At 30.2% G+C, this 57,671-nt stretch carries 49 protein-coding genes and 3 tRNA genes (1 of these 52 running past the window's edge); 44 read left to right on the top strand and 8 right to left on the bottom strand.

From position 1 onward, the window contains the following. Positions 1-1,806 carry the 5' portion of a valine--tRNA ligase gene (locus IU405_RS13430; RefSeq protein ID WP_197439124.1) on the bottom strand. Its footprint begins 840 nt before the window's first position, so only the first 1,806 of its 2,646 coding nucleotides appear in the window; it begins with the start codon at positions 1,804-1,806; its stop codon lies off the left edge, out of view. A gap of 123 nt (positions 1,807-1,929) precedes the next feature. On the opposite strand from IU405_RS13430, the gene IU405_RS13425 reads away from it, so the two are divergent. Then, positions 1,930-2,331 carry a DUF1573 domain-containing protein gene (locus IU405_RS13425; RefSeq protein ID WP_197439123.1) on the top strand — a complete coding sequence of 134 codons (402 nt, stop codon included), beginning with the start codon at positions 1,930-1,932 and terminating at the stop codon, positions 2,329-2,331. Positions 2,332-2,335: 4 nt separating this feature from the next. Here IU405_RS13425 and IU405_RS13420 read toward each other — a convergent pair whose 3' ends face one another. Continuing rightward, positions 2,336-3,673 (bottom strand): aspartyl protease family protein, encoded by a 1,338-nt coding sequence (locus tag IU405_RS13420; RefSeq protein ID WP_197439122.1) that lies wholly within the window; start codon positions 3,671-3,673, stop codon positions 2,336-2,338. Between the two features lie 162 nt (positions 3,674-3,835). Here IU405_RS13420 and IU405_RS13415 point away from each other — a divergent pair, with 162 nt between their 5' ends. The 7 genes from IU405_RS13415 (at position 3,836) to lipA (ending at position 10,111) form a co-directional block, all read left to right on the top strand. After that, the gene (locus IU405_RS13415; RefSeq protein ID WP_197439121.1) at positions 3,836-5,026 is read left to right on the top strand and encodes a pyridoxal phosphate-dependent aminotransferase; all 1,191 of its coding nucleotides are present in this window, start codon (positions 3,836-3,838) and stop codon (positions 5,024-5,026) included. Then, on the top strand, positions 5,027-6,037 hold the full coding sequence (gene murB / locus IU405_RS13410) for a UDP-N-acetylmuramate dehydrogenase (protein ID WP_197439120.1): 1,011 nt from the start codon (positions 5,027-5,029) through the stop codon (positions 6,035-6,037). Between the two features lie 73 nt (positions 6,038-6,110). Further along, complete coding sequence (locus IU405_RS13405; protein WP_197439119.1) at positions 6,111-6,314, top strand: membrane or secreted protein; 204 nt, start codon at positions 6,111-6,113, stop codon at positions 6,312-6,314. Between the two features lie 11 nt (positions 6,315-6,325). Beyond that, complete coding sequence (locus IU405_RS13400) at positions 6,326-7,426, top strand: glycosyltransferase (protein WP_197439118.1); 1,101 nt, start codon at positions 6,326-6,328, stop codon at positions 7,424-7,426. Next, positions 7,417-7,980, top strand: a complete 564-nt coding sequence (locus IU405_RS13395) for an RNA polymerase sigma factor (protein ID WP_197439117.1) — start codon at positions 7,417-7,419, stop codon at positions 7,978-7,980. The genes IU405_RS13400 and IU405_RS13395 overlap by 10 nt, the downstream gene beginning before the upstream one ends. After that, positions 7,981-9,201 (top strand): Nramp family divalent metal transporter, encoded by a 1,221-nt coding sequence (locus tag IU405_RS13390; RefSeq protein WP_197439116.1) that lies wholly within the window; start codon positions 7,981-7,983, stop codon positions 9,199-9,201. Positions 9,202-9,241: 40 nt separating this feature from the next. Continuing rightward, complete coding sequence (lipA, locus tag IU405_RS13385; protein ID WP_197439115.1) at positions 9,242-10,111, top strand: lipoyl synthase; 870 nt, start codon at positions 9,242-9,244, stop codon at positions 10,109-10,111. Between the two features lie 169 nt (positions 10,112-10,280). On the opposite strand, the gene IU405_RS13380 is transcribed toward lipA, so the two are convergent. Beyond that, entirely contained in the window at positions 10,281-11,516 is a 1,236-nt protein-coding gene (locus tag IU405_RS13380) for an ABC transporter permease (protein WP_197439114.1), read from the bottom strand. 4 nt (positions 11,517-11,520) lie between these two features. Between IU405_RS13380 and IU405_RS13375 the strand changes: the two genes are divergently transcribed. Beyond that, on the top strand, positions 11,521-12,717 hold the full coding sequence (locus tag IU405_RS13375; RefSeq protein ID WP_197439344.1) for an exo-beta-N-acetylmuramidase NamZ domain-containing protein: 1,197 nt from the start codon (positions 11,521-11,523) through the stop codon (positions 12,715-12,717). A 21-nt stretch (positions 12,718-12,738) separates the two neighbouring features. Here the strand turns inward: IU405_RS13375 and IU405_RS13370 are convergent, their stop codons facing one another. Next, on the bottom strand, positions 12,739-13,251 hold the full coding sequence (locus IU405_RS13370) for a YkgJ family cysteine cluster protein (protein WP_197439113.1): 513 nt from the start codon (positions 13,249-13,251) through the stop codon (positions 12,739-12,741). 75 nt (positions 13,252-13,326) lie between these two features. Between IU405_RS13370 and argS the strand changes: the two genes are divergently transcribed. From argS to IU405_RS13330, 8 genes are all read left to right on the top strand, one after another. Beyond that, positions 13,327-15,105: an arginine--tRNA ligase gene (gene argS, locus IU405_RS13365; RefSeq protein WP_197439112.1), complete on the top strand. Its 1,779-nt coding sequence runs from the start codon at positions 13,327-13,329 to the stop codon at positions 15,103-15,105. 62 nt (positions 15,106-15,167) lie between these two features. Beyond that, positions 15,168-16,556: a dihydrolipoyl dehydrogenase gene (gene lpdA, locus IU405_RS13360; protein WP_197439111.1), complete on the top strand. Its 1,389-nt coding sequence runs from the start codon at positions 15,168-15,170 to the stop codon at positions 16,554-16,556. Positions 16,557-16,842: 286 nt separating this feature from the next. Next, complete coding sequence (locus IU405_RS13355; protein WP_197439110.1) at positions 16,843-17,805, top strand: HEAT repeat domain-containing protein; 963 nt, start codon at positions 16,843-16,845, stop codon at positions 17,803-17,805. Continuing rightward, positions 17,806-19,362, top strand: a complete 1,557-nt coding sequence (locus IU405_RS13350) for a glycosyltransferase family 2 protein (RefSeq protein WP_197439109.1) — start codon at positions 17,806-17,808, stop codon at positions 19,360-19,362. It abuts the gene before it with no gap. 16 nt (positions 19,363-19,378) lie between these two features. Beyond that, a complete protein-coding gene (locus tag IU405_RS13345) occupies positions 19,379-22,258 on the top strand; it encodes a tetratricopeptide repeat protein (RefSeq protein ID WP_197439108.1) in 2,880 nt (959 codons plus the stop codon). Positions 22,259-22,285: 27 nt separating this feature from the next. Continuing rightward, entirely contained in the window at positions 22,286-24,469 is a 2,184-nt protein-coding gene (locus IU405_RS13340) for a DUF4838 domain-containing protein (RefSeq protein ID WP_197439107.1), read from the top strand. A 115-nt stretch (positions 24,470-24,584) separates the two neighbouring features. Further along, positions 24,585-25,016 carry a DUF1573 domain-containing protein gene (locus IU405_RS13335; protein ID WP_197439106.1) on the top strand — a complete coding sequence of 144 codons (432 nt, stop codon included), beginning with the start codon at positions 24,585-24,587 and terminating at the stop codon, positions 25,014-25,016. A gap of 292 nt (positions 25,017-25,308) precedes the next feature. Further along, positions 25,309-25,911, top strand: a complete 603-nt coding sequence (locus tag IU405_RS13330; RefSeq protein ID WP_197439105.1) for a hypothetical protein — start codon at positions 25,309-25,311, stop codon at positions 25,909-25,911. On the opposite strand, the gene bshC is transcribed toward IU405_RS13330, so the two are convergent. Next, positions 25,908-27,500 (bottom strand): bacillithiol biosynthesis cysteine-adding enzyme BshC, encoded by a 1,593-nt coding sequence (bshC, locus tag IU405_RS13325; protein WP_197439343.1) that lies wholly within the window; start codon positions 27,498-27,500, stop codon positions 25,908-25,910. The two genes, IU405_RS13330 and bshC, sit on opposite strands and share 4 nt — an antisense overlap. A 201-nt stretch (positions 27,501-27,701) precedes the next feature. Here bshC and IU405_RS13320 point away from each other — a divergent pair, with 201 nt between their 5' ends. Beyond that, positions 27,702-30,179, top strand: coding sequence for a M14 family zinc carboxypeptidase (locus IU405_RS13320; RefSeq protein WP_197439104.1), 2,478 nt, complete (start codon positions 27,702-27,704; stop codon positions 30,177-30,179). A 61-nt stretch (positions 30,180-30,240) separates the two neighbouring features. Here IU405_RS13320 and trxB read toward each other — a convergent pair whose 3' ends face one another. Then, positions 30,241-31,188, bottom strand: coding sequence for a thioredoxin-disulfide reductase (gene trxB, locus IU405_RS13315; protein WP_197439103.1), 948 nt, complete (start codon positions 31,186-31,188; stop codon positions 30,241-30,243). Between the two features lie 182 nt (positions 31,189-31,370). Here trxB and IU405_RS13310 point away from each other — a divergent pair. The 25 genes from IU405_RS13310 (at position 31,371) to IU405_RS13190 (ending at position 54,438) form a co-directional block, all read left to right on the top strand. Then, a tRNA-Pro gene (locus tag IU405_RS13310) sits at positions 31,371-31,445 on the top strand. Between the two features lie 209 nt (positions 31,446-31,654). Beyond that, a complete protein-coding gene (locus IU405_RS13305; RefSeq protein WP_197439102.1) occupies positions 31,655-33,124 on the top strand; it encodes a proton-conducting transporter membrane subunit in 1,470 nt (489 codons plus the stop codon). A 2-nt stretch (positions 33,125-33,126) separates the two neighbouring features. Next, a complete protein-coding gene (locus IU405_RS13300; protein WP_197439101.1) occupies positions 33,127-35,490 on the top strand; it encodes a DUF2309 domain-containing protein in 2,364 nt (787 codons plus the stop codon). A gap of 163 nt (positions 35,491-35,653) precedes the next feature. Further along, entirely contained in the window at positions 35,654-36,277 is a 624-nt protein-coding gene (locus IU405_RS13295) for a flavin reductase family protein (protein WP_197439100.1), read from the top strand. Between the two features lie 2 nt (positions 36,278-36,279). Further along, positions 36,280-37,701, top strand: a complete 1,422-nt coding sequence (locus IU405_RS13290) for an SDR family oxidoreductase (protein WP_197439099.1) — start codon at positions 36,280-36,282, stop codon at positions 37,699-37,701. A 2-nt stretch (positions 37,702-37,703) separates the two neighbouring features. After that, positions 37,704-37,844 (top strand): DUF2256 domain-containing protein, encoded by a 141-nt coding sequence (locus IU405_RS13285; protein WP_197439098.1) that lies wholly within the window; start codon positions 37,704-37,706, stop codon positions 37,842-37,844. Beyond that, a complete protein-coding gene (locus IU405_RS13280; protein ID WP_197439097.1) occupies positions 37,814-39,121 on the top strand; it encodes a DASH family cryptochrome in 1,308 nt (435 codons plus the stop codon). Before IU405_RS13285 ends, IU405_RS13280 begins: the two co-directional genes overlap by 31 nt. Before the next feature lie 52 nt (positions 39,122-39,173). Then, entirely contained in the window at positions 39,174-40,706 is a 1,533-nt protein-coding gene (locus IU405_RS13275) for a cryptochrome/photolyase family protein (RefSeq protein WP_197439096.1), read from the top strand. After that, positions 40,696-42,183 carry a cryptochrome/deoxyribodipyrimidine photo-lyase family protein gene (locus IU405_RS13270; RefSeq protein WP_197439095.1) on the top strand — a complete coding sequence of 496 codons (1,488 nt, stop codon included), beginning with the start codon at positions 40,696-40,698 and terminating at the stop codon, positions 42,181-42,183. The genes IU405_RS13275 and IU405_RS13270 overlap by 11 nt, the downstream gene beginning before the upstream one ends. A gap of 90 nt (positions 42,184-42,273) precedes the next feature. After that, a complete protein-coding gene (locus IU405_RS13265) occupies positions 42,274-42,702 on the top strand; it encodes a hypothetical protein (RefSeq protein WP_197439094.1) in 429 nt (142 codons plus the stop codon). Between the two features lies 1 nt (position 42,703). Continuing rightward, complete coding sequence (locus IU405_RS13260; protein ID WP_197439093.1) at positions 42,704-42,979, top strand: TIGR03643 family protein; 276 nt, start codon at positions 42,704-42,706, stop codon at positions 42,977-42,979. 63 nt (positions 42,980-43,042) lie between these two features. Then, on the top strand, positions 43,043-43,741 hold the full coding sequence (gene folE / locus IU405_RS13255) for a GTP cyclohydrolase I FolE (protein WP_197439092.1): 699 nt from the start codon (positions 43,043-43,045) through the stop codon (positions 43,739-43,741). Positions 43,742-43,769: 28 nt separating this feature from the next. Beyond that, positions 43,770-43,997: a hypothetical protein gene (locus IU405_RS13250; RefSeq protein ID WP_197439091.1), complete on the top strand. Its 228-nt coding sequence runs from the start codon at positions 43,770-43,772 to the stop codon at positions 43,995-43,997. 73 nt (positions 43,998-44,070) lie between these two features. Continuing rightward, entirely contained in the window at positions 44,071-44,286 is a 216-nt protein-coding gene (locus IU405_RS13245; RefSeq protein ID WP_197439090.1) for a hypothetical protein, read from the top strand. Between the two features lie 4 nt (positions 44,287-44,290). Continuing rightward, a complete protein-coding gene (locus tag IU405_RS13240; protein ID WP_197439089.1) occupies positions 44,291-44,974 on the top strand; it encodes an SDR family NAD(P)-dependent oxidoreductase in 684 nt (227 codons plus the stop codon). Positions 44,975-44,977: 3 nt separating this feature from the next. Continuing rightward, a complete protein-coding gene (locus tag IU405_RS13235; protein WP_197439088.1) occupies positions 44,978-45,448 on the top strand; it encodes a glutathione peroxidase in 471 nt (156 codons plus the stop codon). Between the two features lie 4 nt (positions 45,449-45,452). After that, positions 45,453-45,632, top strand: coding sequence for a Lacal_2735 family protein (locus IU405_RS13230; RefSeq protein ID WP_197439087.1), 180 nt, complete (start codon positions 45,453-45,455; stop codon positions 45,630-45,632). Further along, positions 45,632-46,096, top strand: coding sequence for a TspO/MBR family protein (locus tag IU405_RS13225; RefSeq protein ID WP_197439086.1), 465 nt, complete (start codon positions 45,632-45,634; stop codon positions 46,094-46,096). Before IU405_RS13230 ends, IU405_RS13225 begins: the two co-directional genes overlap by 1 nt. A 1-nt stretch (position 46,097) precedes the next feature. Continuing rightward, the gene (locus tag IU405_RS13220; RefSeq protein WP_197439085.1) at positions 46,098-46,580 is read left to right on the top strand and encodes an SRPBCC family protein; all 483 of its coding nucleotides are present in this window, start codon (positions 46,098-46,100) and stop codon (positions 46,578-46,580) included. After that, complete coding sequence (locus tag IU405_RS13215; RefSeq protein ID WP_197439084.1) at positions 46,564-47,868, top strand: cryptochrome/photolyase family protein; 1,305 nt, start codon at positions 46,564-46,566, stop codon at positions 47,866-47,868. Before IU405_RS13220 ends, IU405_RS13215 begins: the two co-directional genes overlap by 17 nt. Positions 47,869-48,164: 296 nt before the next feature. Next, positions 48,165-48,238, top strand: a tRNA-Thr gene (locus IU405_RS13210). Positions 48,239-48,300: 62 nt separating this feature from the next. After that, positions 48,301-48,374: transfer RNA gene (locus tag IU405_RS13205), tRNA-Pro, on the top strand. A 204-nt stretch (positions 48,375-48,578) separates the two neighbouring features. Further along, positions 48,579-53,531, top strand: a complete 4,953-nt coding sequence (locus IU405_RS13200; RefSeq protein ID WP_197439083.1) for a PAS domain S-box protein — start codon at positions 48,579-48,581, stop codon at positions 53,529-53,531. Positions 53,532-53,606: 75 nt separating this feature from the next. Further along, positions 53,607-54,038, top strand: coding sequence for a response regulator (locus IU405_RS13195; protein WP_231749739.1), 432 nt, complete (start codon positions 53,607-53,609; stop codon positions 54,036-54,038). A gap of 4 nt (positions 54,039-54,042) precedes the next feature. After that, on the top strand, positions 54,043-54,438 hold the full coding sequence (locus tag IU405_RS13190; protein ID WP_197439082.1) for a response regulator: 396 nt from the start codon (positions 54,043-54,045) through the stop codon (positions 54,436-54,438). 7 nt (positions 54,439-54,445) lie between these two features. Here IU405_RS13190 and IU405_RS13185 read toward each other — a convergent pair whose 3' ends face one another. Further along, positions 54,446-54,835 (bottom strand): response regulator, encoded by a 390-nt coding sequence (locus IU405_RS13185; RefSeq protein ID WP_197439081.1) that lies wholly within the window; start codon positions 54,833-54,835, stop codon positions 54,446-54,448. Between the two features lie 22 nt (positions 54,836-54,857). After that, the gene (locus IU405_RS13180) at positions 54,858-55,607 is read right to left on the bottom strand and encodes a LytR/AlgR family response regulator transcription factor (protein WP_197439080.1); all 750 of its coding nucleotides are present in this window, start codon (positions 55,605-55,607) and stop codon (positions 54,858-54,860) included. Between the two features lie 79 nt (positions 55,608-55,686). Between IU405_RS13180 and IU405_RS13175 the strand changes: the two genes are divergently transcribed. Continuing rightward, on the top strand, positions 55,687-56,871 hold the full coding sequence (locus IU405_RS13175) for a sensor histidine kinase (RefSeq protein WP_197439079.1): 1,185 nt from the start codon (positions 55,687-55,689) through the stop codon (positions 56,869-56,871). Positions 56,872-57,671 lie beyond the last annotated feature (800 nt).

Genomic DNA, 57,671 nt, shown 5'->3' with positions numbered 1-57,671 from the left:
TTTTATCAATCTGAAAGCATTCCAAATTTTATTTGCAAACGCTTTTCCTTGTTGACACAATTCTTCATCAAACATCAAATCGTTTCCTGCAGCAGAACTTAATAACAAGCCAACTCTCACTCCATCAGCTCCATAATCATCAATTAATTTTAAAGCATCAGGAGAATTTCCCAAAGATTTTGACATTTTTCTTCGTTGTTTATCACGAACCAATCCTGTCAAATATACATTTTGAAATGGTTTTTCACCTCTATATTCATACCCTGCAATAATCATTCTTGCCACCCAAAAAAACAAAATATCTGGACCTGTCACCAAATCATTGGTTGGATAATAATAATTAATTTCCTCATTTTCAGGATTTCTGATGCCATCAAAAACCGAAATTGGCCACAACCAAGAGGAAAACCACGTGTCTAAAGCATCATTGTCTTGTTGTAAATCTTTGGTTGTTAGTTGTTGATTATTCGTTTTTAGTTTTGCTAATTCAAGCGCTTTTTCGATGTTTTCAGCTACTACAAAATCCTCTTTTCCTCCCGAAATTTCGGGACCAAAATAATATGCAGGAATTTGTTGTCCCCACCACAATTGTCGCGAAATATTCCAATCACGAATGTTTTCCATCCAATGACGATAGGTATTATCAAACTTTTTTGGAACCAAATTAATTTCGGAATTTTCACCTAAAACTGCATCAATAGCTGGTTTTACCAAATTTTCCATTTTCAAAAACCATTGATCAGACAATCTAGGTTCAATCACAGCTTTGGTTCTTTCTGAAGTTCCCACTTTGTTGATGTGTTGTTCTGTTTTCAACAAACAACCCAAATTTTCTAATTCTTTGGTGATTTCTTTACGAACCACAAAACGGTCTTTTCCTTGATAATGCAATCCAAATGAATTTAAAGTAGCATCGTCATTAAAAATATCAATCACTTCAAGATGGTGTTTTTCACCTAAAGTTTTGTCATTGACATCATGAGCTGGCGTTACTTTTAAACAACCAGTTCCGAATTCAACATCTACATATTCGTCTTCAATAATTGGAATAATTCGATTGCAGATTGGTACAATTGCTTTTTTTCCTTTTAAATGCGAAAAACGTTCATCTGTTGGATTGATGCAAATAGCTGTATCCCCAAAAATAGTTTCTGGTCTTGTAGTAGCGATTGTTAACGTTTCTTGCGAATCAAGGATTTTATAATTTATAAAGTATAAATTTCCTTGTTTTTCCTCATAAACAACTTCTTCATCAGACAAGGTAGTTTTTGCTTCTGGATCCCAATTTACCATTCTGAATCCTCTGTAAATCAATCCTTTATTATATAAATCAACAAAAACTTTAATAACAGATTCTGACATTGCTGAATCCATTGTAAACGCAGTTCTATCCCAATCACAAGAAGCTCCCAGTTTTTTTAGTTGCTCTAAAATAATGCCTCCATATTCATTTTTCCATTCCCAAGCATGAGCTAAAAATTCTTCGCGAGTCAAGTCGTTTTTATTGATTCCTTGCTCTTTTAATTTTGCAACCACTTTTGCTTCAGTAGCTATGGATGCATGATCAGTTCCTGGAACCCAACAAGCATTTTTTCCCAACAAACGTGCACGTCTTATCAAAACATCTTGAATAGTATTATTGAGCATGTGTCCCATGTGCAAAACTCCAGTAACATTTGGAGGAGGAATCACAATCGTATAAGGCTCTCTTTCATCAGGAGTTGAGTGAAAATATTGATGTTCTGTCCAATATTGATACCATTTGCTTTCTACTTGGCTTGCATCATATTTTGATGGAATTGTCATTTTTCGGAATAATTTTTGATATATAGTTCGCAAAAGTACAATTATCTGATTTGTATAAAAAATTACAATATGATTTTTTAAAACAAATATTATTCAATAATTTTACATCAAATTTTTAAAAACATGAAAACAATATTCTCATTTTTCACAATTCTATTTATTTCAATATCAATTCATTCTCAAGAATTCAAGTTTGAAACTGAAACTATTGATTATGGAAAAATTTCGCAAAACTCAAATGGTGAAAAAGTTTTTGTTTTTACCAATGTAGGTACGCAACCTTTAATCATCACAAATATTCAATCTTCTTGTGGTTGTACAGTTCCTAAAAAACCTGAAAAACCAATCATGCCAGGTGAAAAAGGAGAAATAAAAGTTTCTTACGATACCAAAAGAGTTGGCGGATTTTCTAAACAAATTACTATTTTTTCAAACGCAAAAGAGCCTAGAAAAATAATCAGAATTAAAGGAATTGTTGAGCAAGCTGCTTCGTTAGAAAAAGAGAAAAGTTTGATTTCTAACTAATTTTTCACACTTTTTGCTTCAAAAAGAATTCAAATTTTAGTTTTTGACCTTTTCTATCAACTGTAATTTTTATTTTTTTACCATCTTTTTCCTGAAACTTTTCAATAATTTTTCCAAGTGTAAATTCATGCGCTTGAATTCCGTTGATATTTAAAATTATGTCGTCTTTCAGCAAACCAACTTTTTCAGCAGGAGAGTTTTTAACAACACTTTTTATGACAAAAGATGGTTTGAATTTGTAAGAAAAACTGGTCACAAAACTTACTGAGTTACTTGATTCAATTTGTTGATTATAACCATCAGTAAATGTTTTTGTTTCCTCTTCTCTAACCAATTGTTTTCCATTATAAACCACCTCTAAACCACTCATGTTATAGTTGAATTTTTCAGAAAAATTACTATTCCTTTTCAACATTATTTTTTTGTTAGGATAATCAATCCAAACTGTAAATCTTTTCAAAATTCCTGCTCCAATACTGCCATTTCTTTCTTTAAAAATTTTTGCATTTATGGTTGTCAATGAATCTAAAAAAGAAACTGTTGGTTTTTCCAACTGAAAAATGCCTAGCCTAAAAGAAGGAATTCTACTCCTATTTCCATAAATAGTTCCACTTAAACCTTCACCCAAAATATCCACAAAAAAATTATTTGGAGTTTGTATTTCTTTTTTAGATTCTTCAAAAAGCCACAAAGCATCACTTCCACCAGAATCAATCAATAAATTTACATCCGTCAATGAATTACCAAGAGTATCTATTTGTACTTTAGCCTCTAAAAATGGCTTCCCTCTAATAATTTTTATTGGAAAAACAGCACACTTTCTACATTTTTTAAACTCCCCATTTTTTGATTCATAAAAATCAATTTTTTTAGCAATATAATTGATTTTAATAGTAAAATTCTTTAAAAGATTGTGCCCAATGATTCCATGAATTGTTGTACCCATTTTACTTGATAAATCAAAATAATCTTTTAAAATAACGTAAATAGTTTCATTCTCACTTTGAATATTTCCCAATGAAATTGAATTATTTTGAGACAACAAAGCTTCTACTGAATTTCCTTTTCCAAGCCCTTGAAGTTCAACTTTCTCTAAATTTTTCAAACCAATAGTATCATTTTCTGAGATATTAAAAACGATGGTTTTATTAGAACCAGTATCCAAAATAAATGACAATTCCTTTCCATTAATTTTTAATGGAATTACAATTAAATTATTGATCAATTTAAAATCAACACGAACATTTTTTTTACTTTGATTTATAAAACGAAAGCCATTTTGCGCTTTTAAATTGAAAGGTAAAAAGAAAAAAATAGTAAAAAAAAGAAAGTTTTTAAACATAAAATAAAATAGTTCTCAAAAATTTGGATTGAAAATACGAATTATGAATTTAATACACTATTTTTTTGCAAATAATTAACCTTTAAAGAAAATGCATTAAAAAGTTCGTTGTAAACATATATTTTGCAAATTTGCACATTCAAAAAAACCAAAAATTTCAATATGCCTTCTATCTCAAAAAAAGGACATCAAATGCCAGAATCTCCAATCAGAAAACTGGCTCCTTATGCTGAAAAAGCTATCAAACAAGGCAAAAAAATTTACCATTTGAATATTGGTCAACCAGATATTCAAACTCCAGAAATTGCATTAAAAGCGATTAGCAATCACTCTTTGAAAATTTTGGAATATTCAAGTTCTAATGGTTCTGAACAATATCGAAAAAAAATTGCTCATTATTATAGTAAACACAAAATTGATGTAAATCAGGATGAAATAATTGTTACAACTGGAGGTTCTGAAGCACTACTTTTTGCTTTTGGAAGCATTTTAGATACGGATGATGAAGTCATTATTCCTGAACCTTTTTATGCCAATTTCAATAGTTTTTCAACGGCTTCTGGTGCAAAAATTGTTCCTGTGATTTCTAAATTTGAAGATAATTTTTCCTTACCTCCTATTGAAGATTTTGAAAAATTAATTACCTCAAAAACAAAAGCAATTTTAATTTGCAATCCAGGAAATCCTACAGGATATTTGTATAGCAAAGAAGAGATTCAAAAATTGGCAGCAATTGTCATCAAACACGATTTATTCTTAATTGCTGATGAAGTTTATCGAGAATTTATTTATGATGGAAATGAACATTATTCTATTTTACAAGAACCTAATTTAGAAAATCATGCAATTGTAATAGATTCTGTATCAAAAAGATATAGTATGTGTGGTGCAAGAATTGGTTGTATTGTCTCAAAAAATAAAGACGTTATAAAAACGGCTTTAAAATTTGCACAAGCACGTTTGAGTCCGCCAACATTGGCGCAAATTGCTTGTGAAGCAGCTTTAGACACACCACAATCTTATTTTGAAGAAGTAAAAAATGAATATGTAAAAAGAAGAGACATCTTAATTAATGGATTGCAAAAAATTGAAGGAATTAGAGTTGCAAAACCAAAAGGTGCCTTTTATTGTATTGTAGAATTGCCGATAAAAAATGCGGATAAATTTGCGCAATGGTTGCTAGAATCTTTTGATGTAAATGGGGAAACTGTAATGGTTGCACCTGCTGCAGGATTTTATTCAACACCCAATATTGGCCTAAATCAAATAAGACTCGCTTACGTTTTGAATGAGGAAAGTTTGAAAAAAGCATTACTTATTTTAGAAAAAGCATTAAAAATTTACAAAGACTAATTGAATATTTTAGAAAACATATCGCTTAAAAATTACAATACTTTCGGGATTGATGTCAAAGCAAAACGCTTTGTTTCTATTCATTCTGTAGAAGAATTGCAATTGCTTTTATCCAAAGAAAAAGACATTTTTTTACTTTCTGGAGGTAGCAATATGTTGCTAACCAATGATATTGAAAAATTAGTCGTTCATATTGATATCAAAGGGATTACAGTAGAAAATGAAGATGATAATTGTATCGAAGTTACTGTAAATGCAGGTGAAAATTGGCACGAATTTGTACTTTGGACTGTCAATAAAAATTATGGTGGTTTAGAAAATTTATCATTAATTCCAGGAAAAGTAGGCACTTGTCCTATGCAAAATATTGGCGCTTATGGAGTTGAAGTAAAAGATACCATCACAAAAGTTTCAGTAGTTGAAATTGAAACTGGAAAAATAACATCATTTTCAAATGAAACCTGCAAATTTGATTATAGAAATTCCATTTTCAAAAATGAGGTAAAAAATCAATTCATCATTATTTCAGTTTCCTTTAAATTGACAAAAAAGCACCATATTTTTCATACTTCTTATGGCGCAATTGAAACTGAATTGAGATCGAAAAAAATTAGCAATCCAACTTTAAAAGACATTTCTGATGCTGTAATTGCCATCAGAAAATCAAAATTACCAGACCCAAAAGAACTGGGAAATAGTGGAAGTTTTTTTAAAAATCCATTGATTTCAATCGAACATTTTGAAAAATTACTTTCAAATTATCCAACAATTCCAAGTTATACAATTTCAGAAACCGAAGTTAAAATTCCTGCAGGTTGGCTTATTGAACAATCAGGTTTTAAAGGAAAACGATTTGGAAATTGTGGTGTTCACGAAAAACAAGCTTTAGTTTTAGTCAATTATGGAAATGCTACAGGTTTGGAAATCTTGGATTTAGCTAAAAATATTCAGGAAACTATTTTAGAAAAATTTGAAATTGAGTTGGAAATTGAGGTAAATATTATTGCTTAAACTTTCTGAAAAAGCCTTGCAATCCATTTCAAAAACTGTTATATAATTTGTACCTTTGCGCTTTATATTTTCTATGAAATTATTATTGATAACTTTCGGATTATTACTATTAGGTGTTGCAGGAATTGCCATTAAAATTTGGGCTAAAAAGGACGGTAAATTTGCAGGAACTTGTGCAAGTCAAAATCCAATGTTAAATAAAGAAGGTGTTGCTTGCGGATTTTGTGGGAAAACTCCTGATCAATTTGATACTTGCAACGAACCTCAACATAAATAATTTTCAATTTTATGATTATCCCTGTAGTTTTCTACATTTTTGTACTTTTTGCAGGAATTCAAATCGCTTATTATTTTATTTTTTCGTCTGTCTTTTTTGCTAAAAAAAGTTCTAAAAGTCATTCAAAAAACCCAATTTCTGTTATCATTTTCGCCAAAAATAGTGCAGAAAATTTAAGAAACTTTCTTCCAAATATTCTCACACAAAATTACCCAAATTACGAAGTGGTTTTGATTGATAATAATTCAACCGATAAAACAGAAAGAGTCATCAAATCATTTGCAAAAAATCACTCAAATATTCGCGTCGTAAATGTTGAGAATAATGAAGCTTTTTGGGGAAGTAAAAAATATGCTTTGACATTGGGAATTAAGGCAGCAAAATTCGATCATTTACTTTTTACAGAAGCAAATTGTAAACCCGTTTCTGAAAATTGGATTTCTGAAATGAGTAAAAATTTTTCTGAAGAAAAGTCTATTATTTTAGGATATTCAACTTTTGCGTATGAAAAATCGTTTGCCAGCTTTTTAATTCGATTTTACCAGTTCATCACTAGTTTACAATACTTAAATTTTGCGAAATTAGGAATTCCCATGATGGCTGATGGCAAAAATTTAGCGTATAAAAAAACGGAGTTTTACAACGCAAAAGGATATATCAATCACATGAAACATGAATTTGGCGAAGATGATTTATTCATTCAAGACGCTTCAAATCAATCAAATACAACATTTACAATTGATAAAAGCAGTTTTACTGAATGCGCAAATTCTAGTTCGTTTAAAAATTGGTTTTCCATCCTAAAAAAGAAAGTTTTATTGAAAAAAAGGTACCAATTCAAACATCGTTTTTTATTGGGATTATTTAGTGTTTCAAAATTATTTTTTTATGTTTTGGGAATTTTATTAGTTTTCTTTTATCCATACCAAATTATAATAACAATTATTGCTGCCTACTTTTTAGTGCAATTCATAGTTATTGGAATTGCTGCAAAAAAAATGGAAGAAAAAAATCTAATTTATTTTTTACCAATTTTAGATATTAGTTTTTTATTGATTCAAATTAGTATCTTTATTGCTAATTTGACATCAAAACCTACTCGTTGGAAATAGATTCTAAAAATCTTGAAAATCAAATTGCAAAGGCAAAAAGTGGTCATCAAGCTGCTTTTCGATTTTTGTTGGATACCTTTTGGATTGCTGTTTATAATTATCAATTGAAACGCACCAAAAACGAGAATGAAGCTGAGGATATTACTATCCAAACGTTTTCTAAAGCCTTTGAAAAAATTGACACTTTTGATGAAAATTACGTTTTTAAAACTTGGTTAATTACCATTTCTAAAAACGTTCATATTGATCTTTTACGAAAGAAAAACAGTTCAATTTCAGTTCAAATAACGGAAGAACAAGGTGCAAAAGTATATCAAATTGCTGATGAAAATCCAACTCCAGAAGATACTATCATTGGTGAACAAAACTTAGCAAAATTATTGAGAGATATCAAGCAATTAAAACCTAAATATCAGGAAGTCATTCAATTGCGCTATTTTCAAGAAATGAGTTATAAAGAAATTTCTGAGCAATTGCAAGAACCTGTTAATAATTTGAAAATCAAATTATTAAGAGCTAAAAAATTATTAGCTGAGATTATTAAAAAATCTTAAATGAAAAGAAAATTCCTGCAATCTTTTGGACCTGGTTTATTATTTGCTGGAGCTGCAGTTGGGGTTTCACATTTGGTTCAATCCACAAGAGCTGGAGCAGATTTCGGTTTTGGATTGATTTGGGCGCTTTTTTTAGTACATCTTTTTAAATATCCTTTTTTTCAATTTGGGCCAAGATATGCAGCTGCAACTGGCGAAACTTTGTTAGATGGTTATCGAAAATTAGGAAAACCTGTTTTGGCCATTTACTATATTTTGAATTTTGCAACTATGTTTACCATTCAAGCAGCTGTAACAATTGTCACTGCAGGATTGGCTTCACAATTATTCGGAATTACCAATAATTTAGTAATTTGGTCAACTATACTTCTAGTTATCAGTATTTTAATTCTTTTAATTGGAAAATATAAATTGCTTGATCATTTGATGAAATACATCATTATTGTATTGACAATCAGTACAATAATAGCAGTTTTGGTTGCTTTATCAAAATCAAATCAATCATTTAGTTTTTCGCAAATTATTCCTTCAGGAGCTGTAGAAATTACTTTTTTAATTGCTTTTTTAGGTTGGATGCCAGCACCATTAGATGTTTCTATTTGGCATTCCATTTGGTCAGTAGAAAAAAATAAATCAACACAATCAAGAACAACTTCGAAAGAAGCCATTTTCGATTTTAATGTTGGTTACATTGGTACTTTATTTTTGGGAGTTTGTTTTGTTGCTTTAGGTGCCTTAGTAATGTTTTCGTCAGGAGAAACTTTTTCAGATAAAGGCACTGTTTTTGCCTCACAATTGATCAATTTATACACAAAAAACTTAGGAGGTTTCTCTTATATTTTCATTGCAATTGCAGCTTTCACCACAATGTTTAGTACCACAATTACTACTTTAGATGCTTCTCCAAGAGCCATGACAATTTCTACAAATTTATTATTTGATAAAAAAACGATATTTACTTATTGGTTTTGGATTTTATTTCTACTCATTGGAACCTTTATAATTTTGCAATTTTTCATTGGAAATATGGGAATTTTAGTAAAAGTTGCTACAATTTTATCTTTCTTAACAGCCCCTTTTTATGCAATTATGAATACAATTCTCATTTTTGGGAAACATACTCCTAAAGAATTTCACCCCAATATTTTCACAAAAATGCTGAGTTTGATTGGAATTGTTTTTTTGATTGGTTTTAGCGTTTGGTTTTTAACAAGTATTTAATTCATTTCTTTGTAAATTTGCAACTTCAAAAAGAACAAAAATGACGACAGAAAATGTAGTGCTTCCCGAAAGACAAAAAAAACCCAATTGGTTACGAGTAAAACTTCCTGTAGGTAAAAAATATACTGAACTTAGAGGACTTGTTGATAAATATAAATTGAACACCATTTGTACGAGCGGAAGTTGTCCAAACATGGGAGAATGTTGGGGAGAAGGCACTGCAACTTTCATGATTTTAGGAAATATCTGTACGCGTTCTTGTGGATTTTGTGGCGTAAAAACGGGAAGACCTGAAACTGTTGAATGGGATGAACCTGAAAAAGTAGCACGCTCTATAAAAATTATGGGAATCAAACATGCTGTAATTACTTCAGTGGATAGAGATGATTTGAAAGACGGAGGCTCCATTATTTGGGCAGAAACTATTGAAGCTATAAGAAGAGCCAATCCAAACACAACTTTAGAAACTTTAATTCCTGATTTTCAAGGGAATACAAATCAAATTGACAGAATTATTGAAGTGCATCCTGAAGTGGTTTCTCATAATATGGAAACTGTGAGAAGATTGACTAGAGAAGTTCGAATTCAAGCAAAATACGATAGAAGTTTAGGAGTTTTAAAATATCTGAAAGAAAAAGGAATGCGAACTAAAACAGGTTTGATGCTTGGTTTGGGAGAAAAAGAAGAAGAAGTTATTGAAACTATGAATGATTTGAAAGCTGTTGGATTGGATGTTTTGACAATTGGACAATATTTGCAACCCACAAAAAATCATCTTCCTGTAAAGGAATTTATCACACCTGAACAATTTAAAAAATACGAAACCATTGGATTGGAAATGGGTTTTATGTATGTAGAAAGTGGTGCTTTGGTTCGTTCATCGTATAAAGCACACAAACACGCAAAATAATTGTTAAAATTGAAAAAATATATATTTCAAATAATTCTTTGGCACAAAGATTGATATTAAATTAGAAAGCTTGTAAAAAAGTTTTCATTGTGTAAATTATTTGAATTAGTTGAGTTAGAAAGACCGTTTTAATACGGTCTTTTTATTTTATAAACACTCCCAAAATCACTTATGAAAATTTTATCGCTTTTGATGGGTGAATTTTTGAAACAATAAATGAGGGAATAATCAGCATTAGAAAACAACAAATGAGTGTGCCAATATTGAGCAATACAAAAGCTGAAAAAGAGATGTAAACTGGCATAGTTGCCACATAATACGTTTCTGGATCTAAGGTGATTATCTTAAAAAAATATTGAATTCCAATGATTGACAATCCAATCAAATTTCCCCAAAAAAGTCCTTTTAAAATCAACGCTGAAGCATTGTATAAAAAGATTTTTTGAATACTATAATTGTTACTTCCTATCGCTTTTAAAATACCAATCATTTGCACTCGTTCCAAAATCAAAACTAGTAATGCTGTAATCATATTAATACCAGCAATCAAAATCATGATGGCTATGATAAACCAAACATTGTTATCAAAAAGTTCAATCCATTCAAAAATACTTGGATACATTTCAATAATTGTTTTGCTGTTTAACGTGGAATCAATTTCATTGTAAATTTGGTCGCCTTTCAATGCAATTTCATCAAAATTTTCTAAAATAATTTCAAATCCACCAATTTCATTTTCTGTCCAATTATTCAAATTCTGAACTTCTTTAACATCTCCAATCATCATATTTTTATCAAATTGTGCAAAACCTGTATTGTAAATTCCGACAACAATATATTTTCTATTGGATGGCAATTTACTGGTTTCTGATTTGATAAAGGTTGCTAAAATAGTATCATTCAAATTGATTTTCAATCTATTAATCAATGTTTCAGAAAGCAATATTTCTCTATTTCTTGATTTATTAAAATTCGGAATTCTTCCTTTCACTAAATATTCTTGAAAAAAAGTCCAATCATATTTTGCAGAAACACCTTTAAAAATAATTCCTTCAAAATCGGTTTCTGTTCTTAAAATCCCAGCTTTGTTTGCAAAAACTTGTACTTTTTTGATGCCCTCAATATTTTTAAAAGTTGGATAAAAATCTTGATTTTTTTGAATTGGAGTTATAGAAACATCTGAATTATTGGCATCAAAATTCACAATTTGAACATGACCTTTAAAACCCGCCATTTTATCACGAATTTTAGATTGCAAACCAGCAGCTGTTGCCACTGCAATCAACATAATTGTCATTCCTAAAGCAATTGCTGTAATTGCAATTTTTATAATTGGTGTTGAAATACTACTTTTATACTTTTTACCAACAACAATACGTTTTGCAATAAATAATTCTAAATTCAAAATGATGCTATTTTTAAAGCTTTTCAAAAGTACATATTTATTTTCAGTTCTTTTCCTGAATTTTGGAATGACTGTTTGTGGTCAATCAAAAAATAATTCAATTGAAGTTGGCGCTGAAAGATTTGATTTGTATGTACCTCTTTTAGAGGGAAAAAAAGTAGGAATTGTTGGCAATCATACTTCAATCATCGTTAAAGAAAACAATTCAACAAATTTTACACATTTGGCTGATACTTTAATTTCTTTAAAAATCGAAGTGAAAAAATTGTTTTCTCCTGAACATGGTTTTCGAGGAAGTGCAGATGCTGGTGAACTAATTGTGGATGGAAAAGACACAAAAACGGGTTTAGAAATTGTGTCATTATATGCAGAAAATAAAAAACCAACTGCAGCACAATTAGAAGGTATTGATGTTATCGTTTTCGATTTACAAGACGTTGGCGTTCGATTTTTTACATACATTTCTACATTACATTATGTGTTGGAAGCTTGTGGCGAACTCAATATTCCTGTAATTATTTTGGACAGACCCAATCCGAATGCTCATTATATTGATGGTCCTGTGTTGGAATTAGAACACACCAGTTTTGTTGGTTTGCACAGAGTTCCTGTGGTTTATGGAATGACAATTGGTGAATATGGACAAATGATTGTAGGTGAAAAATGGTTATTGAATGAAATTCAATGTGATGTAACCGTAATTCCGATTGCTAATTACAATCACAAAAAACGCTATTCATTACCTGTAAAACCTTCTCCAAATCTACCCAATGACAAAAGCATCAACCTCTACCCTAGTTTGTGTTTTTTTGAAGGAACTAGTGTTTCTGTTGGACGTGGAACTGAAATGCAATTTCAAGTGTATGGTTCTCCGTTTTTAAATGATAGAGAATTTCAGTTCATCCCAAAACCAAATAACGGATCTAAATATCCAAAACATGAAGGATTGATTTGTTATGGAAAAGATTTGAGAGAAATAGAAGATTTAGAGCAAATCAATTTAGAATGGCTGTTGGACACCTATCAACAAAATACGTATGAAAACCCTTATTTTACAATATTCTTCACAAAACTTGCAGGTACAAAAAAGCTACAAGAACAAATAGAACAAGGATTTACTGAAAGAGAAATCAGAAAAAGCTGGAAAGATGATTTGAGAGATTTTAAAGAAATCAGAAAAAAATACTTGATTTACAGATAATTCAAGATTCAAAATTTAAGGTTATTTCTTACTCAAATCAAAAGAAACTCTTTTTTTCAACGCTTCAACAATTTTAAAAGTTGCAGGACAAATTGACGTATTTGCAATCGTTAAATCAGTAATTTGAATAAATTTTCGACGATTTGTGTGAGGATATTCTGCACACGCTTTTGGACGAACATCGTAAATCGTACATTCATTATTCTCCAAATCTAAAAACGAACAAGGAGCTGATTTTAGCACCATAAAATCATCTTCATCTCTTTGTAAATAGTGATTCGTAAAATCTAATATTTTCATTTTTAGATATTTAGAAATTCGCTCAATATCTTTTTCAGTAAAAATAGGGCTAGTAGTTTTACAACAATTTCCACAAGTCAAACAATCCGTTTTTTCAAATTCTTTGTCATGCAATTCCTGCATGATATAATCCAAATTTTTAGGAGTTCGTTTTTTTAAAAGTGCAAAATATTGCTGATTTTCTTTTTTGGTTTGTGCAGCTAATTTTGGTAATTGTTGTAAATATTCTTCCATGGTCGAAAATTACACTATTTTACCCTAAAATTTATCTAAAAATTGTAATTTCGTGGCTTAATTTTTTTCAAAGAAATGACCATTCAACATATTATTGAATCTCACCTAAAAGAAGGCTTTTTAAAACTGTATCAAATAGAAATTCCAAGTGTAGAATTTCAAGCAACTCGCAAAGAATTTGAAGGAGATATTACTGTAGTTATTTTTCCATTATTGAGATATATCAAAGGAAATCCAGCTGAAATTGGAGAAAAATTAGGAAATTATTTGGTTGAAAATGTAGCTGAAATCAATCGCTTCAATGTGGTAAAAGGTTTTTTAAATCTTGTTATTGACGATCGTTATTTCTTACAACTTTTCAACTCGATGTTTGAAAATTCAACTTATGGATTTGAAAATCCGAAAGAAAATGAAAAGGCAATTATGGTTGAATATTCTTCACCAAACACTAACAAACCTTTACATTTAGGTCATGTTCGCAATAATTTATTGGGATATGCTGTAGCAGAAATCATCAAAGCTTCAGGAAAAAAAGTGTACAAAACCCAAATTATCAACGACAGAGGAATTCATATTTGTAAATCCATGTTGGCTTGGAAATTGTTTGGAAATGGAGAAACTCCAGAATCAAATGGACTGAAAGGCGATAAATTGGTTGGGAATTATTATGTGAAATTTGATCAAGAATATAAAAAAGAAATTTCGGAATTAATTTCTCAAGGAACATCAGAAGAAGAAGCAAAAAAAACGGCTCCTCTTATATTAGAAGCTCAAGAAATGCTTAGAAAATGGGAAAATAGTGATGAAGAAACTGTGGCACTTTGGAAAAAAATGAATGCGTGGGTTTATGATGGTTTTGCAGTAACTTATCAAAATTTAGGTGTTGATTTTGATGCATTGTATTATGAAAGTGACACTTATTTGTTAGGAAAAGACGTTGTTGCAGCAGGAATTGAAAAAGGTGTTTTTTACAAAAAAGAAGATGGTTCTGTTTGGTGTGATTTGACAGAGGAAGGTTTAGACGAAAAAATCGTATTGCGTTCGGATGGAACTGCTGTGTATATGACCCAAGATATTGGAACTGCTATTCAACGTGTCAAAGATTTGAAAGATGTTGGAGGAATGGTCTATACTGTTGGAAATGAGCAAGATTACCATTTTCAAGTGTTGTTTTTGATTTTGAAAAAATTAGGATTTGATTGGTCAAAAAACTTATTTCACTTGAGTTATGGAATGGTAGATTTACCTTCAGGAAAAATGAAATCAAGAGAAGGAACTGTAGTTGATGCAGATGATTTGATGCTTGAAATGACTGAAACTGCTAAAACTATTTCTGAAGAACTAGGAAAATTGGATGGTTATTCTGAATCGGAAAAAAATGAATTGTACAAAACCATTGGTTTGGGTGCTTTAAAATATTTTATCTTGAAAGTAGACCCTAAAAAACGAATTTTATTTGACCCAAAATCATCCGTAGATTTTCAAGGAAACACAGGGCCATTTATTCAATATACTTATGCTAGAATTCAATCCATCATCAGAAAAGCAAGTTTTGATTATAGCCTGAATTTAAGCGATATAGAACTTCATGAAAAGGAAAAAGAACTCATCAAACAAATGGCTTTATTCCCAGAAACTGTGCAACAAGCAGCCCATAATTATTCACCTGCAATTATTGCAAATTACACGTATGAATTGGTGAAAGAATTCAATTCTTTTTACCAAAATGTATCTATTTTAGGAGAAGAAAATCATCAGAAAAAAATATTGAGAGTTCAAATTTCAAAAAAAGTAGCAGATATTATCAAACAGTCTTTTTCACTTTTAGGAATTAACGTTCCTGAGAGAATGTAAAAAGATTTTATTGATTAAATTTGCAACCGTAAACAAACCCAACATTACAAAAATAAACTATTATGAATTACGACATTATTATTATCGGAAGTGGTCCTGGAGGATATGTAACAGCAATTAGAGCATCACAATTAGGTTTTAAAACTGCCATTGTTGAAAAAGAAAGTTTGGGAGGAATTTGTTTGAATTGGGGTTGTATACCTACAAAAGCATTGTTAAAATCTGCGCAAGTATATGACTATTTAAAACATGTTGATGAATATGGATTAAAAGCAGAAGCCATTGATAAAGATTTTGAAGCGGTTATCAAAAGAAGCAGAAATGTAGCTGATGGAATGAGCAAAGGAGTTCAATTTTTGATGAAAAAAAATAAAATTGACATCATTGACGGCTTTGGAAAAATAAAACCAGGAAAAAAAGTAGATGTAACTGCAGCCGATGGAACTGTAACAGAATATGCAGCAGAAAATATCATTATTGCTACTGGTGCACGTTCTCGTGAATTACCAAACATTCCACAAGATGGCATAAAAGTGATTGAGTATAGAAAAGCAATGTCATTACCAAAACAACCAAAATCAATGATAGTTGTTGGTTCAGGTGCTATTGGTGTTGAGTTTGCTCATTTTTACAATACCATGGGAACTGAAGTCACCATTGTTGAATTTATGCCAAATATCGTTCCTATTGAAGACGAAGATATTTCAAAACAAATGGAACGTTCAATGAAAAAAGCAGGAATAAAAATCATGACAAGTTCATCAGTAGAATCTATTGATACTTCTGGAGAAGGTGTAAAAGCCTATGTAAAAACGAAAAAAGGAGAAGAAGTTTTAGAGGCGGATATTTTATTATCAGCAGTTGGAATTAAAACAAATATCGAAAATATTGGTTTGGAAGATGTTGGAATCATCGTTGATAGAGATAAAATTTTGGTAAACGATTGGTATCAAACAAATATTCCTGGATATTATGCCATTGGCGATGTTGTTCCAGGTCCAGCATTAGCACATGTAGCATCTGCTGAAGGAATTACATGTGTTGAAAAAATGGCAGGATTGCACACTGAACCAATTGATTATGGAAACATTCCTGGTTGTACATATGCTACTCCAGAAATCGCTTCAGTTGGTTTGACAGAAGCAAAAGCAAAAGAAGCTGGATATGAATTGAAAATTGGGAAATTCCCTTTCTCAGCCTCAGGAAAAGCAAAAGCTGCAGGAACTCCAGATGGATTTGTAAAAGTAATTTTTGATGCAAAATATGGAGAATGGTTAGGCTGTCATATGATTGGCGCTGGTGTAACAGATATGATTGCTGAAGCTGTTTTAGGAAGAAAATTAGAAACTACAGGTCATGAAGTTTTAAAAGCTATTCATCCACACCCAACAATGAGTGAGGCTGTAATGGAAGCAGTAGCTGATGCCTATGGAGAAGTGATTCATTTGTGATTTTACGTAATTAATATAAAATCGTTGATTTTACTGAAAATTTTATTACATTTGTGGCGTTTTTATGCATAAATTTCCCTCATTTAAGCGATATTTAAATAGTTAATATAAAATATAATAAATGGGTTTTGTTGAGTGGCTACTATCTTTTGTTTATAAGATAAAAACGTTCCCTCTTATCATTCAAATCACCATCGTTTTAACGATGTTTTTCATCATTGCATCAATTGCTCTTGTAATAACAATTTATACAATTAGAAAAAAACACAACAAAATTCAACGATTTTTGAAAGAAAAATTACCCGAAATCAAAAAATTATTTGAGGAGGTGCTTTTTGAAAATGAAAAATATGACGAGGTTGAATTTTTTGAGCGTTTCAAAGAAATTGTTGGTGAGGTAAATAGAGAATCTTTAGATTATGCTGTTGATGTTTTGGTTGGATTTAAAAACGAAAATAGAAAATCTGACCACTATAATCATATCATAAAATCTTTAGGAATTATTGAGCATTTAGAGGCAAAATTTGACTCAAGGTCAAATAGTGAAAAAATGGATGCATTTCAAGAAGCTTTTGTATTAAATTTGAATAAATTTGATTCAAAAGTGTTGACGCATGCATATAGTAGAAATTCACAAATAAGAACAGAGGCTCGTAATTCATATTTAGCATTAAGTTCCAATGACCCTTACCGTTTTTTTGATGAATATGATACATCATTAACGAAATGGGATGAAATAGAATTGATGCAATATTTAAAATTACAAAGCCAAAGGGGAAATCTAGAGGGTTTAGGAAAATGGATTAACTACTCAAAAAATGACTCTTTGGTAATCTTTTTGATTAAAATGGTAGGATATTTTAAACAAAAAGGGATTGATGAAATTTTACTTGAAAAACTTGAAGATGATAACGCAAAAGTAAGAGCTGAAGCAATTTTAACGTTAGGAGAATTAGGGATTAAAGACACAGAACAAACACTAATTGATAGATATTATACAGAACCTGAAGTTTGTCAGGTTGCAATTGTAAAAACTATCAAAAAATTTAATACCGGAAAATCACTGAAATTTTTACAAGAAATTTTTAGTGAAACAAACAATATTGATACAAAAAAGATTATTGCAGAAGCAATTTTAAATTATAGTTATGAGGGGAAAATCGCTTTTCAGAATTTAAAAAATTCTTTAAAAGGTTTTGACCTTACTATTTTGAAACATATTGAAACCCCACTGATCAAGTACAAATAAATGGAGTTTTTTGTAAAAGTTTACGAATATTTTATTTTTTTCTATGCAACCTCACTAATTTTGAGTTACATGGTTCTAGCTATATTTTCTTTCATTGCTATAAATAACTATAAAAGCTACAACACGGATATTGATGATGAAGAATTACTGAGCTCTAATTTAGCCCCAGGTATTTCTGTAATTGCACCTGCATATAACGAAGAAAAAACAATTATCGTAAATGTAAAATCACTTTTAACATTGAACTACCCCATTTTTGAAGTAATTATTGTGAATGATGGAAGTAAAGATAAAACTCTTGAATTACTCATAAAAGAATTTGATCTGGTAGAAGCTCCATTCGCTTATGTAGAAAAAATTAAAACAAAACCTTACAAAAGAACTTTCAAATCTCAAAATCCGAAATACGAAATTTTAACTGTAATTGATAAAGAAAATGGGGGAACAAAAGCAGATGCTTTCAATGCTGGACTAAATGCTTCTGTATTTCCATATTATTTAAACACAGATGTAGATTGTATTTTGGCAAGAAATACATTGACTAAAATGATTAAGCCAATTTTAAACTCGAAAGTACGAGTTATTGCAGTTGGTGCAACATTGCGAATGTCAAATAACTGTGAGATTGAAGAAGGAATTATCACAAGAGTAAGACCTCCAAAAGCGTTGATTCCACGTTTTCAAGAATTAGAATATATTCGTTCTTATTTATTAGGAAAAATGGGTTGGGAATTAATAAACTGCGTACCAAATGTTTCAGGAGGCTTAGGAATGTTTGATAAAGAAATTGCCATCAAAGCTGGTGGTTATGGAGCAGATTCTCATGCTGAAGACATGGATATGCTGACGCGAATGGCTGCGCATATGATGAACAACAGGCTTGCTTATAAAATTGGATATATTCCTCTCTCCTGTTGTTGGACAGAAGGGCCTCCTAACATTAAAATTTTAAGTAGGCAAAGAACAAGATGGGCTTCAGGTTTGTTTCAAATGTTTACGGATCACCGTAAAATTCTATTTAATCCCAATTATAAAAGATTGGGATTAATTACGTTTCCATATATCTTCATTTTTGAGTTTTTAGCACCAATAATTGAAGCTTTTGGAATACTTTTTACAATATTTTTATTCTTGTACGGTTATATTAATTGGAGTTTTGCCCCACTTATTTTGTTATATTCATACACTTTTGCGATTATGATTTCTTCAGTTGTAATTATTTGGGATCAAATGACGTTTAAGTATTACAACACCACAAGAGAAGTATTATCATTGTTTTTAACCGCATTTATTGAGCCCATTTTATATCACCCAATGATTATGTTTTTCTCGTTAAAAGGATATTATAGTTTTATCACATCGCGAGAATTAGCTTGGGGAACAATGACAAGACAAGGATTTGAAAATGAGAAAAAAGAGGAGGGCTCTGAGAAAAGTGATTCAAATTCAAATGATTCAAGCTCTTCTGGAAATGAAAATAATCAGAAAAAATCGAATATTTTAGACAGATTGAAAGAAAAGAAATTATCTGGTGAAGTAGAACAAATAAAAACATAAACTACCCTAAAAGACCATGAAAATAAACAAGTTAATATGCATTTTTGTTGTGATGATTTTTTCGCAACTAAATATATATTCACAGATATATGATTCTTCGGATTTATATTTTGAAGAAGCAAAAAAAAATATTGAAGAAAATAATTTTGCCAAAGCCGCAAAAATGAGTTGGAGAGGTTTACAAATTTCTCCAAATGACTTAGATTTAAAAATTTTACTAGGACGATCTAACCTTCAACTTGGTAAGTATGATACTGCTAGATATGTTTTAAAGCAAGTGTATGATAGGAGAAGAAAAGATATTGATGTTTTACAATATCTTGTAAACCTTGAAGAAACTACTAAAAGATATTCTGATGCCATTTGTTTTGTAAATGAATTATTGGAAATCACGCCATATAGTAGAGGTTGGTGGTTAAAAAAAATCAATATTTATAAACAAATGGGTAATTTTCAAGAAGCAGAAAGAGCCTTGAAAAGATTGTATCAAATTTATCCAAATGATACCGAAATTGGTAAAGCATACAATGATGTAATGATTGGAGATGGAAATAAAGCCATTCAAAATAAAAAATACGACGAAGCAAATCAAATTTATAAAACCATTATCGACAATAATCCTACAAATAGAGAAGCTTATCAGGGAATCATCAATAATGAAATGATGAAAGGTAGTAAAGAAAATGCGCTTCAATTTACAGAAAGAGCATTGCAAGAACTTCCTGATGATTTAAGTTTGGTGGAGAAAAAAATTGGATTACTTGTAGAATTAGGAAGACATGGAGAAGCAATTACATACATTAAAAGTCTAGAAAAAAGAAGATCAATGTTCCCAACAATATTCTCGAAAACGCTTCCTTATGTAATGCAAGAGGCTGCTGTTTTTAGTCAATATTATGACAGTTATACCGTATATAAAAAATTAGCTGAAGAAGGTGGAGGTGGTGAAGCTATGGACATTGTTATTAATACTGCAATGGGGAAAGGTTATTACATTGATGCAGAATATTTCCTTAAAAAAGTATTAGCCAGAAATCCTGATAATAAAAAGTATCTCATCAAACAAATGCAGTTATATAAAGCTACATTAGATATTGAAAATTATAACAAAGCGGTTTTAAATCTTCACGAAAAGTTTCCTGATGACGTTGATATTACTTACGCTTACAACAAATTAATGTATGATACCGCAAAAGATTATATAGTAGGAAAACAATATGACAAAGCATTGCCTATTTTAAATGACTTGGTTTCTTCTCCTGATTTCACTAAAGAAGCTGAACAACAAATTTATAGTATTCTTCTTGAGCAAGAAAAATTTGATGAAGCAACTGACCAAATTGATAAATTGATTCAACTTGATCCAGAAAATCCAGATTATTTAGTAAGAAAATCAACATTATACCAAAAAATGCAAATGTTTGATGATGCACTTACCATCACCAGAGATTTAGAAGCTAAATATCCTTTAGAAAAAAAATACACAGATTTGTACGTTAGTCAAGTTGAAGAATATGCAACTTTCTTAATGCGTGAAGAAAAATTTCAGCAAGTTTTACCAATTGTAGAAGATGGGTTGACAAGACAAAACAACAATAAAACATTGTTAGATATTGCTATTAATGCATCCTCAGCAATTCCTGATTATCAAAAAGGAATCAATTACAGTTTAAGTGCATTGAGTTTTTATCCTGGAAATAAAAATTTCAAACTTAAACTTTCTAACATGTATACGCTTAACAAAGATTATGACAAATCTGTCGCAATCTTAGACTCTTTGAAGAAAGTATACATTTATGACCGAAAAATAAAAGATGCACTAGCAGAAGTTTTATTTTTTAAAGGAAAAAATTTCGAAGATGAAGGCTTAGCAGATGAAGCTATTAAAAGTTATGATTCTGCATATTTTCTGAATCCAAAAGATGATGGATCTATGCAACGTTTGATTAATTTATACATCACCAATAAACCAAATGAAGAGGCTCTTGAGTTTATAAACAAAAAATTGAAAAAAACGCCTAATGATAATTTTTTACGATACAAAAAGGGAGTTGTTTTTGAGTTGATGAAAGAATACGATTCTGCGTATTATTATCAAAAGTATAGAGAAATTGACAATCCTTATGAAAAACAAGAATGGAATATTGCTCTAGAAACTTTAAGAGCTGAGCAATTAAGAAACATTGTTGGTATCACTTATGCAAAAGCAACTTCAGATTCTTTGCCTTTCAGCACATCACTTGCAGGCTTATCATTCAATCGTAAATATGAAAAAAATACCTATGGTGGTGTATTAAATTATGCAGCAAGAAGACTTGGTGTTGGAGTTCAACCTGGGATAAATTTCTCAAGAATTTTAAATAAAACAATGTATGCTGATGTAGGAGTATTAGTAGGAACTAAATTCTTTCCAAAATTTATTCTTTACGGAAATGCATACAAAGAATTTAAAAAAGGATATGATGCTCAAGCTGGTTTACGATTTTCAAGACTGCAAGATGATACAAACTTTATTTCATTACTTCTTGGAGGAGGAAGAAGTTGGCAAGATATAGTTGTGTCATCTAAGTTAAATCTGATGACAGATAGTGAATTTTTCTACTTTAATTTAATGGGTCAAGCAAGAATAAATGTAAATACAAGGCAAGATAAAGTTACTGTAACAATTTCTGGTGGTAGTGCTCCTTTTGACAATCAATTACCTGAAGGACAAGCCGTATTTTTAAATTTCTCAAATGTTTCTGTTGGTGCTGGGTATCATTATAATATTTCTCCAAGAACTGTTTTAGCTGTTGATGGAACATGGACAAATTTCCAAAGTAATACATTTTCAGAGGGTACATTTGCATTCATAAATCAATACAATTTGGCTTTTACAATCATCACTAAATTTTAGAAAAAGTTTCAATCATCTTTTAGATATATGTTCCAGAAATATTTATACCTTTTTATATTTTTTTCTATCATTAATTCTTGTGCTCAGGATAAAAATGAATTCACTTTTTATTCAAGTGAAAAAAAAATAATTCCTAGAATTTCTATTCCTTTAAATGCTGATGCTCAAACTACACAAGCTGCTGGTGAATTCGTAAAAAACTTCAAACTTTTAACTCAAGAAACATTAATTGTAGAGAGAAGTAATGGATTGAATAAAAATTATTCTTATATACTTTTAAGTGTCAATCCAACTCAAAAAGACAGCTATTGTATTTATAATAAAGATAAAAATATTATAATTCAAGGCTCTTCCAATGAAAACTTAGCTTTTGCCATTCAAGAGTTTTTTAAAAAATTTACTTCTTTGAGTTTTACTGAAAAAATAAATCAAAGTTTACAAGATGAGATTCAAAATGAAGTAATGATTCCAAATGAGTTAAGCCTTTGTTCAACTCCTGATTTTGAATACAGAGAACCTTATTTTTCTCCTAATTTTGATGCTGATTTTAGAACTTGGAACAAAACAAATTACTTGGAATTAGAATGGGGACTTTGGGGACACAATTTACCAAAACTCATCAAAGGATCTCAACTTCCAGAAACCATTTTTGCAGAAGTTGATAAGGAAAGAAATGAAGAGCAATTTTGTTTTACAAGTGAGCACTTTTTTGAATTTGTAAACAAAAAAATAAGAGACATTCATGAAAATGACACTGCGTTGAAAAAATTCATGATTTTGCCTAACGATAACGAAATGGTGTGTACCTGTAGTACTTGTAAAGCTGTTGGCAATACTACCAAAGATGCCTCTCCTGCTGTTTTTACATTTATGAATAAACTAGCTAAAAATTATCCAAAATTGTTATTTTTTACAGCAGCATATAATAGCGTAAGAGAAGTTCCAAAGTTCAAAGCATCAGACAATTTAGGTGTTTTTTATAGTACCATCAATATTCAAAAAGGAATTCCTATTGAACGAAGTAAAAATTTTCAAAAATTTGAAAGTGATGTCAAAAAATGGAGAAACTATGTTAAAAATCTATTTATTTGGGATTATGTAGTAAATTTTGATAATTATTTTGATATCTATCCTTCTTTGATGCTTACTCAAGACAATCTAAAATTGTATAAAAAATTGGGTGTAAACGGGGTTTTCATGCATGGAAGTGAATACAATTACAGCACGTTTCAAGATTTGAAAGCTACTATTATTGCGAATTTACTTTGGGATACAAGTATCCATTTAGACACTGAAATCAAAAAGTACTTTACATCAAAATATCCACCAAAATTAGCTGAAATTTTAACAAATTACTACTTGTTTACAGAAAGTAGTTTTTACACTAGTAAAAAAGAATTGAGCATTTATAGTGGCATTAATAAATCAGTAAATAAATATTTAGACCCTAAAGTTTTTTATAGTTTCTATAAAGAATTTGATACTCATACTCAAAACAACAAGTATGATAAAGATTTTTTAAAGTTAGCAACAGCTTTTACGTTTCTAAAATTAGAAATCATGAGAGATGCTGGATTTAGCGAATATGGTTTTGCAACATTGGATGGGAATGATGAAATCATTGTAAAAAACGAAATTGGAACTTTACTAGATAAACTCCTAATTTACAGTAAATCAGCTGATATTAAAACCTATAATGAAGTAAAATATACATTAGAAGAATATATCAATAGTTGGAGACAAACTATTTTTAGATATCATAAAAGAAAACATTATTTCTATAAAAAATCATTCAAAGTACTGTCAAACATGGATGAAGATTACAGAAATTTTAAAGTCTTAAATGATGGAACTTTTGGTTTGAAAGATTACAATACGAATTGGCATTTGAGTTCTACAGATAATCTTATTTTAGAAATTGAAAAAAGTTCTATTTCTAAAGCTAAAAGAATTACATTTTCATTTTTACAGGACAAAAAACATAAAATTTATTACCCTAGTTTTATTGAATTAGTGGATATGAATAATAAATTATTGAAAAAAATAAGTGTTCCTGCAAATGAAGATGTGTTGAACACTAAAGAGATTTCTATTGATTTACCAACAGAATATGACAAACTTCCACTTCCAGAATATTTCAAAATAGTAATAAAAAGAGCCGAAATTTCTGGAAAAAATGCATTGGCTTGTGATGAAATAATTTTTAATTAAAAAATTGATTAAATTTACACTTATGAAAAAAGTATTTTTATTCATATCGCTAATCTCAATTCTAAGTTCTTGCGAATTTAGAAAACCTAGTTTGGAGAACGTAAAAAGGACTAAAATGGAAATAGAAGATCCTGAGCGTCATTACTATCCAATTCTTCGAGGTTCTGAATTAAATGTAGCTTATAAGTTTTATAACAGAGGTGTAGAACCTTTAATCATTTATGAAGTACAAGCTTCTTGTGGTTGTATTGAAGTTGATTTTCCTACAGGTTCCATTGGACAAGATGACTTTGGATTTATCACCTTAGATTATGATAGTGCTAAAAATATTGGCTATGTAGAGTTTTATATTACCATTATTGCAAATACTGAAAAAGATATTTTTACAACTATAAAGTTTGACTTAAATGTGGTTACTTCTCCTCATTATACCCAGGATTATGAAGAGATTTACATGGAAAGACGCAAAGAAAAATTGGCAGGAGAAGTGGATGGTGATTTGACTCAGCAAGGATATTATGTGGATTTTACAAAAACTGTAAGGTAAATAATGTCCAAATCAACTGAATTTTATCAAAAAAAGACAGCTCAATTCATAAAAAATTGGTCAAAAAAAAGACTCAATAAAGTTCGGTTTTGTTTGATTGAAAGTTTGTATTACTCATTTTTTTTCTCACTTATCTTTAGTTTTTTTCTTCAAAAATCAAAAAATATATTTTCAAATTCAACACTTTTCGTATTCACAACATCTTTTGTGTTGTATTTTTTAGTTTCCTATTTTTTACTTTTTTCCATTTATGAAAATAGATTTCAACGATTAAAAAAAGAAAACGAGCATTTTGATTTCTAGTAAAAAAATCTTCTTTAAAGAAATTGGAAAAGCCCTTTTAAAATTGATTTTAGCAGGAGTTGTCATTGGTGTTTTCAAAAAGTATGATTTAATTTTAGCAATCTTACTGTTTTTAAAAGTCGTTCAAAACTGCTACAAAGAAATCGTAAAACCAACAACTAATAAAAATTGGATTCTTCTGATTGGCATGCTTTTAACTGGTTTTGGAGGAATAGTTGGAGAAACTTGGGGCGTTCAAAATGGATATTGGGAATATCATGAAGTGAATCGTGAATTGCCTTTATGGTTGCCTTTTGCGTGGATGTTAGCTTTTCATTATTTATACAAATTAGAGCGAAATTTAATTCCATTATTATCAAATCAAACTCAGAAAAACAAAATCTTCTTTGCCATTATCTTGTCATTGATTCTCCCCGCTTTTGGAGAAATGATCACGATTTATTTAGGCGTTTGGACTTATTATTGGCCTTACCAAATCTTTGGTGTTCCTTTATATGCCTTTATTTGTTTGGTTTTTGTGCATATGTTGGTTTATACCATTTTGCATTTTATTTGTAAAAAATATCAGTGGAAAGACACCGTTTTTTATTAAAATTCTAAAATTGTAAACTGGTATTGCAAAGGGTTTAAATACTCTTTTAAAGTTTCCATAAAAGCTTCTCCGTATTCCAAATAATATTCAGAAAAATTTCGCTGACGTTCTTCCAAACTTTGATTTGGTAATACATCATTTTGAAGTTTAATAATTCTTTCAACCAAGTCTTGTTGACGTTTCTTTTCAGCTTTTAACAAGCGTTTTTCTAAATTTTCTAACCCTTTGAGTTGTTTACGTTCTTGAGCGTTTACAGCGTTTAAAAAAGAAACATCCGTATTTTTTGCCACACTCTTTAGATCCTCAAATTGTTTCTGTAAAAAAAGCATTTTCTCTTGAAACTGAATTTCAATTTCTGAATTTTCAAGAACTTTTTTAGAAATCAACTTATGTTGATTTAAAAAGATTTCTTCATTGGAAATGGAAAGTTTTTCCATTTTTTTTGATTGTTTTGAACTTACAATTTGAACAGAATTGCGAAGTAACAAAATAGGAAAAGGCACTTCAACTTTATTAAAAAATCCTTTTAATTGCAACCAATACGCAATTTCTCCTCCTCCACCAATATAACAAAGATTTGGCAAAATAACTTCTTGATACAAAGGCCGTAACAATACATTTGGTGAAAATTTCTCTGGATAATTCTCAACTTCTTTTAAAATTTCTTCCTTTGAAAATTGAAGATTTGTATTGTTTATTTTATATAAATCATTCTCAAAAACGATTCGTTCTCTACTATTTTCATCAAGGTAAAAAAGATTGATATTTCTAGGATTTACTTGAATTTTATAATCATTCTCCAAATCAGAAATAGTTTTAGAAACCTCAGTAAATGAAGTTTCATTGACCAAATCGTCTTTAATAAAAGGAATTAAAAGTTTTTTCAATTCTTTATCATCACCATCAACAATCACCAAACCATCTTTTCCAAACAATTCATTCGCAATAAAACGAGTGGCAGCAGCCAAATTATCATGCTGTAAATACGCTTCTGAAAAAAGATTTTTAAGAAAATTAGCATTTTTTGAATTTCCTAAATGTGCACTAAATACTTCAAAAACATCCTCTAAACCAGCTGTAGAAAATCGTCCAACTGCACCACCATCATTTCTATTCCAAGCAACTTTTTTTCCTTTGAAATTGAAATAATTTATTTCGTCAAAATCATGATCTTCTGTTGCCATCCAATAAATAGGAACAAAATTCTTATCAGGGAATTTTACAGATAATTCCTCACACAAATTGATGGTGGAAATGATTTTATATAAAAAATACAAAGGTCCAGTAAACAAATTTAATTGATGACCAGTGGAAATTGTAAAGGTGTTTTTCTGTTGTAAAAGAGCCAAATTAGCAGCGGTTTTTTCAGAAATAGTACTATTTTGGTATTGAACTTTTAAAGCATTGAAAAGTGTAATTCTAGTCTGCAAACTAAAGGATGATGATTTTTCTTCAATTTGATTATAAAATCCTTGAATGTCAGGAAAGTTGTTGTAAAATGGTTTCAAATTGTCACTTTTCTCCAAATAATCATGCATCATTTTTGAGAAAAAACCCGTTTTTTGAAAGGGAATGTGAGTTACTTTCATAGACAGTCCAAACATATTTGTAACATTTCAGTTCCTTTTACTAATTGCATATTTCTAAAATAATTTTCTGTAAAAATACGATTTATTTAAAGCATGAAAGAAAATCATTTTCAATCTAACATATTTTTAACGGAGCCTAACATATCACGTTTCCCAAATCCATTTATTTCCTTACATTTGGCAAATATCAATTTTATTTTCATGAAAATTTACAAACTTATAGCAATTGCAATCTTATCAATAAGCAATCTAAACGCTCAAAATATACAATCACCTTCTGAATTTTTAGGATATGAAATTGGAAGTCGCTTCACAAGACATCATAAAGTTGTGGAGTATTTTGAATATGTAAGCAACTCATTATCAAATGTAAAATTGGAAAAATATGGAGAAACCAATGAACACAGACCTTTATATATCAGTTATATTTCATCTGAAGAAAACATCAGAAATTTAGAAGATATTAGAAAATCAAATCTTTCTCAAACTGGGATTTTAAAAGGAAATACGGATAACAAAATTGCCATTGTTTGGATGAGTTATAACGTTCATGGAAACGAAGCTTCAAGCACAGAAGCTTCAATGTTAACACTTTATGAATTAGTGACTTCAAAAAAAGAGTGGTTAAAAAATACACTTGTCATTATTGATCCATGCATAAATCCTGATGGAAGAGATCGTTATGTAAATTGGTACAATCAAGTAAAAAGTTCGCCTTTTGATATTTCACAAGATTCAAAAGAACATAATGAACCTTGGCCTGGAGGAAGACCAAACCATTATTTATTTGATTTAAACAGAGATTGGGCTTGGGCTACACAAGTAGAAACGCAACAAAGACTGAAAGTGTACAACAAATGGATGCCTCATATTCACGTTGATTTTCATGAACAATACATCAACAATCCGTATTATTTTGCACCAGCTGCAGCACCTTTTCACGAAATCATCACAGAATGGCAACGCAATTTTCAAACAGAAATTGGGAAAAATCATGCAAAATATTTTGACAAAGAAGGATGGCTTTATTTCACAAAAGAAAGTTTTGATTTGCTGTATCCAAGTTATGGAGACACCTATCCAACCTATATGGGTGCCATTGGAATGACCTATGAACAAGCAGGACATGGACGTGCAGGTTTGGGAATTCAAACGGATAATGGCGAGATTTTAACTTTGAAAGACAGGGCTTTGCATCACATGACAACTGGTTTATCAACGGTTGAAATAGCTTCAAAAAATGTAGAAAAAATCAATTCAGAATTCAAAAAGTTTTTTGACAACAGCAATTTAGATTTTAAAAGTTATGTGTTAAAAAATGACAATATTGACAAAACAAATCGTTTGAAAAAATTGCTTGACAAACATGAAATCAGTTACGAAAACGCAACAAATGGAATTGCAAAAGGAATTCTATATTCAACTTCCGAAGAAGGAAAACTGAACACAACTACAAATGATTTGGTGATTCATACCAATCAACCAAAAGGTAAAATGGTAAAGGTTTTGTTTGAGCCAAAAGCATTTTTAGCAGATTCGTTAACCTATGATATCACAGCTTGGTCCATTCCGTATGCACATGGTTTTGAGGCAATTGCATCAAAAATAAGTGTAAATTCCACCAAATCAATTGCTACAGAAACCATCAAAAATTCGGTTGATAAAAATGCGTACGCTTACATTTCTAAATGGAATAGTTTAGAGGATGCTGTTTTTTTGGGAGACTTACTACAAGAAAACATCACTCCTCGTTTTTCTGAAAAACCATTTTCAATTGATGGAAAATCATACGAAAGAGGCACATTAATCATTCTTAGAAATGACAATAGAACTTTGGATTTTGATGAAAAACTCATAGAAATCGCTACTAAAAATCAACGGAAATTACACTCAGTTTCAACAGGATTTGTGACTTCTGGTGTTGATTTTGGTTCTGCAAGTGTAAAACCAATTCAGAAACAAAAAGTTGCATTACTGTCAGGAAATGGAACTTCATCATTGAGCTTTGGTGAAATTTGGCACTTTTTTGAAACAGAGTTACAATATCCAATTACAGTTTTAAACACGGATTATTTCAATAGTGTAAATTTATCAAACTTTGATGTACTCATCATTCCTGACGGATATTATGATGAGATACTATCTAAAAACACACTTGAAAAATTGGGTAATTGGGTTCAATCTGGAGGAACTTTGATTGCTATTGATAGTGCTTTACAGAGTTTTGTAGATAAAGAAGGATTTGCTTTAAAAAGCAAAGAAACTGAAAAAGAAACCAATAAAAACCTGACACCTTATGCTGATTTGGAACGCAAAAGCGTTAAAGATTTTATAACTGGAGCATTTTTTAAAAGTAAAGTTGACAACACACATCCCTTAGCTTTTGGATATAAAGACGCTTATTTTTCTTTAAAATTGGGAAATAAATCTTACATGTATTTAGAAAAAGGAAGTAATGTTGCTTATTTTGATGCAACTAGCAAAAATATTTCTGGATATGCTGGAAGTTTGGCTGTAAAAAATATTCCAGAATCATTGTTATTTGGAGAAGAGCGAAAAGGAAGTGGAAGTATTATTTATATGGTTGACAATCCTTTATTTCGTTCTTTTTGGGACAATGGCAAACTATTTTTAGCGAATGCTGTTTTCCTTTTAAATTCAGATATCATAAAAAAATAATAGCCTAAAAATAACTTTACAACCTGCAAGCTTTTCAAAACTTGTAGGTTGTAAGTTTTTCTTACTCTAAAGAACCTAAGTAACGTTCGGCATCCAAAGCAGCCATACAACCAGTTCCTGCAGCAGTAACTGCTTGCCTGTAATCTTTATCTTGAACATCTCCAGCAGCAAAAACTCCTGGTAAATTTGTTTTTGTAGTTTTTCCTTTGGTAATTAAATACCCTGTTTCATCCATATCTAAAACACCTTTAAACAAATCTGTATTTGGTGTATGTCCAATCGCAATAAAAACTCCAGTGACGGTAATTACATCAGTCTGTTTAGTTTTGTTGTTGATAATTCGAACTCCTTCTACAACATTTTTCCCTAAAACTTCTTCAATTTCTGTGTTATACAAAACTTCAATATTTTTAGTTTTACTAACTCTATGTTGCATTGCTTTTGAAGCTCTCATAAAATCTTTTCGTACCAACATGGTTACATTTCTACAGATATTAGAAAGATAAGTAGCCTCTTCAGCTGCAGTATCTCCAGCTCCAACAACAACCACATCTTGACCTTTATAAAAAAATCCATCACAAGTAGCACAAGCCGAAACTCCTCCTCCAATCAATCTTTGTTCACTTTCAATTCCTAAATATTTTGCTGTTGCCCCAGTTGAAATTATAATAGTTTGAGCTTCAATTTCTTTAGATTCATCAACAATAACTTTGTGAATTCCTCCAATTTCTTTGCTCAACTCAACTTTAGTAACTAAACCAAAACGAACATCAGTTCCAAATCTCTCTGCTTGTTTTTTTAAATCTTCCATCATCATGGTTCCATCTGTACCATTAGGATATCCTGGAAAATTATCAACCTCAGTTGTTGTAGTTAATTGACCTCCCATTTGCATTCCTGTATACATCACTGGTCTCATATCTGCTCTTGCTGCATAAATCGCTGCAGTGTAACCTGCAGGACCTGAGCCTATGATTAAACATTTAATTTTCTCAATTGTATCTGACATATTACTTCCTTTTTGGTTGGTAAAAATAAAGTTTTTCTGCGCTTTTCAATAGAAATATTGATAGTTTTTTGTAATAAAAACATAGCTAGTTACAATCATTTCAGTACGATTTATATAATTATCTAATTTGTTGCATTTATATAAAAAGAATGTATATTTGCAGTCCCAACAAAAACTCATTTCGGGGTGTAGCGTAGCCCGGTTATCGCGCCTGCTTTGGGAGCAGGAGGTCGCAGGTTCGAATCCTGCCACCCCGACAAATTAAAACCAAATTTAAACCTTGTAAATCATAGATTTACAAGGTTTTTTTTTATCTCTAAATCTAAATTGTAGAATTTCTTTCAAAATTTAATTCATAAAATATTTTTATATATTTCATAATAATTATAAATAAAAATATATAAACTATATTTTACACCTTTGCCTCGAATTATAAAAACCAATAAATATAATAAAAATTTTAAAAATGGATTTTGAAAAAAAAACAGATTCTAATCAACAGAAACCAGAGGTTGATACTAACAAATCAGCTATTTCTACGCTTGTAAACTTATTTTTATGGCTTCTTTTTATCGCTAATCTTTGCTACCTAATCTTACACTTTAACAACTTACCTAAATGGAATTTAGGAAGCATCCTAAGAATTAACGGATTTACTATTTTAATGTGGACAACTGTTACCTTTTTTAGTGCAATTGTAGCTACTTATGCGAAAAGCTATCTTAAAGGATTCAGATTTCATGCTAAATTCATGCTACTTTGTTTGGGTTTCAATTTATCAGTAATGATACTTGTTATGTCAAATCATATCTTTTTATTGCTATTCAGTTGGCTAGTAATGGGGATTTTCATGTCTCAACTAATTGGTATTGATAAAAATTGGGGAGAAGCTAAAGAAGCATCAAAATTCACTCAAAAATACTTTTTCACTAGTACCTTTTTCCTTGCAGTCAGCTTGTTAGTATTAGCATTCGCAAGCCAAGAATATACTGTTGATGGCTTATCATTAATAATTGATGAATTACCTAAATATATTTTGATGATTTCATCACTTTGTATTATTACTGCTGCTATTGTTCAATCTGCCATTTATCCATTTCATCGCTGGTTGTTATCTGCAATGACCTCACCTACACCTGCTTCAGCACTTATGCACGCCGGTTTTGTGAATGGAGCTGGAATTTTATTATCACTATTTTCAACCTTACTTTTCGCTTCAGATACGCTTACTTTATTATTTATCATTGGCGGTTTAACAGCAATTCTTGCCCAATTCACCAAATTACTTCAAGTAAATGTGAAGCAAAAATTGGCTTGTTCAACAATTGCTCAAATGGGTTTTATGATTATGCAATGTGGGCTTGGTTTTTTTAATGCAGCTGTTGCTCATTTAATTTTACATGGATTTTACAAAGCGTATTTATTTCTTTCATCTGGAGAAGAAATCAGGCAAACAGTCCCAAAACAAGAAGAATCTTTAAAAATTAAACCATTACAAGCCTTAATAGTGCTAATTTTTGGAGTGACAGGCGCTTATCTTTTTGCATTTTTGACCGGTAAAGGAACTGAAATCAACAGCAGTGTTTTCTTAACATTGGTAGTTGCCATCACTGTCGGACAAGCAAGTTACAATATCGTTAAAGAAAAAAGTTTAAATGCCTTGCAAAAAATACTTGTCCCATCAGTGATATTTTTACTGGGAATTGGTATTTATGCGTTGATGTATAATGGAGTATCTCATTTAATGTCTCAAATGCCATTGATTGATCAACCTACAAAATTATCTTGGGTTCAAATTATATTTGGTTTCATTTTCCTCATCGGATTTTTTGTAATGAAACTAGGTGTTTACAAAAACATTCCTTGGCTGTATGTAAAATTAATGAACATTTCACAGCCTTACAATAAAACAGTTTTAATGTATAAATCTAAATAATTATGTGTCAATATATCATAAACAGCATCAATGAAGCGTCAAAAGTAATAGGTAAAACTTGGCCTTTATACACTTTTGTAGCTTCAAATCCATTATCAGGATATGAAAACGCTCCTTTTGAAGAAGCTGTTAGTTTGGCAAAAAACAATTTCAATGCGAATGCTTTTCCATCAGTAAAATTGTTTCAACAAGCTTTTGAAAGAGGTGACATTGATAAAAATATCTTAGTTGATTTTCTAACTAAACAAGGATTTTTAGAAAAACCTGAATATTATTTTAATTTGATTGCATCAAAAACTGAAAAAGAAACTCTTAATAAAAATCATGCTGTGGATGTAATCATGGCAAAATGGTTAGCTTCTTTTATGGATGAAGGCCTTGCTGAATGGGATATGCCATTCAAAAGCGAAGGATTTTATGCAGCTTGGAGGCTTTTGGTGATTTATGATTCTGATACAGGAAAAACATCGCTCAAAGAAATTCCTAAAAAAAGTATTGACACTTTAAAATTAGTTTTAGAGGGATATTCAGAAAATGAATATCAATCAATTTTTACACATCATTTAGCTTCACTTCCTGGCTGGGTAGGGTATATAAACCATAGAACACATTCAAACACAGATTGGCAGCAAGAATTTCCTATTGATTTGGTTGATTATTTAGCAGTAAGACTTTGGACAACTCAAAAGTTAAATTTATCAATTTTACCAAAAAATACCGAAAACATTATAGATCCCTCAATTCCACAACTTCAATATATTTTATTAAAAGCTTGGGAAAAAAGTTGGCAAAATCAGTTGGTAAAAACCTTAAAAAAAGAATCAATTTCAACGTCAATTTCTACTGAAAAATCTGAAATCCCTGATGCTCAAATGGTGTTTTGTATTGATACACGATCTGAACTAATCAGAAGAAATATAGAATCAAAAGGAAATTACGAGACTTTTGGTTATGCAGGATTTTTTGGAATTGCTATGGACTATGAGAGTTTAAACGATGGAATTACACGCAAATCTTGTCCGCCAATCCTAAACTCAGCTTATAAGGTTTCCGAAATTCCACAAGAAAACAAAAAGAATCAATTTGAAGCTTTTAAAAATAAAAATGAAGTATCAAAATTTCGTAATTACTTTCTAAAAAGAATCAAAAATATGATTCCTTCTGCTTTTGGATTTGTGGAAGGTGCAGGTTTCTTTTACGGAATTTCATTAATCGCAAGAACATTAATCCCTAAAAAATTATATCAGTTAGAAGATAAAAAAGCATCTAAAACTGAAAATATATGTCATCCTGACATCCATAAAACGAATACTGAAAACCATGATTCTTATGGAATTCCTTTAGAGGAAAAAGTTGCAATTGTAAAATCAGCTTTTGATTTAATGGGCTGGAAACAATTTGCTCCTTTGGTTGTTTTTACAGGTCATGGAAGTCATTCTGCGAACAATCCATTTAGTTCAAGTTTAGATTGTGGTGCCTGCGCAGCGAGTCCAGGAAGACACAATGCTAGAATGCTTGCTAAATTGGCAAATTTATCAGAAGTTAAAAAAGAATTAGCAGAGAAACATCAAATTATGATTCCTGAAAACACAGTTTTCATTGGTGCGGAACACAATACTACTACTGATGAAATAGTACTTTTTGACGCCGAAATTCCTAATTCTCACAAAGAACTTGTGCAAAATTTAAAAACGAATTTAAAAAAGGCACAAAAAACCGCAACTCAAGAACGACTTGGAAACAAAAGAAACAGCATAAATTCAGCTGAAGAGAAAGCAAATAATTGGGGAGAAACCAGACCTGAATGGGGGCTTGCAAAAAACGCTGGATTTATTGTTGGTCCAAGAAGTTTAACAAAAAATTCAAACCTTGAAAGTCGTTGTTTTTTACATTCTTATGAGTGGGAATTAGACACTGAAGGAAAGGCTCTTGAAGGAATTATTCAAGGACCAATGACTGTTACGCAATGGATTAACAACCACTATTATTTTTCAACAGTTGATAATTCAATTTACGGTGGAGGCTCTAAAATAACGCACAATATTACAGGTCAATTTGGAGTTGTACAAGGAAATGGAGGCGATTTAAAAATGGGCTTACCACTACAATCCTTATTTGCTTCCGATGAAAACATGTATCATCAACCTTTGCGATTGACAGTTATGATTCAAGCTCCAATAAATAGAGTTTCAGATATTATTTCCAGAAATCCAGGTACAAAAACACTGTTGGATAATGAGTGGATTTATTTATTAGTGATGGATCCAACCAATAAAAATGAGATTTTTAAATATGAAAAATCAATTCAATGGAAAGCAACTTCAGAAATAAACAGCAACAAAAAAGAAAAAGAAGCTGTTTTGTAATAATTTATGAATGTTAAATGCACTTAATCTAATAAAAACTTCAGATTTCTCTGAAGTTTTTATTTTTTTACTTTGCGAAAACTTTAACGTAACTTTTGTTTAACAAAAATTATTATATTTTAAACAATTTGTACCTTTGTTAAAACTTAAAAAAGTTTGAAACATGAAGTTTTTCGCTTATAATGACATTCAAGATTTAGAAAAAATCTATAAAATAAACCTCATCAATAGTTGTTCTGGTTTTAAATCCGCAAATCTATTAGGAACTGTCTCCGAAAATGGAATTACAAACGTTGCGGTTTTTAGTTCTGTAACACATTTAGGATCAAATCCTCCATCTCTTGGTTTTATTTTAAGGCCTACAACTGTCCCAAGAAATACCTATAAAAATATTTTAGATACTGGAATTTTCACTATCAATCATATTTGGGAAGATATTATTGAAGATGCGCATCATACGTCTGCAAAATATACTGAGGAAATTTCTGAATTTGACATGACTAATTTAGAACCTGAATTCAAAGGAAATTTCAAAGCGCCTTTTGTGAAAAACGCGCCTGTTCAGATGAGTATGAAGTTTATGGAAGAAATTTATATTTCTTCAAATGATGTTATTTTGATTGTTGCTCAAATTCAAGAATTGTTTGTTCATGATGCATTATTACAAGAAGATGGACTTATCAATTTATCAAAAGGAAAAGTTGTTGCCATTAATGGTTTAGATACCTATACCCTTCCAAAATTTAAAACACAACTTTCATATCAAAGACCCAAAAACATCAATTAATTATGAATATTCTTGTTACTGGTGCAACTGGATATATAGGTAAACGTCTGATTCCTTTATTATTAAACGAAGGATATACCATAATTTGCCCAGTAAGAGATTTGGAAAGAGCCAAAAATTATTACAAAGGAAAAAATCAAATTGTCCTTGTTGAAGCTGACTTTTTAGATTCAAAAAGTATTGATAAAATTCCCACAAATATTGATTTTGCTTATTATTTAATTCATTCAATGACAAATTCTGCAAGAGAATTTCATATTTTAGAAGAAAAATGTGCTCTGAATTTTAAACGATTTGCCGAAAAATCAAGTATTCAACAAGTTATTTATTTAAGCGGAATTACCAATGACACCAAACTTTCCAAACATTTATTATCAAGAAAAAATGTTGAAAATACGTTATCATCATCAAAATATGCTTTGACAACTTTCAAAGCTGGAATCATTGTAGGTTCTGGAAGTTCGTCATTTGAAATCATCAGAGATTTAGTTGAAAAATTACCAGCCATGATTGCACCAAAATGGTTGAATACCAAAACTCAACCTTTGGCTATTAGAGATGTGTTGAGTTTTCTTCTCAATTCACTGAATAAAAAGGAAGTTTTCAATCAATCTTATGACATTTTTGGACCAGAAATCCTGACTTACAAAGAAATGCTATTGCAATTTGCTGAAGTTAGAAAACTCAAAAGATGGATAATTACAGTGCCAATTATGACACCAAAGTTATCATCCTATTGGTTGTATTTTGTGACATCAACTTCTTATAAATTGGCAACTTCTCTTGTGAATTCAATGGGTGTAGAAGTCATTGGCAATAAAAGTAATATCAATAAAATTCTGAATGTACATCCTATGAGCTATAAAGAAGCTGTGGAATTGGCTTTCAAAAAAATTGAACAAAATAGCATTCTTTCAAGTTGGAAAGATTCTTATATCAGTAGTGGAAAACTCAAAAATTATGTACATGAATTTATCAATGTTCCAGAATTTGGGTGTTTCAAAGACCACAAAAAAAGAAGCTTAAAAAACAGGGAAAAATCTTTGGACAAAATATGGGCAATTGGCGGAGAAACGGGTTGGTATTATGGTACTTTTTTATGGAAAATTCGAGGGTTTTTAGACCAGTTTTTTGGTGGAGCAGGTTTGAGAAGAGGCAGAAGACATCCAACAGAATTGAATGCAGGTGACGCATTGGATTTTTGGAGAGTAATTTATGCCGATAAAGAAAAAGGAAAATTATTACTATATGCAGAAATGATATTGCCTGGAGAAGCATGGTTAGAGTTCAAAATTGAGGGAAATTATATACATCAAACTGCCACTTTCAGACCCACAGGAATTGCTGGAAGATTGTATTGGTATGCTGTAATGCCTTTTCATTGGTTTGTTTTTAACGGAATGATTAACAACATTAATAAGTAAAAGTGAAAAAAGAACATCTTCCACAAAAAATTTGTTTGACTTGCAACAAACCTTACACTTGGCGAAAAAAATGGGAGAAAAACTGGGAAAATGTAAAATATTGCAGTGAAAAATGCAGAAGAAACAAGACAATACAAGCTTAATTTGGTTTCGTAATAATTTACGAATTTCTGATAATACTTCGCTTTTTAAAGCAATGTATCATCATGAAAAAGTAATTGCAGTTTATTTTTTTGATCCAAAGTATTTTAAAATTGATGCTTTCGGAATTCAAAAAACAGCAAAATTCAGAGCTAAATTTTTGATTGAAACAGTTGCTGATTTGAAAAGAAATTTGGCGGATGTAAACATCACACTTCTCACCTATTTTAAAAGTCCTGAAGAGGAAATCCCAAAAATATGTAAGGAATTTACGGTTTCATCCATTTATACTCAAAAAGAATGGACAGATGAAGAAGTAGAAACGAATTCTCTTCTAAAAAAAGCACTTCCAAATTTGAAATTTGTGGAAGATTTTGATCAATTTTTATATCATCCAAATTCAGTATCAAAAGATTTCTCAAACATTCCTGATGTTTTTACCACTTTTAGAAAAGGAGTTGAGAAAAAAGTACGGATTGATGCTGAAATTTCAGTTCCAAAAATGGCTGAAACAAATTTGATTGATACGAAAACAGCGATTCCAACATTGGAAGACTTGGGTTTTGAGGATTTTCAAACCAATAGAAATTCGGCTTTTCCTTTTAAAGGCGGAGAAACTGAAGCACTTAAAAGATTGGATTATTATCTTTTTGAAACCAAAAAAGTGTCCGTTTACAAAAACACTAGAAACGGATTAGTTGGAATCGATTATAGCACAAAATTTTCTCCTTGGTTGGCAAATGGCAGTGTATCAGCCAAAACAATTTACTGGAAAATCAAACAATTTGAAAAAGAATTTGGTTCTAACGAATCTACTTACTGGGTCATATTTGAATTGATTTGGAGAGATTATTTCAAATATATTTCATTAAAATATGGTTCTAAAATCTTCAAAATTGATGGAATTTTGGATATAAGTTATCATTGGAATACCAATTCAAAAGTTATTCAAAATTGGATTGATGGAAAAACTAAAGATGATTTTGTAAACGCAAATATGATTGAACTCAAGGAAACTGGCTGGATGAGCAACAGAGGAAGACAAAATGTAGCTTCCTATTTTGCCAAAGAATTATTGCAAGATTGGAGAATTGGGGCTGCTTATTTTGAATCGATGTTATTGGATTATGATGTACATAGCAATTATGGAAATTGGATGTACGTTTCTGGAGTTGGAAATGATCCTAGAGACCGAAAATTCAACACACAATTGCAAGCGCAGAATTATGATGGAAATTATAAATTTAGAAATCTTTGGTTAGAAAAAACCTTATTTTAATATTGCAAGGTCTCAAAGACCTTTCAGGCATAAAAAATATCAATAAAAAATAATGAATAAACTACGTTTACTTCTTGGAGATCAATTAAATAGCAATCATTCTTGGTTTTCTAAAGTAGATGAAAATGTGATATATTGTCTTTTTGAAATGCGTCAAGAAACAGATTATGTAACACATCATATTCAAAAAATAGCGGGCTTTTTTGCAGCAATGAGAAACTTTGGGGATGACTTACAAAAGGCAAATCACAATGTTATTTACTATAAAATTAACGACGTAAAAAACAAACAACATTTAACACAAAATCTTTTGCAACTTTTTACTGAAAACTCGATTCAAAAGTTTGAATATCAAGAACCTGATGAATATAGATTGGACAAGCAATTGTCAGATTTTTGTAAAGAAATAAGTATTGAATCCGAAGTTTTCTCAACAGAACATTTTTATACTGAAAGAAAGGATTTAGGAACTTTTTTCAAAGGAAAAAAACAATTCTTGATGGAGAATTTTTACCGCGAAATGCGAAAAAAACATCAAGTTTTGATGGTCAACAACCAACCTGAAGGTGGCATTTGGAATTATGACAAATCCAACAGAAAAAAATGGCACCAAGAAATATTGATTCCACCACAGAAAAACTTCGACAATGATGTTACAGAAATTGTGAAAGAACTTGAAATTGCTTCTGTAAAAAGTATTGGAAAAATCAATTCAACATACTTTGAATATCCTATAAACAGAAAACAATCTTTAGCGCAATTGGATTATTTCTGCTCTAATTTATTAGTGCATTTTGGTGATTATCAAGATGCTATGCATACAGATAATATTTTTCTATTTCATTCAAAATTGTCTTTTGCGATGAATACTAAAATGATTTCTCCAAAAGAAATTGTTGAAAAAGTCTTGGAAACGTATCGTGAAAAATGGGATGAAATTGATATTTCTCAAGTGGAAGGATTTATCAGACAAATTATTGGTTGGCGAGAATATATGCGAGGCATGTATTGGATGCTGATGCCACAATACAAAGAAGAAAATTTTTTAGAAAATCAGCATAAACTACCTGATTTTTTCTGGACAGGAAAAACTAAAATGAATTGTTTGAAAAATGCGATTCACAATTCTCTAGACAATGGTTATGCACATCACATTCAGCGATTGATGATTACTGGGAATTTTGCTTTGCTCACACAAATTCATCCTGATAAAATTGATGCTTGGTATTTGGGGATTTATGTGGACGCGATTGAGTGGGTGCAACTGCCCAACACAAGAGGCATGAGTCAGTTTGCAGATGGAGGAAAAATAGCGACAAAACCTTATGTTTCATCAGGAAGTTATATCCAAAAAATGAGTAATTATTGCGATTCATGTACCTATAATTACAAAGAAAAAACAACTAAAAATGCTTGTCCATTCAATAGTTTGTATTGGAACTTTTTAGATGAAAAAAGAGAAAAACTAAACTCGAATTTTAGAATGAAAATGATGTATAGCGTATTGGATAAAATGCCGAAATCAGAATTGCAAAAAATTCAAGAAAAAGCAACTCATATAATCAATCATTTGGATGAATATTAGAGAAGAAATATCGGTAATTTGGCTAAAACGCGATTTACGTTTTCAAGATAATGAGGCTATTTTCAATGCTTTATCATCTAACAAACGAGTATTATTTTTATATGTTTTTGAAAAATCGTTACAAGAAGATCCTCATTATCATGAACGTCATTGGAACTTTATCAAACAATCTTTGACAGATATGAACGACGATTTGAAAGCATTCAATACAAAAATTTTAACAGTAACCACAGAGGTTGTTACTGCGTTCAATCAGCTATTAAATTCTTACACGATTCACAGCGTTTTTTCTCATCAAGAAACAGGTTTACTAATTACATTCAACAGAGACAAAGAATTTAAAAGATATTGCAGAAACAACTCCATCAATTGGATTGAAAACAACAATAATGGTGTGTTAAGAGGTTTAGTCAATAGAGAAGATTGGTTCGAGAAATGGGAAGAATATATGAATTTACCGCAATTTGAAATTGAATTTCAGGCTGAAAAATTCATTAGCATTGATGAAATAAATATGCTAGAAAAATCATTTTTAACAACTGATTTATCAACTCCTGAAAATAAAATATTTCAAAAAGGAGGTACAAAAATGGCTTGGAAATATGCCAATTCTTTTTTTGAAGAACGACATAAAGAATACATGTTTCACATTTCGAAACCTGCATTATCTAGAAAAAGTAGCAGTAGATTGTCACCTTATATTGCTTGGGGAAATGTATCCATTAGGCAAGTTTTTCAAAAAGCTCAGAATAGTAAAAACGAGCAAAATAAACGTCATTTAGGTCCATTCATTTCCAGATTGCGTTGGCAAGCGCATTTTATTCAAAAGTTTGAAATGGAACATACTATGGAAAATGCGAGCATCAATAAAGGCTATCACAAACTAAAAAAAAGCATTTCTACAGAGTATAAAAAAGCGTGGATTGAAGGAAAAACAGGATTTCCATTGGTAGATGCAAGTATGCGTTGTTTGAATGAAACTGGTTATTTGAATTTTAGAATGCGTTCCTTATTAGTTTCTTTTTTAACGCATATTTTGTGGCAACCTTGGCAAGAAGCTACGCATCATTTATCGCAAATGTTTTTGGATTTTGAGCCCGGAATTCACTTTCCCCAATTGCAAATGCAAGCTGCAGAAACTGGCATCAACAATATCCGAATTTACAATCCAGTGAAAAATAGTTTGGAGCATGATGAAGATGCACAATTCATAAAAGAATGGGTTCCTGAATTGAAAAATCTGCCTTTACCATTCATTCACGAACCGTATTTGATGACTCCTTTAGACCAACAATTTAACAATTTTGAATTGGGAGTTGACTATCCTTTTCCAATTGTAAATGCAAGCTCAGCAAGGAAAAAAGCGAGTGAAATTCTTTGGAACTTGAGAAATGATGCCACAGTTGTTGTTGAAAACAGAAGGATTTTAAAAAGACATACTTTGTCTGATAGAACTCGAATGTTGAAAAGTGAATAACGATTCAAAATAATACAAAATATAATTTTTTGTTAATATCTGTTTAACTTTTTAATTATTACGTTAAACATAACTATCTTTGATGTAGTTATGATGTACGATACTACATATTCAAATAAAGAAGCCAAAGAAGTTTTTGATGACTTGTTAGGAAAGCCATATTCATTTTTACAATCTATAAGAATGGGTGGAACTGGTTCAAAAAGAATGATGATTGAACAAGTGAGTCAACATTTTTCTAACTTAATGAATGCAGTTTCTGATATCAATTATGGAAGTATTGAATTGCGCGAAAAGGGCATTTTGATTCACATCAATAAAGGTTTAAAAAATTTCAGTTGGGCAATTCCCTTTTATCAATTGCATATTTACAACACAGTAACATTTAGTATTCATGCACAAGGAAATTTCGTAAAATTTAAAAAGAATAATTTGTTGAAAGAAAATAAAAAGTTTCTCGACAAATTGATTGATTTAAAGATTGAAAATAACAAACTCTATGAATTTGAATCTTTTTAAGATGGAAAATTTAGACGAAATAGCAATCGATAGAATTATAGAAATGGCTTGGGAAGACAGAACTTCTTTTGAAGCGATTCAATTTCAATTTGGATTAAAAGAACAAGAAGTCATTGAATTGATGCGAAAAGAAATGAAACCAAAAAGTTTCAAAATGTGGAGAGAACGCGTTCAAGGACGAAAAACAAAACACGAAAAATTACGAACTTTTGAACAAGGTCGTTTTAAATGTACAAGACAAAAATCAATATCAAATAACTCTATATCAAAAAGATAAACCTCGTGCTTTGCTTTTAAGCTTGGAGTACTTAAAGACAGCACATTAAAAAGAAACAAAAAGATGATTACAGAAGTCGTATTAAAAGAAAAAGAAACAGAGCAAAAATTCAATGGTTTTTCATTTGAAGAAATTGGAGACGATCATTTGTACACAGGAATTGAAACTCCTATGAAACCAAATGCTTTTGCCATTTCTGATGAAGAAAAAAAGAAAAAAATTACTTCCTTATTTGCAGAAATTATGGACGTAATGGGCTTAGATTTAACTGACGATTCATTGAAAGGAACTCCAAACAGAGTTGCAAAAATGTATATTGACGAGATTTTCTCTGGATTAAATCCTGCAAACAAACCAAAAGTGGCATTGTTTGATAACAAATATAAATACAACCAAATGTTGGTTGAAAAAAATATTACATTTTATTCCAATTGTGAGCATCATTTTGTGCCAATTATCGGCAAAGCACATGTAGCTTACATTTCCTCTGGAAAAGTAATTGGATTGTCTAAATTGAACAGAATTGTTCAATATTTTGCAAAAAGACCACAAGTGCAAGAACGTTTGACAAACCAAATTGCTGAAGAATTAAAAGCTGTTTTACAAACTGAAGATGTTGCAGTCATTATAGATGCAAAACATTTGTGTGTTTCCTCAAGAGGAATCAAAGATGACACTTCAGCAACAGTAACCTCTTATTTTGGAGGAGCATTCAATACTCCAGAAAAAATTGCAGAATTACAAAACACATTAAATTATTAAATTCAACCTACGTTAAATTACTAAATTTATGGACATCATACACAGAGCTCTTGAGTTTGAGCAAAGACCGATGAAATTCGTAACTACAAGTGACAGAATTTTGGCGTCAAGAGAAGTAAAATCATTGATTTTAAGTTTGAATGAAATTTATAAACAGAATAAAGATCAGCAAATCATGGAAATCATGAAACGATTAACAGCTATCAAGCAAAAAATAGAAAAGCGATTGAAAGGCTTTAAAGTTCCTGCTGCATAATTTTAGGAATATTTGTCTTGCTAATCTAATTGAAATACTTATATTCGGAAGTTATAAAATTACCCGATTTAAAATGGAATTATTAGAAAGAGCGCAAGAATTTGAGAACAGAAATTTCGCGTTCAAAACAACTAGCGAAAGAATTTTGGCATCAAGAGAAGTGAAAGCCTTAATTCTTGAATTGAACGAATTTTACAAAACAAAAAAAGATCCTGAAATTATGGATCAAATGAAACGCTTGACACTCGTGAAACAAAAAATCGAAAAGCGTTTAAAAGGAAGACCTTAATACAATGAAAAAAATAGTCGTTATTGGCGGAAGTAGAGGAATTGGAAATGCTATTGTAAATTTATTAGTTTCTGAAAATCAGGTAATTAATATTAGCAGAAATGAACCAGCAGAAATTCATCAAAATTTTACACACTATTCTTGTGATATTTTGACAGATGAATTACCTGCAATTGAAGCAATTGATAGTTTGATTTATTGTCCTGGAAGCATCAATTTAAAACCAATTTCAAGATTAAAATTAGAGGAATTTAGAGAAGATTTTGAAATTAATGTGATTGGTGCAGTCAAAGCAATCCAACATTTTTTACCTGATTTGAAAAATGGTAAAAATCCTTCCATCGTACTTTTTAGCACTGTTGCTGCAAAATTGGGAATGCCTTTTCATGCCAGTGTTGCCGCTGCAAAATCTGCTGTTGAAGGCTTGACAAAATCTTTGGGCGCTGAATTAGCCCCAACAATTCGTGTCAATGCAATTGCTCCAACAGTGACAAATACTGACTTAGCTTCCAAATTATTGAGAAACGAAAAAATGATTGAAAATATCACAGAACGTCATCCATTGAAAAAATTTTTACATCCTGAAGAAGTTGCAGCAATGGCACATTTTTTAATATCAGACAATGCGTTATCAATTTCAGGACAAATTTTTGAATTGGATTGTGGCATTGTAAGCTTTAAAATTTAAAAAATGAATATTTACGACATCAAAATAAACAGTCTTCAAGGAAAACCAATTCATTTTTCTGATTTCAAAAACAAGTATTTACTATTTGTAAATGTAGCTTCTAAATGCGGTTTTACGCCTCAATATGAAGATTTAGAAAAATTATATCAATCCTACAAAGAAAAATTAGTAGTTATTGGAGTTCCCTGCAATCAATTTGGAAAACAAGAACCAGGAAATGCCTCTGAAATTCAAGAATTCTGTGAAATGAACTATGGAGTTTCATTTTTGATGACTGAAAAAATCGACGTTAAGGGAGACAATCAACACCCATTGTATGCTTGGTTGACCTCAAAAAGTTTGAATGGAAACAAAAGTTCCTCTGTAAAATGGAACTTTCAAAAATACTTGATCGATAAAAATGGCCATTTGATTGATTATTATTTTTCTATTACAAAACCAACTAGTTCAAAAATCATCAATCATCTAAAATAAAACCATGTTTGGAGTATTTAAAAAGAAATCAGAAGTAGAAAAATTACAAGACCAGTATAAAAAACTGATGGAGGAAGGCTATAAATTGCAATCTATCAACAGAAGTGAAAGTGATCAAAAGTATCTTGAAGCAGATACAATTCTTCAAAAAATAGCTATTTTTGAATCTAAAAATAAAAACTAATGAAACAAATTTCGTTTGTGTTCATTTTCTTAGCCATTAATTTTGGAGGATTGGCAATTGGAAGTTTTTTAATGAATGAAGGACCAACTTCCGATTGGTATTCTAGCCTAAACAAAGCTCCTTGGACTCCTCCAGGTTGGGTTTTTGGGGTCGCTTGGACAACAATAATGATTTGTTTTTCCATTTATTTAGCAAAGCTTTTCACATCAGAAATCAATAAAAAATTGATTTTCAGTATTTTTCTGATTGAATTTATATTGAATGTAAGTTGGAATTACTTGTTTTTCAATCAACATTTGGTATTTACAGCATTGATAGGTATTGTTTTACTTACGGCTGTAATTTTCTATTTTTACTTTAATTTGAGTAAAAATATTGGAAAATATAAATATTTATTGTTGCCATACATGGTCTGGTTATGTATAGCAACTTCACTAAACCTCTACGTTTTAGTGCATAATTAAGATGAAAATTTACACGTTACACAAAAAGCAACAATTGCCAATTGGTTTAAATGAAGCTTGGGAATTTTTATCAAATCCAAGAAATTTAAAAATCATAACTCCAGATTACATGAGTTTTGACATCATTTCTGGAGCAGAAAAACCAATGTTTGCAGGACAAATTATACAATATTTAGTAACCCCAATTTTGGGTATCAAAACAAAATGGGTTTCTGAAATCACACACTATGTAGAAAAAAAATATTTTGTTGATATTCAATTATATGGACCTTATGCTTTGTGGCATCACAAGCATTTTATTCATGAGATTGAAGGTGGAGTTGAATTGGAAGATATCATTGATTATAAAGTCCCTTTGGGAATATTAGGGCAATTGGTACATCCATTTTTAGTGAAGCCAAAATTGGAAGAAATATTCAATTACAGACAACAAAAACTACTGGAATTATTTGGAGAATATCAATCTAATGAAGGAAAAAATTAATTTATTTTGGTTTCGTAGAGTCTTGCGATTGGATGATAATGTTGGATTTTTTAACGCATTAAAATCTGGAAATCCAGTTTTACCCCTCTTTATTTTTGATTCGGAAATTTTAGATAAATTGCCCAAAAACGATGCTAGAGTTTCATTTATCCATGAAACTTTGCAGGAAATGCATACTGAACTTGAAAAAAGTTTTTCAAGCGGAATAGCCATTTTTCATGGAAATTCTTTACCTATTTTTGAAAAAATAACTGAAAAATATATCATTGAAACTGTTTTCACCAATCACGATTACGAGCCTTATGCATCAAAACGTGATCAAGAAATAGCTTATTTTCTTAAAGAAAAAAATATTGGATTTAGAACTTTTAAAGACCAAGTAATTTTTGAAAAAAATGAAATTGTCAAAAAAGATGGAACTCCTTACGTGGTTTATACACCTTATATGAAAGCTTGGAAAGTGAGGTTTAAAGAAACCGAACTTACTTTTTATCCATCAGAAAGTTTGCTTAATAATTTGGTAAAAAATATCGATTTTCCAAATTTGACACTTTCTGATATTGGTTTTACAATTTCAACTCAAAAAGTATTGCCTTTTACAATTTCTTCAAAATTGATTCAAGAATACGAAGAAACCCGAAATTTCCCTGAAAAAGATTCCACATCACGTTTGGGACCTCATTTGAGATTTGGGACGGTAAGTATCAGAAAAATGATTCAAAAAGCGATTGCTGAAGAAAATGAAATCTTTTGGCAAGAATTGATTTGGCGAGAATTTTTTATGCAAATTTTATGGCATTTTCCGCATACAGTTTCTCAAAGTTTCAAATCGAAATACGACAGAATTTTATGGAGAAATAATGAAGAAGAATTCAAATCTTGGTGCGAAGGAAAAACTGGTTATCCTTTAGTGGACGCAGGAATGCGTCAATTGAATGAAACTGGTTTTATGCACAACAGAGTCAGAATGTTGGTTGGTAGTTTTTTATGCAAACATTTGCTGATTGATTGGAGATGGGGAGAAGCCTATTTTGCTGAAAAATTACACGATTACGAAATGGCGAGCAATGTTGGGAATTGGCAATGGGTTGCAGGTTCAGGAGTAGATGCAGCGCCTTATTTCAGAATTTTTAATCCAACTTCTCAAATTGAAAAGTTTGATAAAAAATTAAACTACATTAAAAAATGGGTGCCAGATTTTCAAGAATTTACCTATCCAAAACCAATAGTTGAACATACATTTGCAAGAGAACGTTGTTTGAAAGTGTATAAAGAAGCTTTAGAATAAATTTCCAAAGAAATTAATAATTGATAACCTATTGGGTCTAATTATTTTATTGAATAATGAAATAGTTTTTTTTTCCACGAATTCACCAATTTTAAGGAATTCATCCCAATAATTGTTTTCATCTTAGATGAAAATTCAGATTTATAGGATTCATAGGTATAAAAAATCCGTGAATTTGTGGCAAATTAATTTTAAAATTTAATTGTAGCCAACAGGTTAATTGATAAAAAAAACTATTCCTGATTTTTTTTCTTGTACATCTTCTTTTTTTATGTTTAATTTGCGCCATCAAAAAAGCCGATGTAGCTCAGCTGGCTAGAGCAGCTGATTTGTAATCAGCAGGTCGTGGGTTCGAGTCCCTCTATCGGCTCAACATACAAGTCTCAAAATGAGTTTTTGAGACTTTTCTTTTTTACATATTTTAATAATTTTCGGGATGTAGCGCAGTCTGGTAGCGTACACGGCTGGGGGTCGTGTGGTCGCAGGTTCAAATCCTGTCATCCCGACAATTTTAATGTTTCATTTTCAAATAATTACAACTTTATTACAACTCACATTTTGGTTAAAATAAATACTTATTTTTTGATATTTTTAAAATAATATTATTGAATAATTTTAACTTATTTTCACTACTTTTACTCATGTCGATAAAACTAACAAACGTATAATCGAAAGATTTACATAAAAGTTTTTTAACTTTTGAATTTGAAATGGGTGAAATAGAGATTAATTGTACTGATTTTTTCAATTTAAATCCTCTTCCTTCTTGGATTTATGAAATTGCAACATTTCAAATTTTAGAAGTAAATGCGGCTGCAATAGAACTTTATGGATATTCCAGAAAAGAGTTTCTTTCTCTTACTTTAAGAGATTTAGGGCCAAAAGAAGATTTTTCAAAATTAGACGACTTTTTAAGAAATATTGATACAACTGAAGGAAAAATTCAATTCGGAATTTTATCTCATCAAAAAAAGAATGGCAACCTTATTCAAATGGATATTGTTGGTCATAAAGTAAACTTCAACAATAAAAAATGTATCCTAAATATTTCTCAAGATGTAACTGAAAAACAAGTTCAACTTGCAAAACTTATAAAAACTGAAGAACAACTAAAAGAAGCTGCAAATATTGCTAAATTAGGTTATTGGAGACTTGAACTTGCAACTAATACAATTACTTGGACAGAAGAAGTCAGTCAAATTTGGGGTGGAAAAAATAAAAAAAAACAGTCAAGCCTTCAAAGTGTTCTTGATACCATTTATCCAAATGACTTGGAAAATCTTTTGCAGCGATATAAAAAATCCATTAAAGATGATGGTTTTCATGATGCCATCCATAGAATTATTTTACCTGATTCATCTGTAAAATGGGTTCATGAAATTGCTAGTGTAAAAAGTGATGAAAACGGAGTTCCAATAAGTCTAGAAGGGACTGTTCAAGATATTACAGAACGGAAAGAAGAAGAAGAAAGGTTAAGATTACTTGAAAACGTCATTAAAAACACCAAAGATGCTATTGTTATAACTGAAGCTGAACCTATAGAAAATTCGGGACCTAAAATTATTTATGTAAATCAGGCATTTACAAAAATGACTGGTTATACAGCAGAAGAAATTATTGGAAAAACTCCCCGCATTTTGCAAGGACCTAACTCAGATAAAAATGAATTAGAAAAACTTAAAACAGCTTTAAAAAATCGGGAACCCTGTGAAATAACGGTATTAAATAATAAGAAAAATGGTGACGAATTTTGGGTAAAATTATCGGTAACACCCATTACTAACGAAACTGGTGCTTATACAAATTGGATTTCAATCCAAAAAAATGTCACAAAAGAAAAACAAACCCAACTTAAAAAAGATTTATTAGCTAAAATTAGTACTAATTTTAAAGATGAAAATTCATTAATATCTTCAACAAAAAAAGTTTGCCAAACAATTTGTGATTTTGGAAATTTTGATTTTGCAGAAATATGGTTACCAAACCTTGATAAAACAAAAATAAATCTTATCTCAAAAATTTGCAACTCAAAAATTGCTGAAAAGTTTTATAAATCATCATTCAATAAAACTTCTATACTTCCACAAGAGGGAATTCCTGGATTGGTATGGCAAAAAAAATCGTCAGTTCTTTGGAGTGATGTTAGTGAAAACTTAGATTTTATTAGAAAAGACGCCGCTAAAAGCTCAGGAATCAATACTGTGCTTGGCATCCCACTTTTATTTAATAATGAAGTAATTGGTATAATGATAGTTGGAACAAAAAACAATTCTAAATATCTAATAAACCATCAAACAACCCTCGAAGATTTAAAAGATTTTATCGGATCTGAAATCAATCGTAAAAAACTCGAAAATGATTTAAATCATTTGTATGATGCTGTTCCTGATTTGATTTGTGTAACTGACTTGAATGGTACGTTTTTAAAAATAAACAAAGCAGGATGTGAAATCCTTGGACATCAAGAGGATGAAATATTGCATTACAATTATGAAAAATTTATTCATCCTGAGGATAAAAACATTTCTAATTCAGATTTAAAAAATCTCAATAATGGTAACAAAACTCTCAATTTTCAAAACAGATACATTAAAAAGAATGGAGAAATTGTTTGGTTGAGTTGGACAAGCAACATTAATTTAGAGGAAGGATTAATTTATGCTTCTGCAAAAAATATTACACAAGAAATAAGACTTCTAGACCTAACTACACAAACATCAAAATTAGCCAGAATTGGAAGTTGGGAGGTTGATTTGATCAATAATAAGGTATATTGGACTGATATGGTTCATGAACTTCATGAAACGGATCCTAAGAATCATATACCAAGTGTTGATTCAGGAATCAATTTTTATAGAGACGATTTTAAAGATTTAGTTGCAAAAAATGTTTCTAACTGTATAGAATTTGGAACTCCATTCAACTTTGAAGCTGTTTTAGTTACCGCGAAAAATAATGAATTATGGATAAAAAGCATTGGAAATGCTGAATTTGTTAATGGAAAATGCCTTAGAGTTTTTGGTAGTTTTCAAGATATAAACGAACGTAAACAAACTGAATTACGATATCAATCTTTAGCAGATAATTTACCAGGTGTTGCATATCAATATTTAATACATCCTGATGGAACTGATTCTATTAGATACGTTACAAAAGGTTCATATGAACTTTGGGGATATAGCCCAGATGAAGTTTTAGAAAATGTAAATAAAGTTTGGAAACAAATTGAACTTGGTGGAAGTTTAGAACGTATCAAACAAACCGTTTTAGATTCTATGACGTCAAAATCAAAATGGACTGCAACATGGCGAAATGTGAAACCAAATGGTGAAGTTAAAACCTATTTAGGATTAGGAACTCCAAGTTATTTAATTGATGGCACAACACTTTTTAACTCAGTTGTTTTAGATGTTACTTATGAAGAAAAAAACAAAGAATTATTAGAGCAAACGTCAAAATTAGCCAGAATAGGAAGTTGGGAGGTTGATTTGATCAGTAACCAATTATTTTGGTCAGACATGGTTCATGAAATTCATGAAACATCGGTAACTGATTTTAATCCAAATATTGACACGGCAATTAATTTTTATCGAAAAGATTTTCAAGATTTAATTACTTGCAGAGTTCAAGATTGTATAAAAAATGGAAAACCATACAATTTTGAAGCAGTCTTGATTACTGCTAAAAATAATGAAATATGGATTAGAACTCATGGAAATGCTGAGATAATCAATGGAAAAGTCATAAGAATTTATGGAAGTATTCAAGATATCAATAAACAAAAACTAAATGAAATTGCACTTCAAGAAAGTTTAAAAAATTTAAAAGATTATAAACTTGCACTTGATCAATCTGCAAGTATAACCATTGCCAATAAAAATGGAATCATAATAGATGTAAATGATAATTTTTGCAAACTTTCAAAATATTCAAGAGAAGAATTAGAAGGAAATACGCATAAAATTATCAATTCAACATACCATTCAAAAGCCTTTTTTAAAGTTCTTTGGGATACAATTAAGGCTGGAAAAGTTTGGAGAGGCGAAGTGAAAAATAGAGCTAAAGACGGTACTCTTTATTGGGCTTTGAGCACTGTCATTCCCTTTTTAGATGAAAATATGCAACCATTTCAGTATATGGCAATCCGTATTGACATTACTGAGAAAAAGCTAGCTGATGAGAGGATTTTAAAAATTTTAAATGAAAAAAATAAAATATTAGAAAGTATTGGTGATGCCTTTTTTGCTGTTGATAAATATTGGAGAGTTACTTACTGGAACAAACAAGCAGAGGTTTTAGTTGGAAAGAATAGAGAAGAAATTGTAGGAGAAAATATTCGAGAAGTATTTAATGACGGTATTAATTTTGGAATCTATAAAAGTTTAAAAAAATCATTAGAAACAAAAGAAACTTTAAATATAGAAATATACTCCACTACATTAAAAAAATGGTTAGAGATTGCAGCTTATCCTTCAAAGGAAGGTTTATCCGTATATTTTAAAGACATTTCACAACGAAAAGAGGCTGATTTGAAATTAATTGAAGCCAATGAACGTTTTGGAAAAGTGGCTGAAGCAACAAGTGATGCCATTTATGAATGGGGAATTATTGATGATTCTCACTATTGGGGAGCAGGTTTTGAAACAATTTTAGGATATGATTTAAAAACTGTAAAACCAAGTTCAAAATTATGGTTGGACCAAATCCATCCAGAAGATGTTGAAAGAGTTCGAAAAAGTATTTTTGATGCCATTGCAGATCCAACTATTTTAAAATGGGCTGAAGAATATCGCTTTATCAAAAGAGATGGAACTATTTTATTTGTCATTGACAAAGGAATATTTATTAGAAATTCAGAAAGAAAAGTAGAGAAAATGTTTGGTTCAATTGCTGATTTGACAAAACAAAAAGCACAAGAATTAGAATTAATTGCGCTGAATGAATCCTTAAGAAAGTATGCCAAAGACCTTGAATTATCAAACGAACAATTAGAGCAATTTGCTTTTATTGCCTCTCATGACTTGCAAGAGCCTTTGCGAATGATCTCTAGCTTTATGGATTTATTGAAAAGAAAATACGAAACTCAATTGGATGAAAAAGGAATGCAATACATTCATTTTGCGACTGATGGAGCTAGAAGAATGAAAAAAATTATTCTTGATTTATTAGAGTATTCAAGAGCAGGAAAAATCAATGAAACTCCAGAAACTTTTGCTGTGATGGATATTATTTTGGAATATGAGTTTCTTAGAAAACAACTAATTATCGATAAAAATGTTGAATTAAATGTAGGAAATATGCCCATCATTCAATGTTTCAAATCACCATTCATTCAAACACTTCACGGATTAATTGACAATGCTTTAAAATATTCTAGAAAAGATATTTTTCCAAGAGTAAATATTTATTCTGAAGAAGATGAAAATTACTTTAAAATCTTTGTTCAAGACAATGGTATTGGAATTGATCCAAAATTCCATGAAAAAATATTCGTTATTTTTCAACGACTTCATAACAAAGAAACCTATGAAGGAACAGGCATTGGATTGGCAATTGCTAAAAAACAAGTAGAATCTTGGGGAGGTATCATTGGAGTAATTTCTAATATTAATGAAGGAGCTACTTTCTTTTTTACAATACCCAAAAGCATCGAAAAGTCATAAAATTTTGTAAATTTAAAAAAAATAAAAAATCAATCAGATTTGTTTATATTTTTGTAAACTCCCAATAAATTAGTTATGAAAATAAATAAGACACACATCCTTTTAGTAGAAGACAATGAAGGTGATATTATTTTAACTATTGATGCATTTGAAGAAAGCAAAATTGATTCAAAAATAAGTGTTGCCAGAAATGGTCAAGAAGCGCTTGATTTTTTGTACAAAAAAGGATCTTTTTCAAATGTTGAAAAACCAGATTTGATTCTTTTAGACATTAACATGCCCATTTTTAATGGTCATGAAGTGCTTATAAAAATCAAAGAAGATCCTATACTAAAAAAAATTCCAGTGATTATGCTTACCACTTCTTCAAATCAGCAAGATATTGATAAAGCGTATGAAAATCACGCAAATAGTTATATTACAAAGCCAGTTGAAATTCAAGATTTTTTAGATGCTATTTTAAAAATTAAAGAATTTTGGTTGCAATTAACAACATTATCAGAATAACTCAATGGCAAAGACCCTTACTGAAATAACTCAATTGGATGTTTTAGTAATTGAAGATAATCTTGGAGATTATTTTTTACTAGAAGAATATTTAAAAGAATCTTTTGAAAATATTTTTATAAATCACTGTGCAAATTTTAATACAGCAATAGATTTTATAAAAAATAATAGAAATAAAATTTCAGTCATTTTCTCTGACTTACATTTACCAGATTCAAGTGATATAGAGTTGGTTCAAAATCTCCTACTTCATGCAGATTCAACTCCAATAATTTTATTATCTGGTCATAAAAACGAAAAAATTGTTCAAGAAAGTAAAAAATTGGGGGTATCTAATTTGTTGATGAAAGACGATTTAAATCCAAATATTCTGAAAGAAACTATTGAATTTGTTGTTTAAAATTTTGTCATAAAGATAATAAAAACTCTGGCGTAATTGGTTTGGTAGTATATTTAAAAACATTAGAATTCAATTTTGTTCTCAGAATATCATTGTCATTAATGCTGCTAGAAACCACACAAATTTTGCATTTTTTTCCACAAGGAATATCTAATTCATCTAATTTTTCTATGAATTCTATTCCATTCATTCTTGGCATATAAATATCCAACAAAATTAATTCCGGCAAATTGTCGTGAATATCTCTATTTGTTTGTAAATATTCTATTGCTTTTTCTCCATTATCAAATTCCAAAACAGTTTCGGCTATTTGATTGGTTTTGATCAGAACATTCACCAAATAATTATCAATAGCATCGTCATCAATAATCATTATTTTTTTGTATTTGAAGCTCATTGTTCTTTGTTTTTAAAATGTATTAATGGTTGATAAATTTCATAAATTCTTCTTGTCTTCTTTTTGCAACTGGCAAAATGTGTCCGTTCTTTAATTCACAAAATAGTCCGTTATTCTTAATTATTTTTACTAAATATTTGATATTTACAATATAAGAATGATGAATTCTAAAAAAATTATTGCTTAAAGTTAGTGTATATTCTCCTAAATTTCTGCTTGAAATCATTCTAGCATCATTAGTTGTGTAAAACTCGGTATATTTTCCATCAGCTTTGCAAAATATAATATCTTCAATTTTTAACAATTCAATTTTATCAACAGATGCTATTGAAACATATTCGAACTTTTGTTGTAACGAATTGATTGTTTTAATTTTTCCTAGCACATCATCTTGAAAAACAGTTTCCATTTCTAAGTATTTGATTGTTTTATAAATAGAAATTATGAGTGAATTTGTGTTTAAAGGTTTCAATAAAAAGTCGATGGCATTGTGACCAAACGCTTCATAAGCATCGCATTTATCTTTAGATGCAATGATTATTTTAGGTTTACGAACAGTTAAATCGTTTAAAATTTTGGGGTCATAGGTAAACTGATCTTTACAGATAAATAACACATCAGGTTTTTTTTCATTGATGAGTGAAGTAATATTTTTACAATCATCTACAAAAGCTATAACTGAAAATAGAACTGAATTTTCAATTTCAAATTGTTTGAGCAATTTAATTACATCCAAATCATTTTCAATAACTATTGCTTGTAAAACCTTCATTAAAAGTTGTATAATTGTTGTGGGTCACTTCAAAAATACAAATAATTTAGTATATTTATAGCAAAAACCCTCATTAAAAATGACAATCTCTGATATTGAAAGACAAAAAGCACTTATTGAACTGAATCTAATAGATACAGCATCAGAAAAAATGTTTGATGATATTACAGAATTAGCATCAAAAATCTGTAAAACTCCTGTTGCCTTAATTACAGTTTTAGACATTCACAAACAGCTTTTCAAATCAAGATTTGGAATATCAATCACAGAAGCCCCTATAGAACAAGCATTTTGTAAATTGGCAATCGAAAAACCCGATGAAATTTTTATTGTAGAAGACGCAAGAAAAGACGTTCGTTTTATAGAAAATCCATTAGTCTATGAAAATCCGAAAATTGTTTCTTACTATGGCGTTCCATTAGAATCAAAATCAGGTGTTGCTTTAGGAACTTTATGTGTGATTGATTATGAAGTAAAAATATTAACTGAGGAACAAAAAGAAATGTTGGTGATTTTATCAAAACATGTAGAATATTTGATAGAATTACGTGCAAAAACAAAATTAGTTAATGAATATCAAGTAAAGATTGAACAATATTCAAAAGACATGGAAGATTTTGCTTACATGGCTGTTCATGATTTAAAAGCGCCAGTGAGAGCTATTGATTCTTTTACGAAATTAATTGACAAAAAGTATCATTCAACATGGGATGAAAAAGACGAGAAGTATATTGGATTTATACTTCAAAGTACGGGTAAAATGAACGATTTAATCAACAATTTGTTGGAATATAGTAAAAGTACGAATGCTGTTGGAAACTTTGAAAAATTTGATCTCAATGAATTAGTAACCGAACTTTTTAATAGTTTAACATGCACAATTCAAGAAAAACCAAAATTGATTTGTACTAATTTACCCACTTTATTTTCTTCCAAAATTGCATTTACAGTGCTGTTTACTAACTTTTTATCAAATGCTATCAAATATAAAAAGGATACTGAACCTTTGACTATTGAGATAAGTGCTAAAGAAGAAATTGATTCTTGGATATTATCTATAAAAGATACCGGAATTGGTATTGAATCTGACTATTTTGACTATATTTTCAAACCATTCAAACGTTTGCATTCAAATTCTAAATACGAAGGGACTGGTTTAGGACTGGCAATCTGCAAAAAAATAGCAGACAATTTAAAAGCCAGTATCCATGTAAATTCTGTTTTAAATGAAGGAACAACTTTTATTGTAAAAGTTCCAAAATAATTATCTTCATATAAAAAAACCAATCTATTTCTTACCTAACTATTTTCGGAAACAACAATATTTGTTTTTGAATTATAAACCACTTATTCCCAAAAACCATACACTTATTTTATGTGAAAATCAGTTGCTAACTGCAATTATATTTTTGAATTCCTAAAATAAAATTGATATAATTTTGCTGCGTTAATAATAAAGTTTCATAGTGATTTTTTAGTTTTTCCTAGCAATTAAATTGGTAGAATCCGCTCCTAGAATATTCCCCCGAATTCTAGGAGTTTTTTTTTGTTTAAGAATTTTTTTTCATTATTTTTTAATTATTGATATGTAAGAATTAGATTAAAAAATATATCAAAATTCATTATTAAACCACTTATTCCCAAAAATCAGCCACTTATATCCCTCTATGATCACATACTTACCAAACACTGTTTTTCAATATTATATGGTTTAAATGAGGTAAATTTGCTATATCAAACAGTTTATAAAGTTCACCAAAAAACCCCCGAAAACCCCTAATCTAAAAAAAGTACCCCTAACCCCCTTAAGACTGAAAATCTTCTAGAATCGACCCCTAAATATTCTAGAAGATTTTTTTATTGCCCAAAAACTGATAACGTTTATTGTAAGAAAAAACAGTTATTCCTAAAAAGAACACAGTTATTTCTTCTTTAATACGAATGCTTACCAAAGACGATTTTTAGAGTTTTTATGAAATTTAAGATGTAATTTTACTGTGTAAATAAGAATATAAAGTTCATAAATACACCCCTAAAACCCCTAAAAAAAAGTTCCCTAAAACC

The sequence above is a fragment of the Polaribacter sp. BAL334 genome (assembly GCF_015767435.1).
Classification (GTDB): domain Bacteria; phylum Bacteroidota; class Bacteroidia; order Flavobacteriales; family Flavobacteriaceae; genus Polaribacter.
The sequence above is the reverse complement of the archived record's forward strand: the minus strand, read 5'-3'. Positions and strand labels throughout refer to the sequence as shown.

Bases quoted from the DNA above. Each gene is read 5' to 3' on its own strand.
- IU405_RS13425 (WP_197439123.1), top strand. From the start codon at position 1,930: ATGAAAACAATATTCTCATTTTTCACAATTCTATTTATTTCAATATCA.
- IU405_RS13420 (WP_197439122.1), bottom strand. From the start codon at position 3,673: ATGTTTAAAAACTTTCTTTTTTTTACTATTTTTTTCTTTTTACCTTTC.
- IU405_RS13415 (WP_197439121.1), top strand. From the start codon at position 3,836: ATGCCTTCTATCTCAAAAAAAGGACATCAAATGCCAGAATCTCCAATC.
- IU405_RS13405 (WP_197439119.1), top strand. From the start codon at position 6,111: ATGAAATTATTATTGATAACTTTCGGATTATTACTATTAGGTGTTGCA.
- IU405_RS13400 (WP_197439118.1), top strand. From the start codon at position 6,326: ATGATTATCCCTGTAGTTTTCTACATTTTTGTACTTTTTGCAGGAATT.
- IU405_RS13390 (WP_197439116.1), top strand. From the start codon at position 7,981: ATGAAAAGAAAATTCCTGCAATCTTTTGGACCTGGTTTATTATTTGCT.
- lipA (WP_197439115.1), top strand. From the start codon at position 9,242: ATGACGACAGAAAATGTAGTGCTTCCCGAAAGACAAAAAAAACCCAAT.
- IU405_RS13375 (WP_197439344.1), top strand. From the start codon at position 11,521: ATGCTATTTTTAAAGCTTTTCAAAAGTACATATTTATTTTCAGTTCTT.
- IU405_RS13370 (WP_197439113.1), bottom strand. From the start codon at position 13,251: ATGGAAGAATATTTACAACAATTACCAAAATTAGCTGCACAAACCAAA.
- argS (WP_197439112.1), top strand. From the start codon at position 13,327: ATGACCATTCAACATATTATTGAATCTCACCTAAAAGAAGGCTTTTTA.
- lpdA (WP_197439111.1), top strand. From the start codon at position 15,168: ATGAATTACGACATTATTATTATCGGAAGTGGTCCTGGAGGATATGTA.
- IU405_RS13350 (WP_197439109.1), top strand. From the start codon at position 17,806: ATGGAGTTTTTTGTAAAAGTTTACGAATATTTTATTTTTTTCTATGCA.
- IU405_RS13345 (WP_197439108.1), top strand. From the start codon at position 19,379: ATGAAAATAAACAAGTTAATATGCATTTTTGTTGTGATGATTTTTTCG.
- IU405_RS13340 (WP_197439107.1), top strand. From the start codon at position 22,286: ATGTTCCAGAAATATTTATACCTTTTTATATTTTTTTCTATCATTAAT.
- IU405_RS13335 (WP_197439106.1), top strand. From the start codon at position 24,585: ATGGAAATAGAAGATCCTGAGCGTCATTACTATCCAATTCTTCGAGGT.
- bshC (WP_197439343.1), bottom strand. From the start codon at position 27,500: ATGAAAGTAACTCACATTCCCTTTCAAAAAACGGGTTTTTTCTCAAAA.
- IU405_RS13320 (WP_197439104.1), top strand. From the start codon at position 27,702: ATGAAAATTTACAAACTTATAGCAATTGCAATCTTATCAATAAGCAAT.
- trxB (WP_197439103.1), bottom strand. From the start codon at position 31,188: ATGTCAGATACAATTGAGAAAATTAAATGTTTAATCATAGGCTCAGGT.
- IU405_RS13305 (WP_197439102.1), top strand. From the start codon at position 31,655: ATGGATTTTGAAAAAAAAACAGATTCTAATCAACAGAAACCAGAGGTT.
- IU405_RS13300 (WP_197439101.1), top strand. From the start codon at position 33,127: ATGTGTCAATATATCATAAACAGCATCAATGAAGCGTCAAAAGTAATA.
- IU405_RS13295 (WP_197439100.1), top strand. From the start codon at position 35,654: ATGAAGTTTTTCGCTTATAATGACATTCAAGATTTAGAAAAAATCTAT.
- IU405_RS13290 (WP_197439099.1), top strand. From the start codon at position 36,280: ATGAATATTCTTGTTACTGGTGCAACTGGATATATAGGTAAACGTCTG.
- IU405_RS13280 (WP_197439097.1), top strand. From the start codon at position 37,814: ATGCAGAAGAAACAAGACAATACAAGCTTAATTTGGTTTCGTAATAAT.
- IU405_RS13275 (WP_197439096.1), top strand. From the start codon at position 39,174: ATGAATAAACTACGTTTACTTCTTGGAGATCAATTAAATAGCAATCAT.
- IU405_RS13270 (WP_197439095.1), top strand. From the start codon at position 40,696: ATGAATATTAGAGAAGAAATATCGGTAATTTGGCTAAAACGCGATTTA.
- IU405_RS13265 (WP_197439094.1), top strand. From the start codon at position 42,274: ATGATGTACGATACTACATATTCAAATAAAGAAGCCAAAGAAGTTTTT.
- IU405_RS13260 (WP_197439093.1), top strand. From the start codon at position 42,704: ATGGAAAATTTAGACGAAATAGCAATCGATAGAATTATAGAAATGGCT.
- folE (WP_197439092.1), top strand. From the start codon at position 43,043: ATGATTACAGAAGTCGTATTAAAAGAAAAAGAAACAGAGCAAAAATTC.
- IU405_RS13250 (WP_197439091.1), top strand. From the start codon at position 43,770: ATGGACATCATACACAGAGCTCTTGAGTTTGAGCAAAGACCGATGAAA.
- IU405_RS13245 (WP_197439090.1), top strand. From the start codon at position 44,071: ATGGAATTATTAGAAAGAGCGCAAGAATTTGAGAACAGAAATTTCGCG.
- IU405_RS13240 (WP_197439089.1), top strand. From the start codon at position 44,291: ATGAAAAAAATAGTCGTTATTGGCGGAAGTAGAGGAATTGGAAATGCT.
- IU405_RS13235 (WP_197439088.1), top strand. From the start codon at position 44,978: ATGAATATTTACGACATCAAAATAAACAGTCTTCAAGGAAAACCAATT.
- IU405_RS13230 (WP_197439087.1), top strand. From the start codon at position 45,453: ATGTTTGGAGTATTTAAAAAGAAATCAGAAGTAGAAAAATTACAAGAC.
- IU405_RS13225 (WP_197439086.1), top strand. From the start codon at position 45,632: ATGAAACAAATTTCGTTTGTGTTCATTTTCTTAGCCATTAATTTTGGA.
- IU405_RS13220 (WP_197439085.1), top strand. From the start codon at position 46,098: ATGAAAATTTACACGTTACACAAAAAGCAACAATTGCCAATTGGTTTA.
- IU405_RS13215 (WP_197439084.1), top strand. From the start codon at position 46,564: ATGAAGGAAAAAATTAATTTATTTTGGTTTCGTAGAGTCTTGCGATTG.
- IU405_RS13200 (WP_197439083.1), top strand. From the start codon at position 48,579: ATGGGTGAAATAGAGATTAATTGTACTGATTTTTTCAATTTAAATCCT.
- IU405_RS13195 (WP_231749739.1), top strand. From the start codon at position 53,607: ATGAAAATAAATAAGACACACATCCTTTTAGTAGAAGACAATGAAGGT.
- IU405_RS13190 (WP_197439082.1), top strand. From the start codon at position 54,043: ATGGCAAAGACCCTTACTGAAATAACTCAATTGGATGTTTTAGTAATT.
- IU405_RS13185 (WP_197439081.1), bottom strand. From the start codon at position 54,835: ATGAGCTTCAAATACAAAAAAATAATGATTATTGATGACGATGCTATT.
- IU405_RS13180 (WP_197439080.1), bottom strand. From the start codon at position 55,607: ATGAAGGTTTTACAAGCAATAGTTATTGAAAATGATTTGGATGTAATT.
- IU405_RS13175 (WP_197439079.1), top strand. From the start codon at position 55,687: ATGACAATCTCTGATATTGAAAGACAAAAAGCACTTATTGAACTGAAT.